This is a genomic window from Prochlorococcus sp. MIT 1201 (genome assembly GCF_047303415.1).
Taxonomy (GTDB): domain Bacteria; phylum Cyanobacteriota; class Cyanobacteriia; order PCC-6307; family Cyanobiaceae; genus Prochlorococcus; species Prochlorococcus marinus_D.
Map to the genome: position 1 here is coordinate 344838 of NZ_CP138947.1, position 54942 is coordinate 399779.

At 52.3% G+C, this 54942-nt stretch carries 61 protein-coding genes (1 of these 61 cut by a window edge); 27 read left to right on the forward strand and 34 right to left on the reverse strand.

Translation table 11 applies throughout. The features are described from left to right. The 13 genes from SIB41_RS01575 to sppA form a co-directional block, all read right to left on the reverse strand. Window positions 1-1355, reverse strand: partial view of a polyribonucleotide nucleotidyltransferase gene (locus SIB41_RS01575; RefSeq protein ID WP_063419728.1) — the 5' portion only. Its footprint begins 811 nt before the window's first position; the window shows 1355 of its 2166 coding nt (coding positions 1-1355); the start codon lies at window positions 1353-1355; the stop codon falls past the left edge of the window. A 185-nt stretch (window positions 1356-1540) separates the two neighbouring features. Continuing rightward, entirely contained in the window at window positions 1541-1843 is a 303-nt protein-coding gene (gene rpsN, locus SIB41_RS01580; RefSeq protein ID WP_011825275.1) for a 30S ribosomal protein S14, read from the reverse strand. 108 nt (window positions 1844-1951) lie between these two features. Next, window positions 1952-3034: an RIP metalloprotease RseP gene (gene rseP, locus SIB41_RS01585; protein ID WP_413359903.1), complete on the reverse strand. Its 1083-nt coding sequence runs from the start codon at window positions 3032-3034 to the stop codon at window positions 1952-1954. Between the two features lie 19 nt (window positions 3035-3053). Continuing rightward, on the reverse strand, window positions 3054-4331 hold the full coding sequence (gene serS, locus SIB41_RS01590) for a serine--tRNA ligase (RefSeq protein WP_413361315.1): 1278 nt from the start codon (window positions 4329-4331) through the stop codon (window positions 3054-3056). A 70-nt stretch (window positions 4332-4401) separates the two neighbouring features. Beyond that, window positions 4402-5895 (reverse strand): AAA family ATPase, encoded by a 1494-nt coding sequence (locus SIB41_RS01595; protein ID WP_413359906.1) that lies wholly within the window; start codon window positions 5893-5895, stop codon window positions 4402-4404. Further along, the gene (locus tag SIB41_RS01600; protein WP_413359909.1) at window positions 5892-6422 is read right to left on the reverse strand and encodes a YceD family protein; all 531 of its coding nucleotides are present in this window, start codon (window positions 6420-6422) and stop codon (window positions 5892-5894) included. Before SIB41_RS01600 ends, SIB41_RS01595 begins: the two co-directional genes overlap by 4 nt. Then, window positions 6419-7555: a membrane protein insertase YidC gene (yidC, locus tag SIB41_RS01605; RefSeq protein WP_413359911.1), complete on the reverse strand. Its 1137-nt coding sequence runs from the start codon at window positions 7553-7555 to the stop codon at window positions 6419-6421. Before yidC ends, SIB41_RS01600 begins: the two co-directional genes overlap by 4 nt. A gap of 81 nt (window positions 7556-7636) precedes the next feature. Beyond that, on the reverse strand, window positions 7637-8044 hold the full coding sequence (locus SIB41_RS01610; protein WP_011130738.1) for a PH domain-containing protein: 408 nt from the start codon (window positions 8042-8044) through the stop codon (window positions 7637-7639). Continuing rightward, window positions 8041-8427 carry a ribonuclease P protein component gene (locus SIB41_RS01615; RefSeq protein ID WP_413359913.1) on the reverse strand — a complete coding sequence of 129 codons (387 nt, stop codon included), beginning with the start codon at window positions 8425-8427 and terminating at the stop codon, window positions 8041-8043. The genes SIB41_RS01610 and SIB41_RS01615 overlap by 4 nt, the downstream gene beginning before the upstream one ends. Window positions 8428-8491: 64 nt before the next feature. Then, complete coding sequence (gene rpmH / locus SIB41_RS01620; RefSeq protein ID WP_011825283.1) at window positions 8492-8629, reverse strand: 50S ribosomal protein L34; 138 nt, start codon at window positions 8627-8629, stop codon at window positions 8492-8494. 48 nt (window positions 8630-8677) lie between these two features. After that, the gene (locus SIB41_RS01625; protein WP_413359915.1) at window positions 8678-9268 is read right to left on the reverse strand and encodes a DUF2808 domain-containing protein; all 591 of its coding nucleotides are present in this window, start codon (window positions 9266-9268) and stop codon (window positions 8678-8680) included. 127 nt (window positions 9269-9395) lie between these two features. After that, a complete protein-coding gene (gene aroH, locus SIB41_RS01630) occupies window positions 9396-9782 on the reverse strand; it encodes a chorismate mutase (protein WP_413359917.1) in 387 nt (128 codons plus the stop codon). Next, window positions 9779-10591 (reverse strand): signal peptide peptidase SppA, encoded by an 813-nt coding sequence (sppA, locus tag SIB41_RS01635; RefSeq protein WP_413359919.1) that lies wholly within the window; start codon window positions 10589-10591, stop codon window positions 9779-9781. The genes aroH and sppA overlap by 4 nt, the downstream gene beginning before the upstream one ends. A gap of 53 nt (window positions 10592-10644) precedes the next feature. On the opposite strand from sppA, the gene SIB41_RS01640 reads away from it, so the two are divergent. Both SIB41_RS01640 and SIB41_RS01645 read left to right on the forward strand, forming a co-directional pair. After that, window positions 10645-11604, forward strand: coding sequence for a DMT family transporter (locus SIB41_RS01640; RefSeq protein ID WP_413359921.1), 960 nt, complete (start codon window positions 10645-10647; stop codon window positions 11602-11604). 118 nt (window positions 11605-11722) lie between these two features. After that, window positions 11723-13564, forward strand: coding sequence for an ArnT family glycosyltransferase (locus tag SIB41_RS01645; RefSeq protein ID WP_413359923.1), 1842 nt, complete (start codon window positions 11723-11725; stop codon window positions 13562-13564). Between the two features lie 110 nt (window positions 13565-13674). Here the strand turns inward: SIB41_RS01645 and SIB41_RS01650 are convergent, their stop codons facing one another. Further along, on the reverse strand, window positions 13675-14217 hold the full coding sequence (locus SIB41_RS01650) for a DUF721 domain-containing protein (RefSeq protein ID WP_063400078.1): 543 nt from the start codon (window positions 14215-14217) through the stop codon (window positions 13675-13677). Window positions 14218-14283: 66 nt separating this feature from the next. Between SIB41_RS01650 and SIB41_RS01655 the strand changes: the two genes are divergently transcribed. From SIB41_RS01655 to SIB41_RS01670, 4 genes are all read left to right on the forward strand, one after another. After that, complete coding sequence (locus SIB41_RS01655) at window positions 14284-15087, forward strand: PspA/IM30 family protein (protein ID WP_413359926.1); 804 nt, start codon at window positions 14284-14286, stop codon at window positions 15085-15087. A gap of 125 nt (window positions 15088-15212) precedes the next feature. Continuing rightward, entirely contained in the window at window positions 15213-16409 is a 1197-nt protein-coding gene (locus SIB41_RS01660; RefSeq protein WP_413359928.1) for an aminotransferase class I/II-fold pyridoxal phosphate-dependent enzyme, read from the forward strand. Next, window positions 16396-17154: a biotin--[acetyl-CoA-carboxylase] ligase gene (locus tag SIB41_RS01665; RefSeq protein ID WP_413359930.1), complete on the forward strand. Its 759-nt coding sequence runs from the start codon at window positions 16396-16398 to the stop codon at window positions 17152-17154. The genes SIB41_RS01660 and SIB41_RS01665 overlap by 14 nt, the downstream gene beginning before the upstream one ends. 51 nt (window positions 17155-17205) lie before the next feature. Further along, window positions 17206-18177 (forward strand): M23 family metallopeptidase, encoded by a 972-nt coding sequence (locus SIB41_RS01670; RefSeq protein WP_413359932.1) that lies wholly within the window; start codon window positions 17206-17208, stop codon window positions 18175-18177. Window positions 18178-18181: 4 nt separating this feature from the next. Here the strand turns inward: SIB41_RS01670 and SIB41_RS01675 are convergent, their stop codons facing one another. The 4 genes from SIB41_RS01675 to SIB41_RS01690 all read right to left on the reverse strand — a co-directional run bounded on the left by SIB41_RS01675 (window position 18182) and on the right by SIB41_RS01690 (window position 21716). Beyond that, complete coding sequence (locus tag SIB41_RS01675; RefSeq protein WP_413359934.1) at window positions 18182-18910, reverse strand: response regulator transcription factor; 729 nt, start codon at window positions 18908-18910, stop codon at window positions 18182-18184. Between the two features lie 85 nt (window positions 18911-18995). Beyond that, on the reverse strand, window positions 18996-19415 hold the full coding sequence (locus SIB41_RS01680; RefSeq protein ID WP_413359936.1) for a response regulator: 420 nt from the start codon (window positions 19413-19415) through the stop codon (window positions 18996-18998). Between the two features lie 41 nt (window positions 19416-19456). Continuing rightward, window positions 19457-20152, reverse strand: coding sequence for an ABC transporter ATP-binding protein (locus SIB41_RS01685; protein ID WP_413359939.1), 696 nt, complete (start codon window positions 20150-20152; stop codon window positions 19457-19459). Continuing rightward, window positions 20145-21716, reverse strand: a complete 1572-nt coding sequence (locus SIB41_RS01690; RefSeq protein WP_413359941.1) for an NAD(P)H-quinone oxidoreductase subunit N — start codon at window positions 21714-21716, stop codon at window positions 20145-20147. The genes SIB41_RS01685 and SIB41_RS01690 overlap by 8 nt, the downstream gene beginning before the upstream one ends. Before the next feature lie 127 nt (window positions 21717-21843). On the opposite strand from SIB41_RS01690, the gene topA reads away from it, so the two are divergent. The 5 genes from topA to SIB41_RS01715 all read left to right on the forward strand — a co-directional run bounded on the left by topA (window position 21844) and on the right by SIB41_RS01715 (window position 27928). Then, complete coding sequence (gene topA / locus SIB41_RS01695; RefSeq protein ID WP_413359944.1) at window positions 21844-24543, forward strand: type I DNA topoisomerase; 2700 nt, start codon at window positions 21844-21846, stop codon at window positions 24541-24543. After that, window positions 24543-25019 (forward strand): hypothetical protein, encoded by a 477-nt coding sequence (locus SIB41_RS01700; RefSeq protein WP_413359947.1) that lies wholly within the window; start codon window positions 24543-24545, stop codon window positions 25017-25019. Before topA ends, SIB41_RS01700 begins: the two co-directional genes overlap by 1 nt. Window positions 25020-25087: 68 nt before the next feature. Next, a complete protein-coding gene (locus SIB41_RS01705) occupies window positions 25088-25696 on the forward strand; it encodes a DUF2232 domain-containing protein (RefSeq protein WP_063403806.1) in 609 nt (202 codons plus the stop codon). Then, the gene (locus SIB41_RS01710; protein ID WP_413359950.1) at window positions 25668-26879 is read left to right on the forward strand and encodes a nicotinate-nucleotide--dimethylbenzimidazole phosphoribosyltransferase; all 1212 of its coding nucleotides are present in this window, start codon (window positions 25668-25670) and stop codon (window positions 26877-26879) included. Before SIB41_RS01705 ends, SIB41_RS01710 begins: the two co-directional genes overlap by 29 nt. A 29-nt stretch (window positions 26880-26908) precedes the next feature. Next, complete coding sequence (locus SIB41_RS01715; protein ID WP_413359952.1) at window positions 26909-27928, forward strand: ABC transporter substrate-binding protein; 1020 nt, start codon at window positions 26909-26911, stop codon at window positions 27926-27928. Here the strand turns inward: SIB41_RS01715 and SIB41_RS01720 are convergent. Then, on the reverse strand, window positions 27917-29053 hold the full coding sequence (locus tag SIB41_RS01720) for an aldo/keto reductase (protein ID WP_413359954.1): 1137 nt from the start codon (window positions 29051-29053) through the stop codon (window positions 27917-27919). The two genes, SIB41_RS01715 and SIB41_RS01720, sit on opposite strands and share 12 nt — an antisense overlap. Further along, window positions 29050-29634: a bifunctional nuclease family protein gene (locus SIB41_RS01725; protein ID WP_011825307.1), complete on the reverse strand. Its 585-nt coding sequence runs from the start codon at window positions 29632-29634 to the stop codon at window positions 29050-29052. Before SIB41_RS01725 ends, SIB41_RS01720 begins: the two co-directional genes overlap by 4 nt. A 69-nt stretch (window positions 29635-29703) precedes the next feature. On the opposite strand from SIB41_RS01725, the gene SIB41_RS01730 reads away from it, so the two are divergent. The 7 genes from SIB41_RS01730 to SIB41_RS01760 all read left to right on the forward strand — a co-directional run bounded on the left by SIB41_RS01730 (window position 29704) and on the right by SIB41_RS01760 (window position 36389). After that, complete coding sequence (locus SIB41_RS01730; RefSeq protein WP_413359956.1) at window positions 29704-30366, forward strand: riboflavin synthase; 663 nt, start codon at window positions 29704-29706, stop codon at window positions 30364-30366. Between the two features lie 407 nt (window positions 30367-30773). Next, window positions 30774-32213, forward strand: coding sequence for a hypothetical protein (locus SIB41_RS01735; protein ID WP_413359957.1), 1440 nt, complete (start codon window positions 30774-30776; stop codon window positions 32211-32213). Between the two features lie 304 nt (window positions 32214-32517). Beyond that, entirely contained in the window at window positions 32518-33255 is a 738-nt protein-coding gene (locus tag SIB41_RS01740; protein ID WP_413359959.1) for a hypothetical protein, read from the forward strand. A 167-nt stretch (window positions 33256-33422) separates the two neighbouring features. After that, the gene (locus SIB41_RS01745) at window positions 33423-33929 is read left to right on the forward strand and encodes a hypothetical protein (protein ID WP_413359961.1); all 507 of its coding nucleotides are present in this window, start codon (window positions 33423-33425) and stop codon (window positions 33927-33929) included. Window positions 33930-34108: 179 nt separating this feature from the next. Further along, on the forward strand, window positions 34109-34360 hold the full coding sequence (locus tag SIB41_RS01750; protein ID WP_413359963.1) for a hypothetical protein: 252 nt from the start codon (window positions 34109-34111) through the stop codon (window positions 34358-34360). Between the two features lie 208 nt (window positions 34361-34568). Next, window positions 34569-35252 carry a hypothetical protein gene (locus SIB41_RS01755; RefSeq protein WP_413359966.1) on the forward strand — a complete coding sequence of 228 codons (684 nt, stop codon included), beginning with the start codon at window positions 34569-34571 and terminating at the stop codon, window positions 35250-35252. A gap of 834 nt (window positions 35253-36086) precedes the next feature. Further along, window positions 36087-36389, forward strand: a complete 303-nt coding sequence (locus SIB41_RS01760; protein ID WP_413359969.1) for a hypothetical protein — start codon at window positions 36087-36089, stop codon at window positions 36387-36389. Window positions 36390-36461: 72 nt separating this feature from the next. On the opposite strand, the gene SIB41_RS01765 is transcribed toward SIB41_RS01760, so the two are convergent. From SIB41_RS01765 to SIB41_RS01790, 6 genes are all read right to left on the reverse strand, one after another. Continuing rightward, on the reverse strand, window positions 36462-36734 hold the full coding sequence (locus SIB41_RS01765) for a hypothetical protein (protein WP_413359971.1): 273 nt from the start codon (window positions 36732-36734) through the stop codon (window positions 36462-36464). Between the two features lie 118 nt (window positions 36735-36852). Next, the gene (locus tag SIB41_RS01770) at window positions 36853-37050 is read right to left on the reverse strand and encodes a CCRG-2 family RiPP (protein WP_413359973.1); all 198 of its coding nucleotides are present in this window, start codon (window positions 37048-37050) and stop codon (window positions 36853-36855) included. A gap of 373 nt (window positions 37051-37423) precedes the next feature. Then, window positions 37424-37687 carry a Nif11-like leader peptide family natural product precursor gene (locus tag SIB41_RS01775; protein WP_413359976.1) on the reverse strand — a complete coding sequence of 88 codons (264 nt, stop codon included), beginning with the start codon at window positions 37685-37687 and terminating at the stop codon, window positions 37424-37426. 702 nt (window positions 37688-38389) lie between these two features. Next, window positions 38390-38569 (reverse strand): hypothetical protein, encoded by a 180-nt coding sequence (locus SIB41_RS01780; protein WP_413359978.1) that lies wholly within the window; start codon window positions 38567-38569, stop codon window positions 38390-38392. Then, the gene (locus tag SIB41_RS01785) at window positions 38566-38733 is read right to left on the reverse strand and encodes a hypothetical protein (RefSeq protein ID WP_413359981.1); all 168 of its coding nucleotides are present in this window, start codon (window positions 38731-38733) and stop codon (window positions 38566-38568) included. The genes SIB41_RS01780 and SIB41_RS01785 overlap by 4 nt, the downstream gene beginning before the upstream one ends. Then, window positions 38726-38893 carry a hypothetical protein gene (locus SIB41_RS01790; protein WP_413359983.1) on the reverse strand — a complete coding sequence of 56 codons (168 nt, stop codon included), beginning with the start codon at window positions 38891-38893 and terminating at the stop codon, window positions 38726-38728. Before SIB41_RS01790 ends, SIB41_RS01785 begins: the two co-directional genes overlap by 8 nt. A gap of 667 nt (window positions 38894-39560) precedes the next feature. On the opposite strand from SIB41_RS01790, the gene SIB41_RS01795 reads away from it, so the two are divergent. After that, entirely contained in the window at window positions 39561-40148 is a 588-nt protein-coding gene (locus SIB41_RS01795; protein WP_413359986.1) for an HdeD family acid-resistance protein, read from the forward strand. A gap of 103 nt (window positions 40149-40251) precedes the next feature. Here the strand turns inward: SIB41_RS01795 and SIB41_RS01800 are convergent, their stop codons facing one another. The 4 genes from SIB41_RS01800 to SIB41_RS01815 form a co-directional block, all read right to left on the reverse strand. Continuing rightward, entirely contained in the window at window positions 40252-40614 is a 363-nt protein-coding gene (locus SIB41_RS01800) for an AbrB family transcriptional regulator (protein WP_413359988.1), read from the reverse strand. Window positions 40615-40709: 95 nt separating this feature from the next. After that, window positions 40710-41333 carry a heme-copper oxidase subunit III gene (locus SIB41_RS01805; protein ID WP_413359990.1) on the reverse strand — a complete coding sequence of 208 codons (624 nt, stop codon included), beginning with the start codon at window positions 41331-41333 and terminating at the stop codon, window positions 40710-40712. Then, window positions 41330-43006 (reverse strand): cytochrome c oxidase subunit I, encoded by a 1677-nt coding sequence (ctaD, locus tag SIB41_RS01810; protein ID WP_413359992.1) that lies wholly within the window; start codon window positions 43004-43006, stop codon window positions 41330-41332. The genes SIB41_RS01805 and ctaD overlap by 4 nt, the downstream gene beginning before the upstream one ends. Next, window positions 43003-43827: a cytochrome c oxidase subunit II gene (locus SIB41_RS01815; RefSeq protein ID WP_413359994.1), complete on the reverse strand. Its 825-nt coding sequence runs from the start codon at window positions 43825-43827 to the stop codon at window positions 43003-43005. The genes ctaD and SIB41_RS01815 overlap by 4 nt, the downstream gene beginning before the upstream one ends. Window positions 43828-44126: 299 nt before the next feature. Here SIB41_RS01815 and SIB41_RS01820 point away from each other — a divergent pair, with 299 nt between their 5' ends. From SIB41_RS01820 to SIB41_RS01845, 6 genes are all read left to right on the forward strand, one after another. Continuing rightward, window positions 44127-45050: a COX15/CtaA family protein gene (locus tag SIB41_RS01820; protein ID WP_413359997.1), complete on the forward strand. Its 924-nt coding sequence runs from the start codon at window positions 44127-44129 to the stop codon at window positions 45048-45050. Continuing rightward, on the forward strand, window positions 45043-46044 hold the full coding sequence (locus SIB41_RS01825; RefSeq protein ID WP_413359999.1) for a heme o synthase: 1002 nt from the start codon (window positions 45043-45045) through the stop codon (window positions 46042-46044). The genes SIB41_RS01820 and SIB41_RS01825 overlap by 8 nt, the downstream gene beginning before the upstream one ends. Before the next feature lie 86 nt (window positions 46045-46130). Further along, window positions 46131-47144, forward strand: a complete 1014-nt coding sequence (locus SIB41_RS01830) for an ABC transporter ATP-binding protein (RefSeq protein WP_063403669.1) — start codon at window positions 46131-46133, stop codon at window positions 47142-47144. Window positions 47145-47220: 76 nt separating this feature from the next. Then, window positions 47221-48075, forward strand: coding sequence for an ABC transporter permease (locus SIB41_RS01835; protein WP_413360001.1), 855 nt, complete (start codon window positions 47221-47223; stop codon window positions 48073-48075). A gap of 26 nt (window positions 48076-48101) precedes the next feature. Beyond that, window positions 48102-48347: a hypothetical protein gene (locus SIB41_RS01840; RefSeq protein WP_413360004.1), complete on the forward strand. Its 246-nt coding sequence runs from the start codon at window positions 48102-48104 to the stop codon at window positions 48345-48347. 2 nt (window positions 48348-48349) lie between these two features. After that, window positions 48350-49042 (forward strand): N-acetylmannosamine-6-phosphate 2-epimerase, encoded by a 693-nt coding sequence (locus tag SIB41_RS01845; RefSeq protein ID WP_413360006.1) that lies wholly within the window; start codon window positions 48350-48352, stop codon window positions 49040-49042. Between the two features lie 144 nt (window positions 49043-49186). Here the strand turns inward: SIB41_RS01845 and groL are convergent, their stop codons facing one another. Then, the gene (gene groL, locus SIB41_RS01850; RefSeq protein WP_413360008.1) at window positions 49187-50878 is read right to left on the reverse strand and encodes a chaperonin GroEL; all 1692 of its coding nucleotides are present in this window, start codon (window positions 50876-50878) and stop codon (window positions 49187-49189) included. Between the two features lie 129 nt (window positions 50879-51007). Here groL and SIB41_RS01855 point away from each other — a divergent pair, with 129 nt between their 5' ends. Continuing rightward, window positions 51008-51184 (forward strand): hypothetical protein, encoded by a 177-nt coding sequence (locus SIB41_RS01855; RefSeq protein ID WP_011825322.1) that lies wholly within the window; start codon window positions 51008-51010, stop codon window positions 51182-51184. 23 nt (window positions 51185-51207) lie between these two features. Here SIB41_RS01855 and fabG read toward each other — a convergent pair whose 3' ends face one another. Genes fabG through SIB41_RS01870 form a run of 3 tightly spaced genes read right to left on the reverse strand, consistent with a single transcriptional unit; the run spans window position 51208 to window position 53923 of the window. Beyond that, window positions 51208-51960 carry a 3-oxoacyl-[acyl-carrier-protein] reductase gene (gene fabG / locus SIB41_RS01860; protein ID WP_413360010.1) on the reverse strand — a complete coding sequence of 251 codons (753 nt, stop codon included), beginning with the start codon at window positions 51958-51960 and terminating at the stop codon, window positions 51208-51210. Between the two features lie 47 nt (window positions 51961-52007). Next, a complete protein-coding gene (locus SIB41_RS01865; RefSeq protein WP_413360012.1) occupies window positions 52008-53087 on the reverse strand; it encodes a potassium channel family protein in 1080 nt (359 codons plus the stop codon). After that, window positions 53084-53923, reverse strand: coding sequence for a glycosyltransferase family 9 protein (locus SIB41_RS01870; protein WP_413360014.1), 840 nt, complete (start codon window positions 53921-53923; stop codon window positions 53084-53086). The genes SIB41_RS01865 and SIB41_RS01870 overlap by 4 nt, the downstream gene beginning before the upstream one ends. A gap of 73 nt (window positions 53924-53996) precedes the next feature. Between SIB41_RS01870 and ispD the strand changes: the two genes are divergently transcribed. Further along, window positions 53997-54680 (forward strand): 2-C-methyl-D-erythritol 4-phosphate cytidylyltransferase, encoded by a 684-nt coding sequence (gene ispD, locus SIB41_RS01875; RefSeq protein WP_413361317.1) that lies wholly within the window; start codon window positions 53997-53999, stop codon window positions 54678-54680. Window positions 54681-54942 lie beyond the last annotated feature (262 nt).

The following is a 54942-nucleotide window of genomic DNA, read 5'->3' on the forward strand; positions in this document are numbered from 1 at the left end:
ACCGAGCCCATCGAGGTGGACCCATTGGAGCTGAGGACTTCGCTCACCACCCTGAGCACGTAAGGGAAGGTGTCCTTGGGAGGCAGGACTGGAATGATGGCGCGTTCAGCGAGGGAACCATGGCCTACCTCACGGCGCCCGGGCGATCGCATTGGACGTGTCTCGCCAACGGAATAGGGGGGAAAGTTGTAGTGGTGTAGATAGGTCTTCTCAGGTCCAGGGTTGAGGTCATCCATCTCCTGGGCATCGCTGGGTGTGCCCAGGGTGGCGGTGGACAGTACCTGGGTGAGTCCGCGTTGGAAGAGTCCGGATCCGTGCACGCGTTTTGGCAGCACGCCTGCGGCGGAAGTGATGGTGCGGACCTCATCGAGCTTGCGACCATCGACACGTTTGCCTTGTTTGATGATCTGCTCACGCATCAATTTTTTTGTGAGCGCCTTGAAGTTGTTGCTCAAGACTTTGCTGTTGGCATTCACTGACTTGCGAACGGCATCGTCTTCTTTGAGGCTGTCAATGGCTTCAGCTGTTTTCGCTTTGATGGCATCCAACTTGCTATCGCGTTCAGCTTTGGTCTGCTCAAATTGCTTAAGCACTTCCCCGATGCTCTTGCTGCAATTTTTTTCCAGATAAGTCGACAGTTGGGTGTCTTGAGTGGGGGGTTCCGGCTGTACCTGCTCAATCCCTGCATCCTTGAGGATGGTTTGCTGTGCCTTGATTAATTCGCAGACGGCTTCATAGCCAAAGTCGATGGCTTCGATGACGTCCCCTTCTGGCAGCTGGTTTGCACCGGCTTCAACCATGACAACCCCATCTGGGGTGCCAGCTACCACGAGATCGAGATCGCCACGTTCGATTTCTCGATAGCTGGGATTCAGAACGAAATCATCACCGAGAAGCCCTACCCTTACTGCAGCCATTGGCCCCTGGAAGGGGATGCCTGCTAGCAAGGTGGCCATGGAAGCTCCCGTAACGGCCAGCACATCTGCTGGAACCCGTTCATCGAGAGAGAGGCATGTTGCCACGATCTGAAGGTCGTCCCTCATCCAGCTAGGGAATAAGGGCCTCATGGGGCGGTCGATTAGACGAGCGATCAGTGTGGCTCTCTCTGGCGGGCGTCCTTCACGTCGCATGAAACTGCCAGGAATGCGGCCAGCGGCATAGAGCCGCTCCTCGTAGTCGCAAATCAGGGGAAGAAAATCGATGCCTTCGCGGCCTGTCGATCTGGTGGCGGTTACCAGGACGGAGGTGTCGCCGCATTCCATCATCACGGAACCACCGGCCTGGGGGGCATATCGCCCTGTGGTCAGCCGAATCTCCCGACCATCAAAGGAGATCGACTGTGTCTGACCTTGCACGTTCTCTTATGTTTTTTTGTCAAGCACCATACTGGCACTTTGCCGAGTCAACTTTCGTGGAATTTTGGAATTGATTCCTGTTGGTTCAGTTGCTAAGCAATAAAAAAGAGGGATGGATGACTTCAATCCCTCTTGCGAATTAGTAAGAGCTTTCCACTCCTATAGATGCAGAAATGGTTTGAGAGTTACCAGCTGGACTTGACGACTCCAGGAAGTTCGCCCTTGTGAGCTCGTTCTCTGAGCTGGTTGCGGCATAGCCCGAAGTCGCGATAGACGCCTCTTGGCTTTCCTGTGGCCCAGCAACGATTGCGGATGCGGGTTGGAGCACTGTTGCGCGGGAGAGCTTGAATCTTGCGGTGGATCTCAAGACGTTGCATTGGATCCTTGGCTGCATCGAATGCTGCCATTAGAGCCGCTCTCTTGGCTGCGTAGCGCTCAACAATCTTCTTGCGCTTTACATCACGGGCGATCATTGACTTTTTAGCCATGCGGCAGTTTTGAAGCGCGAGGGTAGATAACGAACTTTACCTTCCAACTGCTGCAATTGTTTTGCTTGCCCAGTTTTCAGCTGCTCAGGCTCTTGCAAATAGGGCAGATCAGTGACCGATCAGCTGTTGCACCACAGATAGTTGAGTGGTGTCGCGAACGATCAGCACCACACTGAGACCTACCAATAAAAAAAAGCCTGATTGCATGAAAGCCATCTGGATGCGCTCCGGAATTGGTCGCCCACGCACGCCTTCTAATAGCAGTAGCAACAGTTGGCCGCCATCAAGTAGGGGTAGCGGAATGGCATTGAGTACGGCGAGATTGATCGAAAGCAATGCCGCGAAGAGCACTAGGCCAGAACTACCCTGGCTAGTTAGCTGGGCGCCCATTTCGACAATCTTCACAGGGCCACTGACTTGTTGGGCTGTGGTTGCGAAATCGGTGATGAGTCCTGAATAGCCCTTAACGGTTCGACTGAGTAGGGAAATGAATTGGCTGTCAACATGGTTTAGAACCTCTCCGGGGCCCTGGGCCCGGCGGGTTTTGCCTGTGACGTTGGCCTGCAATTGGGCGCCCACCCTGCCATTGCCTTGTTGCTCAGCGGGGATGAGCACAATCTTGCTGCGTTGATCCGAACGGACTCTGTCCAGGTGAATTTTGCTGCCTGGTGACTCTTTGATTTGACTCACCAGGGCCTGGATCGCTTCTTGACCTCGCCCTAGCTCGTTGCCATCCACGCTGAGGATTCGATCGCCAGCGGCTAGCCCTGCAGCAGCAGCGGCTTCTCCGGGTTGAACGGCTACAACGATGACACCTGGATCAGGTTGGCTTGGCAGCCCGATCATGACGGCTTGGCCCATTAGCACCAGCCATGCCAGCAGAAGATTGGCCATGACCCCTGCACAGATCACCAGGGCTCGTTGTCTGATCGGCCGGTTGCGTAGTAGGTCGGGATCATCAGGGGGGATTTCGCTGTTTTCGTCGTCATCAGGAAATGAAACGAAGCCTCCTAAAGGCAGAACTCGCAGCGCATATGTGACACCCCTTCGTTGTCGTTTGATCAGCGCCGGTCCAAACCCGATCGAAAATCCATTCACACGGATTCCCTGAGCAGTGGCAGCCAGAAAGTGCCCAGCTTCATGAATGATGATCAGCAGGGCTAGAACCGTCAGCGCCGCAAAAACGTTCATTCAGCTTCTAGTAATGGGTTCATTCTGGCTCTAGGCGATCGTTGCCGAAATAAGGCACAAGTGCCTTGGGGAGGAGGACACTCCCATCAGATTGCTGGCCTGTTTCGAGAAGGGCAGCCATGGTGCGTCCTACCGCTAGGCCACTGCCGTTGAGGGTGTGGATGAGTCGGGTACCTTTTTCGTCTTTGGTGCGAATAGCAGATCGCCGTGCTTGGAAGTCTCCACAGATACTGCAACTTGAAATTTCCCTGAAGGCGCCTGCTCCTGGTAGCCAGACTTCGAGGTCGTAGGTGCGTGAGGAAGAAAACCCTAGATCACCTGTGCAAAGCTCAATCACGCGGTAGGGCAATTCCAAGGCCTGCAGCACGGCTTCGGCATCGGCTGTGATCTGAGCGTGGGCCGCCTGCGAATGGTCTGGATGGACGAACCAATAGAGCTCCACCTTGTTGAATTGATGCAGCCGGATCAGGCCACGGGTGTCTCTTCCATAGCTGCCAGCTTCGCGGCGAAAACATGGACTGTAAGCGGCGTATCGCAGTGGCAGTTGCTCAGCGGGGATGATTTCATCGCGGTGCAGAGATGTCACCGGCACCTCTGCAGTTGGTGTTAGCCAGAGGTCGTCTTCAGCGCAGCGGAAGCTTTCTTCGGCGAATTTTGGCAGCTGACCAGAGCCCGTAAGGCTGGCGGTATTCACCAGTACCGGAGGCATCACTTCTCGATATCCCTTTGAGGTGTGAAGGTCGAGCATGAAGTTGATGAGTGCTCGTTCCAGTCGTGCACCCTGACCCATCAGGGTTACGAAGCGACTTTGGGCAATCCGTACAGAGCGTTCTGTTTCGAAAAGTTTGAGCCTCTCGGCAATTGACCAGTGCTCAAGAAGGTCTTTCCCTTCACGTGGCTTGCCCCAACAGTGTCTTTCCTGGTTGTCGTTCTCGTCGCGTCCTTCAGGACAATCAGGGGAGGGCAGGTTTGGCAAGCTCAGCAGTTGCTCTCGCAATCGGGCTGATAGTTGTTTCTCCTCGTCTTCTAAAACGGCTACCTTTTGCTTGATTAGGTTGCCTTGCTGTCTTAGTTCTGCCACGTCGCTGGCTTTTGGGTCGCTTCCTTGCTGGATCCGTTGACCGACTTCCTTGCCGATCCGATTCCCTTCTGCTTGGAGGCTGCTGCGCTGTTCCTCGAGATTTCTTTGTTGCTGGGCGATCAGTTGTAGGCCAGTTAGATCTAACGTCATGCCCCTTCGGCCCAGTTCGTTGGCAATCAGGTCGGGGTTGTCCCGCACCAGGCGCTGGTCAAGCACGAGGGTTTTCAAGTCAGCGCGGGCAGCCTAAGTGTTGTTGGCCAAGCAAATGAATTCTGTTTGGTTTCGCCTATGCAGCCTGGAGATTGGAAGCAACAGAAGATGCTGCTCGGGCTCTTCCGCTAGCGGCCCATTCCTTAAGGGCGTTGAGCTGTTCTCGGGCTGTGCGGGAGAGCGGCACCAGTTGGCTGGCAGCAAGAATTAGGTCGGTCTCTCCAAGTTCTCGGCGTTCGGCGAAGGCCAAGTGCATGGCCTCAATCACAGTCTGTTCGAGTTCGGCACCTGAGAAGCCTTCGCTTCGATCGATTACCGCCCCCAAGGGCAGCTTTAAGTTCGGTCTTCGTCGCTGTATATGGAGCTCAAGGATGTTGCGGCGTTCCTCGCTGAATGGCAGGTCAAGCAAAAAGATTTCGTCGAAACGACCTTTGCGCAGAAGCTCTCCAGGTAAGCGTTCTACGCCATTAGCGGTAGCGACGACAAAGACCGCGGAGGTTTTCTCCGCCATCCAGGTGAGCACGTTGGCAAGGACACGTTGACTGGTGCCGCCATCACTTCGGGCATCACCACCAAAACCTTTGTCGATCTCATCGATCCAGAGAACACAAGGAGACATGGCTTCTGCCCGCTGGATCGTCTCTCTGGTACGTGCCTCGCTAGCACCCACTAGCCCGGCAAATAGGCGGCCTACATCGAGGCGCAGCAGTGGCATCGACCAGTTGTGGGCGATGGCCTTGGCGGTGAGCGATTTGCCTGTGCCTTGGGGGCCGATCAGTAGAACGCCGCGGGGCAGTGGCAAGCCAAAGTGACGAGCTTCGTCGGAGAATGCCTGATGGCGTTGCTCTAGCCAACCCTTAAGGCTATCGAGGCCGCCTATGTCGGCAAGCGAGGCTTCTGTAACGCAGTACTCCAGAACCTCGCTGCGAGCAACCGTCTGACGCTTTTCCTCAAGGACTTCGGCGAGATCTGCCCAACCTAGTTTGCCCCGCTGTGCTAGGGCTCGGGCTGCTACCTGACGCACCCTCATTTCGCTGAGGCCGCTGCAAGCGTGGGTGAGCTCTTCTAAAACGTCTGCTGAAAGGGGGGAGCCGCTTGCCTGGGCAATGTTCTCCAGCAGTGTTCGTAGTTCTGGTTCCTGAGGTAGCGGAAGATCGAGAATGGTCAGGGAATCATCAAGATCGCTGGGCGGAGTCCATGGCCCTGAGCAGAGCACCACAGTGTGGGGTTGATGGCGCAAGTGAACCGATAAGTTGCGCAACATGCGTGCGATACCAGCGTCTTCGCAGAAGTGATAAAAATCTTTGACTAGCAATAGGGTTGGACTACTGGCATCAAGTTGTTGCAGCCATTGCAGGACGGCCATCGGTTGACGTGCCCCAAGCCCTTCTTCGTTAAGCACGCCTTTAAGGCCGCCAATAAAATCCCAGCTGGCAAGGCGACGGGGCTGTAGTCGTTTTGCGGCTTGCTCAAGCAGCACTTCAACACGCTCCTCTTCGCTGCTGCGAATCCAAAGGAGAGGTGTTCTGGCTCTGATTAGCAGATCCAGGTGGTTATCCCAGCTCGTCATGGCGAGGTGAGTTTGTGTAATGCTGCCCAGCGTGGATCGAGATCAGTTCCCTCAGGTTTCACGGCAGTGGTTTGGGCTGAGGGCTGCAGTTGAGCTGGACCGGGACAATCGGCCCCACAACGTTTGACTAAAGGCATCCGCAGACTCAGTTGTTCGAAAACCCAACGTTCTGGGTCAAAGCTGCCAAGAGGGTCAAGGCACTCCATCAGTGCATCCATATCCTCGGAATGGCTCGAGGCATTGAGTTCGTTTGGTTTTGGACCATTGCCCTTCAGCCAGATCAGTTCTTCGGTGTTACAGGCGAGGGTTTGATTGAATTCGCTTAGGCATCGATCACAGCAAAGGGTGACGATGGTTTGGAATTTCCCTTTCACTTCAAGAATGCTGCCTTGATGCTCGGCGCTGATGCTGCCTCTCAATGGGGTGAGAGAAGACATCTCGTCCAGATGTCCCTCGATCGACCAGTGCCGAGGAGCAGCCAAGGCTTTTAGGTCTTGCAATGAAATGGGTTGGAGCCCTGGGATCATTTACTACGTTTTTTTGGTTCAAAGGGAAGACGATCTGATCCACCGATTGCTTCTGTTGCTAACGCAGGTTTGGACAGCTGGTCATTGAGGATTTTCTGCAGGTTCTCAGGTAGGGCTTCACGACTAAGCAGAAAAGTCTGACCTGCTTGAAAGATGTTTGCGATCACCATATACAGCAATACACCTGCTGGTAGTGGAAAGAACAAAAACATGCCCGTGATCATCACTGGCGTGATCTTGTTGGCTGTTGATTGTTGAGGGTTCGCAGGCAGCCCCCTGCCGGACAGGACTTGCGAGACCAAAAGCGTCAAGCCGAAACCACCAACCAGAATTGCGATATCCCAGTTGATTTCCCCATCAACGTAGAAACCAACTTGACCAAGGGCCTTAATGAATAGAAAGCCACTTTGGGCAGCAAGGCCAGGAATTTTGCCTTGAACAGTTGCATCGCCTTCAGCCAAAGCCTGGACAGTGCCATCCGCAGATACCTTGACAAGATCATCCCCCTTGGTGACGCTCCAGGTTGGCGTGAACTTGGTTCCACCTTCTACGTCAGAAAGCCTGCTTGTGAAGCTTTCGCCAGTGAGTGTTTGCAGCTTGATTTGGGCCTTGTCTCCTACTCCTAATTTTGTGCCTCTTGGCAGAGAGGCAATGACTGGGAAATGCTTGGTTTCACTGATGAAAATCGAATGCTTGCTACTGGTAAATGGCTTTGGCTCAATGGCTGCAATTTGGTCGCTAGGCAGCACCTTGAGGTTCACCAAGTAGGGCACATCAGCAAAAGGTGATCCTCTAAGGGTTGCAAACAGGGCGAAGAGAATTGGCATCTGTACCAATAGGGGTAGGCACCCTGAGAGAGGGTTGCCGAACTCCTTCATGACTTTCCCCAGTTCCTCCTGTTGCTTCTGAGGGTCTTTGGCATAACGGCTCTTGATTTCATCCTGGCGCTTCTTCATCGCCGGCTGGGCGATCCGCATGCGACGAGCGCTACGAATGGATCCAGCACTTAAGGGGAACAGTGCCAATCGGATGACCACTGTGAGGGCGACGATGGCGAGGCCATAGCTCGGCACTAATCCGTAGAAGAAATCCAGGATCGGGAGCAGAATGTTGTCGGAGATGTACCCGATCACGGTCGATTGCTGAGGGTGGATGGAACTGTGATGCCAGTGTGCATCAGCACCTATATGGCTGAGTTACAGGCTGGGGTCTATTTAAGCCGCAAAGCCCTTTAGATCCTGGGGTGAACCTTTGGCCCTGCGGGCGCTAATCCGCGCATTGATGTATTTCTCGGTTTCTCTGAAGCTAGGTAAAGAGCGCATCTCAAGTCTTGAACCATCGTTGAGTACCAGTACCATGTCGCCCCAGGAGCCCAGGCCACGAGGCACTGAGCGCACCTCCTTGATTTGGCTATACACGACTTGGGTCTTATCGCGTCCCAGCCATCCCCCAGTCACCGACACGCGTCGATTGGTAATGCGAAAGCGCAGCCACAACGCTCGAATCACAGCTCCAATGGTGAAAGGAAGGCCAATCAGTGTTAGCCCCATCAATAGGTTGATGATGAGATCGCTTTGAGCGGGGCCTCCCTCATAGAAGACCTCTTCTGAGGTTGTGATCATGACAACAAACCTGCTTGATGGAGCAATCTGTCGCATTCTTCTAGCAATGGAGACGCCTCTATTGCGGAGGCGACTGGCTTGAGGCTGATCAGCACCCAGTGATTGCAATGCTCGGGTGCAACCTCAAGCCTGCTTCTTAGGTGATCGTGCAGAAGTCGACGCAGACGGTTGCGAATGACGGCCCGTTTGCTCACTTTGCTGCTGATCACAACGGCACAACGGCATGCCGTGGAGTTGTGGTGCCGATGGGGTGCTTTGAGCAGTTGGGGATCTGCTTCGATGACACGGAGCACCATTGAAGTTCCATAAAAGCGATAGCCCCACTTCTGAAGGCGCTGAAAACATCGACTTCCCCTTAATCGCATTGATGCTGGCAGCACCATTGGAGGCTGGCTTCCTGAGCAAGTGGCGTGATTTGAGTGGTTGACCCGCACGCAGTGTTATTGATTAGACCGCGAGACGTGTGCGACCACGTTTTCGGCGACTGCGGATCACTCTTCGACCAGTGTGAGTTCGCATGCGCACACGAAATCCTGAGACGCGTTTTCGCTTGCGGCTGGTTCCACCAAAGGTTCTTTTTGTCATTGAAGGAGAACGGCGTACAGCCTTTTGTCAGTCGACCAACTTATCAGTTCAGTTGATGTCAATTAGCCAGCTGCCAAGGTACCCGCCCATTGGCACATCTCCAGGAGCTTGGGCAAGGGCATTGAACTGGAACATTCCACGTTGATTGGGATTAAAGATTTTCATGACCACCGCATAGGTGCCTTCTGTAGGGATGGGGGTGTCCGGGAAGACTTCAATGCTTGTTTGGTCTTCAGAGATTTCGAAAATTGCAGGAACCTCTTCTTTGCAGCGGGTGCGTGACAGCATGCCTCCTAGATGGACAAGGCAAAGGTTCAGCTTGTTTGGTTTGATCTTTGCATCGAAATAATCAGGTACAGAGATGCTTAGCTTGAGGATCGCAGTTTTGCGGTCCTTGGGTTTCAGCATCAGGTAATAGGTTGCTCTGTCACGCCTGATGGTTGAGCTTTGCCAGTAATAGAGCTTTTTATAGTCTTTAGAGTTCTCCCAGCGAAATTCAAGTAGCGCTGGTGTTGCCTGGGCTCGAGCCTTTGGTGGTGTGATGCTTTCAAGCATCACACTGGAACCGATCAAACCCGCAGTGAGGCCTCCTAACGCAAGGGTGCCTGGAATACAAAACCTGAAGAGCTGCTTAACCATGAGATCAAAGCGGGTGTGTTGGTAACCACCAGCACTAAAAAGTACATCGATTCTCCTTTGCTCTCCTCGATGAATCACAACGACTAGGACGGCCTAGTAGTTGGCAGCTTTTGGTGCTGCAAGTGATTCAGCATCGATCTGGACGCAGTAGCGAGGTTTGGCCAAGGTAGGGATGTTGGGGGGGCTGATCTGAGGGCAGCCAGGCATGGGCAAGCATGCGGATGCAGCGTTTGAGATCTCCCTCGACATACATTTGCTGGCAGTCCAGCAGTGCTATCGACTCCCATCCTGCTTGTCGGCGCGCGATCGCTGCAGGGAAACAGGCGTTTAGGTCTGCCGTTACAGAGAACGTGATGGACACGATGTCTGCAGGGTTGAGTTGATTGCGTTGCATTAGCGCTTCCACGAGCTCGCTGACGGCTGCCTCGATGGCTTGGGTCGTGTTGGCAGAGCTTGTTGTGGCACCTCTGAGCCCGTGTAAGTGGAGGCCGCCATAAGGGATGGCAGTGGTCATGGCAGAAAGAGCCAGAGCACCTGACCATTGTTGCCAAGCTCAAGGTTGAGAAGCTCAGCAAGTTTGGATAGGAGTTTGCTGCCTGGCAGAAATCCCGCCAGCCGTTTTTTGGGCCGCCCAAGTTTGAGTGTTTGGGTGTTGGCTTCATCAAGGTCCGCCAGCTTGGCCGCAAGTTTTCGAGCATGTTCTTCATCTCCCAGCTCATCGACGAGTCCGAGTTCATGGGCCTGAGCTCCGCTGAACACGCGGCCGTCGGCGAAGTTGCGCACCTCTTCGGCACTGAGATGGCGGCCTTTTGCTACCGCGTTCACAAATTGCTCATAGCTGCTATCGATCAGTGATTGCAGGAGCTGACGCTCCTCTGCTGTGAGTGCGCGATCAGGCGAGAGAATGTCCTTGTAGGTGCCGCTTTTTACTGTCTCGAAGCGGATGCCGATTCGCTCTAGCAATTTGGAGAGGTTGTTGCCCCGCAAGATGACCCCGATTGAGCCAGTGATTGTGCCGGGATTGGCAACAATTTTTTCTGCAGCTACCCCGACATAAACACCGCCGGAGGCGGATACATTGCCGAAGCTCGCTACGACATGACAACCCTTTTCTCTAAGCCTGAGCAGGGCCGCATGGATTTCCTGACTGTCACCAACAGTTCCTCCTGGGCTGTCGATGCGCAACAGAAGAGCGGGAAACTCTCTATCTTCAACTTCCTTGATCGCTTTCAGCACCCGCTCACGCGTTGCACCGCTGATTGCTCCGTCAATGGTGATGTGTGCGATCCTTCGGCGAGATTTGCGTCGCCAGAGCCAGCCCATTCAATTTCTTCGTAGAGGATTGGATCTTAAAAAGGAACCTGCTTGTTGCCTTCATGTTGTCAATACGGCACTGGCTGTTGATGGTCCTGCCCTTTGCCCTTTGGGGTACGGCCATGGCTGCGATGACACCTCTGGTGATTTCGGGCGGACCGCTTCTCGTCGCTTGTCTGCGCCTTTTGCCAGCAGGAGTTGTCATCCTGCTGGCCTTGCCGTCGTTGGGTCGGCACTGGGCTATCGCCTCAACTGACAGGATTTGGTTCCTGGTCTTTACGGTTGTTGATGCATGTCTTTTCCAAATGTTCCTGGTCAAGGGCTTGGCCTACACCGGAGCAGGGATGGGATCGGTGCTGATTGACTCCCAGCCATTGCTGGTAGCTCTGCTGGCACGCAGCCTCTTTGGAGAGTCCATCAACCCAGTTGGCTGGATGGGTTTGATGTTCGGTTTGGTCGGAATTATCTGCCTTGGGGCCCCGCCGGATTTGTTGCGCCATTGGTGGTTGCTAGGCGAACAGGCGTCTGGTTCCAGTTTGTTGGAGCAAGGGGAAGGCTGGATGCTCGCAGCAGCCATCGCCATGGCCTTAGGCACAGTGCTGAGCAGGTATGCCTGCCGGAGCAGTGATCCCGTTGCGGTCACTGGTTGGCACATGGTCTTAGGCAGCTTGCCGTTACTGCTCTGGCACAGTTTTGATCGCAGATGGCCTTTGTGGCCTGATTGGACTGGCTTTGATTGGGGATTGATGGCCTACGCCAGCTTGTTTGGCAGTGCCCTGGCCTATGGATTGTTCTTTTGGCTCGTCAATCGGGAGGAGCTCACAAGCTTTAGCACCCTGGCATTCCTTACACCGGTGTTTGCCCTTGCTGCTGGTGGCGTTTGGCTAGGAGAACGGCTTCAGCCTCTGCAATGGTTCGGGGTGGCTTTGGTCCTACTTTCGGTGCTTGTTGTGAGTCAGCGTCGTCGACTATGGGAACCGGTTGAAGTTGACTCGGATGTGTTGCCGAGGGAAATCGGCTGATGTTATTTCGTGACTTGCGTTTGGATGGAGATGGTCCACTCTGCTGGCCTGCCCCTATGGCACTTCAGAAGATATTGAGTCTGCTCAGGAACATCGCCAGGGATGCCACCATCACTAGATGGTGCTGACGTTTGCTGCGAAGGTGTTGCTGTCTCCTCTTCAACGGCGTCGAGGTCTGCTGCTGATCCTGGCTTTTGGGTTAGCTCTCTGCCTTTGGCAGTTAGGAGACTCTGGTTTGGTTGATGAAACCCCGCCTCTCTTTGCCGCTGCAGGTCGTGCCATGAGTACGTCAGGAGATTGGCTGACGCCGAGGGTTAATGGTCTGCCTCGCTTCGACAAGCCTCCTCTGGTTTATTGGCTAATGGGGTTGATTTATGCCTTGCCCGGCCATGAGGTTTGGGACCCATTAGGGACATGGGCGGCACGTCTTCCTTCTGCGCTTGCATCTGTCTTGATGATGCTGGCCCTTGGCGACACTGTGATGTGTTGGCCCCAGAAGAATGACGCTTGTCCACGCCGAACAGCTGTTGCGGTGGCCTTGGCCTTTGCTCTTTCGCCACTGGTCATGGTCTGGAGTCGGGTTGCTGTTAGCGATGCCTTGTTTTGCAGCACCTTGGGGGTGAGTTTGCTTCTGCAGTGGCGCCGCTTTGCTGCCCCGAGTACCCAGCCATGGTGGTTGGCCTGGCTTGTTTTGGGTTTAGCAGTGCTGACCAAAGGACCAGCGGCTGTCGTGCTGACTGGCATGGTGCTTGTTCTATTTGCTTTGCTGCAGTGGAATCTGGCCAGCCTTTGGCAGCGGTTGCGCCCTCTGCCTGGTTTGTTGATTACTGCTCTGATCAGCCTGCCTTGGTATGTGGCGGAATTGCTTGTGGAGGGACAACCTTTTTGGGATAGCTTCTTCGGCTATCACAACTTTCAACGCTTCACATCAGTAGTCAATAGTCACCTGCAGCCCTGGTGGTTTTTCGGACCTGTCTTGGTGGTTGCGTCCCTGCCATTTACCCCCTTGCTGATCCTTGGGCTGTTGCAGGCCTTCGTTCCAGTCAGGAAGGGTGGTGCGCTTTGCCAGTCAGAGCCTGAGGGATCTCTGCAGAGTTTTGCAGCCTGTTGGCTGCTAGCTGTGTTGCTGCTATTCACTTGCGCAGCCACAAAATTGCCAAGTTATTGGTTGCCTGCGACACCGGCGGCCGCGTTATTGATTGGATTGGCTGCAAGTGTTTCCCCTCAACAGCGACCAGGCCTTGTTTGGGCATGGGGCGGATCAGTTGTTTTGGCGGGATTGTTAGCGGCAGGGCTTTGGGCTTCACCGTTCTGGGTTGAATGGATTGATGACCCGGAGATGCCCACCCTTGCGGCAGAACTGCTGGCTAGTCGTCTTGTACTCAGGGCAGCAGTTTTTTTCAGCCTTTCGGTGCTACTTGGGATCTGGTTGGCTTTGCGGCCACGGCCTGGGCGATTGCTGGCCCTTCAAGGGCCATTGGTTGCTTTCCAATTGTTTTCGTTCTTACCGATGTGGGCGTTGGGTGACAAGGTGCGCCAGTTGCCTGTAAGGCAAGTTGCTCAACTGTTGGTCGCTTCTCAGAAGTCTCGCGAACCCTTGGTGATGGTTGGGGCAATCAAACCTTCACTTCACTTCTATACCGATCAGGTGGTGGTTTATGAGGGGCGCTCTGCGGGGGCGTTAGTGAACCTGGATGATCGATTACGAGACGAAGAGCGCAGGGGATGGTCAGGTCTGCCTATTGAGGGGCCCATGGGATCTTCAACCGCTCTCGTGGTGATTGATCAGGGCACAACGCAGAGGAGGCATTGGCAGGACCTTCAGCCTGAGCTGCTTGGCAAGTTCGGGATCTATAGGGTTTGGCGGTTGGATCGTCGGACTCTTGAGAAGCGAGCGAATCAGCTCAAAGCTGAAGGTTTCCAAACTGATTGGCGGCAACCACGACCTGAGCGTTTCTGATGTTTTGGTTGTCTTCATTGCAGGATGAAGTGGCGGCTTCGCCCTGCTCTTGTCATTTGCTTTTGGACCACCATGCGAGCAAGACGTCTTGGATGGTGCGTGAGCAGGATTTAAGCGTTGCTCTCCGATTGGGGCGGGTCAGCAAGTTGCAGTCTTCTACAGAAACCACAGCGTCCCCAGAGGGCCATTTCTCCAGCTGGGGCAGGACTACCGCAGGCCTGACATGCGGCCATGCCATGAACATCAATTCTGCTTGGATGTCGTGCCCAGATGCTGGCTTCACTTTCCAGCTTTGGGGTACTTCCGGGGTGGTGTTGTTGAATGCGTAGATCTTTGATGTCATGGCCCGCGGCACGCAGGGCTGCCAAGAGTTGGGGGCGGTTATAGAGCAGGGCCTGCCTCCACTGAGGATGGCTGGCGCCGATGATCAAAACCCCTTGGCGAATGTTGAGTGGGCGGCAGTGAGGAGCAAGCAGGGGGCCTGCCAGTCGGGGCCATTCTTGCCAGAGACCAGCCATGGAGCCTTGTCGCTTCCAGTCACGCTTAATGGATTCAAGGCAGTTGCAGAGGGCTGTGACTGGGGCAGGAGGCGCTTCTTGCAGCACTTCTCCTCGACCAAGCCGTTTGCGTTGCTGATCAGGAGCTATGGCCATCTCAAAAGCCTAAGTGGAGTCTGGGCTCCAGCTCGCTAGCCTCCGAGAGGTCTTTTCAATGCCTCGATGGGCTTCTTTGACCGGTTAAGCCGCTTATTACGTGCCAATCTCAACGATCTTGTGAGTAAGGCCGAGGATCCCGTCAAGATCCTTGATCAATCGGTTGCAGACATGCAAGCCGATTTGGTCAAGTTGCGACAGGCTGTTGCTATGGCTATCGCCAGTCAGAAGCGGCTTCGCAATCAGGCTGATCAGGCTGAGGGTCAAGTTAGAACCTGGTACGAACGTGCTGAACTGGCTCTTCAGAAGGGTGAGGAGGATCTCGCGAAGGAAGCCCTTACTCGCCGTAAGGGTTTCCAGGAATCTTCTACGGCGCTCACCAACCAGCTCAAGGGGCAGGAAGGGCAGGTGGAGACTCTCAAGCGCAGCCTAGTGGCTCTTGAGGGCAAGATCGCCGAGGCCAGAACCAAGAAGGACATGCTCAAGGCCCGAGCACAGGCGGCAAAGGCCCAGCAGCAATTACAGAGCGCTGTGGGCAATCTCGGCACTAACTCTGCAATGGCGGCCTTTGATCGCATGGAAGACAAGGTCCAGGCCTTGGAAGCCAGTAGTCAGGCTGCCGCGGAGCTCGCCGGTGCTGATCTTGAGAGTCAGTTTGCTGCTCTGGAAGGTGGGAACGATGTCGATGATGAACTGTCTGCTCTTCGTCAGCGTCTTGAGGGGGGGGATGAGGTAGTGGCTTTGCCCGCCGCGGAGACGTCTTCACTTGAGAAGAGTAAGGATGCCAATGGCCCAGAGGTGGAGGCTGTCAAGGTGGCTGAGGTGGATGCTGAGTTGGAGGAACTGAAGCGCGCCATCGACAAGCTCTGAAAGGGGATGGATTTCATCGGCAGAGCATTGCGCGGCAAGATTTCTTGCCTCATTTGCGGAGTTCTTAACGGCTGCTTATTTGATGTAGTAACCGATCACCAAAACACAGTTTTGGCTTTCCGTTGATGGCGACTTCAAGGCGTCTAGGCAGATTGGGTCGTGGCGTTTTTGACCGCAATGACCGCCGTAAGCAGGCTTATCGCCTCGCTAACTCAGGCCCTCAACGTTTGTCTCTGCTGGATTTGTCACTGGGGTCCACAGACTTATCACCTCCAGTGGTGGCACTTGAGGCTATTGAAGTTGCTCTAAGGGCACCTGAGAGCTCTTCCTATTGCTTGCATGCTTCGACGAGGTCCTTTCGGGAGGCTGTCGCTGCGTGGAGTCAGAGGCGCTTCGGTGTCAGCGTTGATCCAGACCGGGAAGTGTTGTTGTTGGTCGGTTCACAGGAGGGAACGGCCCACCTGCCTTTGGCAGTTTTGGATCCTGGGGATTCTGCCTTGATTTTGGATCCTGCTTATCCTTCACATCGCGGTGGCTTGATTTTGGCCGATGCCCGTATTGAACGACTGCTGCTACGACCGGAGCAGGAATGGCGACCTGACTTCAAGGCTTTAAGCAACAGTCAGTGGGACCAGCTGCGGATGATGGTTTTTGGGTTTCCTCATAACCCCACAGCCCAGGTAGGAGAACAGAGCTGGTTGGCGGAAGCGATGGATCGGGGCATCCGTCATCAAGTGGTGGTTGCTCACGACAATCCTTATGTGGATTTGGCACTAGACGGTGAGGCGCCAGCTCTGTTGCGTTGTCCTGGTTGGAGGGAATGCGGGATTGAGTTTTTCTCCTTCTCCAAGGCCTGGTGCTTGGGTGGGTTCCGATTGGCCTTTGCGATTGGTGCTGAGCATTTGATTACAGCCCTACGTGAGCTCAAGGGTGTCGTGGATTTCAACCAATCCTTGGCTTTACAGAGAGGCGCCATAGCGGCCCTTACCGATGCCCAAGATTGGCCTCAAGAGATTCTTGGGGTGGACCGGGAGCGCAGAGACAGAACCCTGGCAGCTCTCCATGCATTGGGTTGGCATGCTCCTTGTCCATCAATGGCGCTTTATCTTTGGTTGCCGATTCCAGCCTGGGCAAAGCAGCAGAACTACAACGATGAGACTTTGGCAGCAGATCTTTTGGATCAGACTGGAGTTGCCTTGACGCCTGGATCAGGTTTTGGTTCTGGCGGGGATGGTTGGCTGCGCCTAGCCCTGGTCCATCCGGTGGAAGATTTGGAGGCGGCAGTTGCCCGGATGTGGCCTTGGTGGCATGCGCACATCTGAGTCATGGACTGGTGCTGCTGCGGTTGCTCGTTTGTGGCGTAAGCAGTCTTGTGGAGCTAGGCCATGGCAGTTGCGATGGCAGCCGGTCTGTGCGAGTACTGAGTTGATGTTGTCTGGTTGGCTGAAGCAGCAGCCTTGTTCAGCTCAGCAGCCTCGGGCCTTGTTTGCTGATCGCCAGACCCATGGGAGGGGACAGCGTGGTCGGGTCTGGCAGTCACCGATCGGTGGGGTTTGGATCAGTGCCGCTTTGCCCTGGTTTGATGCTCAGTGCTCTGCCGGTATTTTTGGAGTAGCGGTGGCTGTGGCGCTGGCTGAAAGGCTCGAGCGGCGGGGAGTGCCCGTGAGTATCAAGTGGCCTAACGATTTGATGGTGGGGGACCGTAAATTGGCTGGTCTCTTGCCGCGATTGGTGCACCGTGGCAGTCGCGTCAGGCTGGCACGTATTGGTCTTGGCTTGAATGTTTGCAACCGTGTGCCCAGAGAAGGGATTGCCTTAGATGAGTTGCTTCGATCCGGCCAGTGTCAGCCTCTGGTCTGGATGGCAGAAGTGTTATGCGCTCTTGATCGAACCATGGAGTTGGCTGGTCGAGCCGATTGGGTTTGCGCCGAAGCTGAGCGACGCCTGTGGACAAAGCAGGTTCGTGATCCGAAGGGTGGTGAATTCTGGGACGTGATCGGACTGGGACTGGATGGGTCGCTTTTGCTGAGCCAGGGTTCTCGGACCATGCGCTGGACACGTTGGTGATAACTGAGTTGGACTTTTTCTATAGTTTTTCTCGTCTGAGGATCCGATCGGGTGCCGTTTCGCTGGTTCGCTGCTGCATGGCTGCTTTCAGTGCCTGTCCTTGCCAAGCCAATGGATCCTGTTGCTCAAGCGGTTCGGCAAGCACCGTTGTTACCTGCGCGTGAGGCTAGTCAGCTTGCGCGGCCGCAAAGGTTTGATCAATCTCTTGAAGAGCTGGAGCGCAACAAGGTGATCACTTCAGCGGAACGCCGACAGTTGGAGGGGCATGGGGTGGGTTTGACGATCGATGTGCCTCGGATGCAGCAGGCCTGTCGTAGTGGTGCTCTGTCAGCCAAGGAATGTGCCAGTGGCGTTGCTCTGCGGTCTAGGGGGCGTCGAGGTCGTTCCCAGTTCAGCTTGCTGCGCCGTGGTCCTGGCGGTCGGCCATTGCCGCCGCTTACGGTTCCGGTTTCGGCATTGTTGGCAGGCTCTGGGAGTGGCTTCAGCTTGGCTTCAGTGTTTGCGGTGACTCCGAGGCCCAAGCCCCTGCGAGGGAATCGAGATCGTCAGCTTCTTTTCCCGATCATGGGTGGGGCTTTTACCAGTAGTGAATTCGGCATGCGTTTGCATCCTGTGATTGGCCGTTGGTTGATGCATGCGGGTAAAGACCTAGCCGCACCAGAAGGTGCTCCGGTGGTGGCTGCATTAACGGGAACTGTTGTCAGTAGCGGCCTAGCTGGGGGCTATGGCATTGCTGTTGAACTGGAACATGATGCTCCTCGCAGGCGCACGCTTTATGGGCATCTTTCAGAGATTTATCTGCGGCCGGGCCAGCAGGTTCGTCAAGGGGAGGTGATTGGTCGGGTTGGTAGTACTGGCTTAAGCACTGGTCCACATCTCCATTTCGAATTGAGACGCCCTCAGGGTGGCGGTTGGGTTGCGATGGATCCCGGTGAGTTGGATCTCAATCCACTCATGGCTTCAGGTGTCGACCCGGTTTCGCTGTTGGTCGGTCAGTTGATCGAGAGCCTCGAACGGCCTTAATCAATTAATGCTTTTCTTCTCGAAGGATGAAGCCAACCCCGCGAACTGTGTGAATCAAAGTAGGAGCACATTTTTGTTCAATCTTTTGGCGCAGATAGCGGATGTAAACGTCTAGAAGATTGTCATCTCCGAAGAAGTCCTCTCCCCATACAGCTTTCATAATGGCTTCACGCTCGTGAACTTTTCCTGCTCCAACCATTAGGAAATGTAGCAATTCATATTCTTTTACCGAAAGTTGAATCGTGCGATTGTCGCGCGTTACATCTCTTGTGCTGGTGTTCATCTTTAAGTCCGCCACTTGTATGGTCTCTGGTTGATGCTCGATGCCAGAATCTCCTGAGAATTGCTCTGCTCTGCGTTGCATGGCTCGTAATCTGGCCATGAGCTCTTCAATGGAGAAGGGTTTGGTTAGATAGTCATCAACTCCACTATCCAGTGCCTTGACGCGATCGGTGACATCGTCATGCCCTGTGAGCATCAAGATCGGTGTCTTAATGCCACTAGAACGAATGCGTTGACAAATGTCGATACCTGTGAAATCAGGAAGGTTCCAATCAAGAATGATTAGGTTTGGGGATGGATCACTTCGAGCTTTGATCAACCCTGAGGCGTCGTCCTCCGCCACGCTGACCTCATAACCCTCAACATCCAGCTCTAGGCGTAGAAGTTCTGTCAGCCTCGGTTCATCATCCACCAATAGGACTCTGGTTCTCGGTGATGATGCGTTAGTCATTCATGCAATCAACCTGTTGGCTACTTAAGCAGTTTCGAGGGATCTAGACCTTTTGCAATCAATGGTTATTCCGGGGCCTCTTCCCTCAGGGTGAGGATCCATTGAGGAGGGCGGGAAGTCTCTCGAAGAGGTCTGGTTTGATGACATAGCTTTCAGCACCGGCCTTGAGGACCTGGCGATGCTTGATTGGGTCACTGAGAGCGGATATAACAACAATTCTTGGCAATTTGTGATGAAAAGCTTGTCGATGATGCAGTTGCTGCAAGCATTCCAGCCCATTCATGCCTGGCATCATCAGGTCTAGTAGCACTAAATCAATGCTCTCCAAAGAGCTGTTGTCAAGAAAGCTTTCGGCCGATTCAAAGCTCAAGACGTGATGGCCTTCGTCTTGAATTTCCTCCTTGAGCAACTCACGAACTCTGGGATCGTCATCCACTATCGCCATGGTAAGAGGATGGGTTTTACCCGATAATTTGATGCGATTAGGGGCATCGGTTGGGTTCATTCTTTTATCGATCTGATATCAGTAGCAGCCAGCCCAGCGCTTCAGTCCCGAACGACTTGACCATCATGGAAGCGCGCCACTCGGTCAGCCCTTTCGGAAACATCGTTTTCGTGGGTGACCAATACCAAGGTGATCCCCTGATGATGTAACTCATCGAAAAGGTTGAGAACATCGTCTGTCGTTCTTGAGTCGAGAGCACCCGTGGGTTCATCAGCCAGAAGTAGAGCTGGTTGGTTGATAATTGCTCGGGCAATTGCAACCCGCTGCTGCTGACCTCCCGAGAGTTGATTGGGGCGGTTTCCCATTTGTTTGCTGAGACCTACTCGCTCGAGAGCTTGTTCAGCTCGCTCTTTTCGTTGGATAGCAGGCACCCCGGCATAGATCATTGGCAGCATTACATTCTCCAGGGCTGAGGCCTGAGGCAGTAGGTGAAACTGCTGAAAAACAAAGCCCAGTTCTTGATTGCGCAGATTGGCCAGCTCGTCATCATCGAGATCTTCGACTGCTACCCCGTTAAGCCGATAGCTGCCGCTGGTGGGGCGATCCAGGCAACCGAGAATGTTCATGGCTGTGCTCTTGCCAGAACCGCTGGCACCCATCACGGCTAAATAATCGCCTTGATACACGATCAGATTGAGATGGTCTAGAGCTTTTACTGTTCCAGCTCCTTGTCCGTAGAGCTTGCTGACTTCGCTCAGCACGGCGACGGGTGTGCTGCTTGCGGTTGGATTAGCCAATGGATCGTTGGCTGCCTAGAGCAATGGCTTCCTGGAGAAGCGGCGTGCCGGCTACGGCACTATTAGCCCATTGAAAGAGAGGATTGGAAAGGATCCCACCAACTGCTGTTACAACAACGCAACCCACAAGTGCTATTCGAAGTGGAGGCATGCCAATCGTTGACCATTGGATCGATGGATAGGACTTCACGACTTCGGAAGCTTCTTTAGGTTCTTTGACCACCATCATTTTGATGACAGAGATGTAGTAATAAATCGACACTACGGAGGTCACTAGGCCAACAACGACGAGGAGGTATTGATGGTCTGCCCAGCCAGCAAAGAAAAGATAGATCTTGCCAAAAAACCCGAGCATCGGAGGTATTCCACCCAAGGAAAGAAGGCAGAGGCTGAGTCCCAGCGTTATCAACGGATCCTTTTGATAGAGACCTGCATAGTCAGAAATTCGATCACTTCCCGTGCGGATTGAGAAGAGGATGATGCATGCAAAGGCGCCCAGGTTCATGAATAGATAGGCCGCCATATAGAGCACCATTGCGGCGAAGCCATCTTCGGTTCCGCACACCAAGCCAATCATCACGAAACCTGCCTGGCCGATGGAGCTGTACGCCAGCATTCGTTTCATTGATGTCTGCGCCAGCGCGACGACGTTGCCCAGGGTCATGCTCAACACAGCAAGCACGGTGAAAAGCAATTTCCATTGGTTGTCGAAGGCACCGAAGCAACCAACCAACAACCTCAGTGCAAGAGCAAAGCCAGCAGCTTTAGATCCCACTGAGAGAAATGCGACCACTGGAGTTGGCGATCCTTCATAGACATCCGGGGTCCATTGGTGGAAAGGCACCGCAGCAATTTTGAAGGCCACCGTGGCAAGTACGAAGACCAGTGATAGTGCTGCCAGTGGAGTAGGGCTGGTGAGTAAAGCAATGCCGATAGCCTGCAAGCTTGTGGTGCCGCTGAGCCCGTAGAGAAGAGAAGCGCCGTAGAGAAAGACTGCTGCCGCGGCGGAGCCCACCAGCAGATATTTGAGTGCTGCTTCGGAACTACGGGCATCTCGTTTCATGTAGCCAGCCAGGAGGTAGCTCGCCACGGAGAGGGTCTCGAGGGAGACGAACACGCTCACAAGATCAGTTGAGCCGCAAAGGAGCATTGCTCCGAGGGTTGCGGCCAGAAGGATGGCGGCATATTCACCAATTGGCGTGCCGCTCTGTTCCGCGTAACGCCAGCTGATCAGTAGTGACAGCAAGGTAGAGAGCGCCACCACGGCCCGAAAGGCAATGGCCAGGTTGTCAGCCAGAAAAGCTCCAAGGAACGAGGGTTCCAGAGGGGCATTCCATTGCTGGGCGAGGAGCACGAGTGCTGTGCCAAGGCCGGCATAACAAATGGGGGGTACCCAGCGGGCTGCAGCCTGCTCACCGGCTAAGTCCACAAGTAGGGTCGCCAGCATTGCGACGAGAACAGCCCCTTCAGGGGCAATCGCACCAGCATTCAGTGCAAGGTTGAGCAGTTCACCTGGAGCTGCCACGGCCTGGGTGGCGAGAAGAAATACACCCATTTCGGGCATGACGCGTGCACGATCAGACCAATTTGCGTGACTGTAGCTGTGCTGCCTTGCTATACCTTATTGAGAACATCGCATCATGCAGCTCGCTTGTCGGTGCGATAAAGATTGGAACGGTTACATCTCGTCTGTGGCGAACACTCTGGTCATTGTCGAAAGCCCTACCAAGGCGAGAACCATTCGAGGGTTTCTGCCCAAGGACTTCCGTGTGGAGGCCTCTATGGGCCATGTGCGCGACTTGCCCAACAATGCCAGTGAGATCCCTGCGGCCCAAAAGGGGCAGAAATGGGCCAATCTTGGCGTGAACACCACCGCGGATTTCGAACCTCTTTATGTGGTTCCGAAGGACAAAAAGAAGGTGGTCAAGGAGCTGAAGGCAGCTTTGAAGGAGGCTGATCAGCTGTTGTTGGCAACTGACGAAGATCGAGAGGGCGAAAGCATCAGCTGGCATTTGCTGCAGCTGTTGGCTCCCAAAGTGCCTGTCAAGCGGATGGTGTTTCACGAGATCACCAAAGAAGCCATTGCTAAGGCTCTGGATCAGCCCCGAGATCTCGACATGGAGCTGGTCCATGCCCAGGAGACGCGACGGATTCTTGACCGTTTGGTGGGCTACACGCTTTCGCCTCTGTTGTGGAAGAAGGTGGCATGGGGACTCTCCGCCGGTCGGGTGCAGTCCGTAGCAGTGCGGTTGCTTGTGCAGCGTGAACGTGCCCGTAGGGCTTTCCGTAGCGGCAGCTACTGGGATCTAAAGGCCAAACTTGCTAAGGGTGGTGGTCAATTTGAGGCAAAGCTCACCAGTCTGGCTGGCCAGAAGATCGCTACCGGCAGTGATTTCGATGAAACGACAGGTGCTTTAAAGGCTGGCAGAAATGTTCGTCTGCTTGGCGAATCAGATGCGCTCACTCTTTCCGAGTCCGTTCGCAGCAGTCAGTGGCGGGTTGAGGCGGTGGAAGAGAAGCCAACGGTACGTAAACCGGTGCCTCCTTTCACGACAAGCACTTTGCAGCAGGAGGCAAATCGCAAGTTGAGGTTTTCGGCTAGGGAAACGATGCGGTGTGCCCAGGGGCTTTATGAGCGTGGCTTCATCACCTATATGAGAACTGACTCTGTGCATCTATCCGACCAGGCTATTCAGGCTGCTCGGAGCTGCGTGGGGTCACGCTATGGCGACGATTATCTGAGCAAAACCCCACGTCAATTCAGCACTAAGTCACGCAATGCCCAGGAGGCTCACGAAGCGATACGACCAGCGGGTGAAAGCTTCCGTTCCCCAAGTGAATCTGGACTTGAAGGGCGCGACATGGCCCTATATGAGTTGATTTGGAAGCGAACAGTGGCCAGTCAGATGGCCGAGGCTCGACTCACCATGCTGGCGGTTGATCTTCGTGTGGCTGATGCCAAATTTCGGGCCACGGGTAAGCGCATTGATTTCCCAGGTTTCTTTCGCGCTTACGTGGAGGGCAGTGATGATCCAGACGCTGCCTTGGAAGGCCAGGAAGTTTTGTTGCCTGATTTAGCTGTCGACGATTCGCCCACGCTGCAGGATGTGGAGGCCCTCGGTCACCAGACTCAGCCGCCGGCTCGCTATAGCGAGGCTTCACTGGTGAAGATGCTCGAGAAGGAGGGCATTGGCAGGCCTTCCACCTACGCCAGCATCATCGGCACCATCGTTGATCGGGGTTATGCAGCATTGCAAAACAACTCCCTTACTCCCAGTTTTACTGCTTTTGCTGTAACCGCTCTTCTGGAGGAGCATTTCCCCGATCTTGTCGACACCAGCTTTACGGCTCGGATGGAATTCACGCTTGATGAGATTTCCACGGGCAAGGTGCAGTGGTTGCCTTATCTCGAAGGGTTCTACAAGGGCGAACAGGGCCTTGAGAGTCAGGTTCAGCAGCGTGAAGGTGACATCGACTCCAGTGTTTCTCGCACTGTGGATCTGGAGGGATTGCCCTGTGTGGTGCGCATCGGTCGTTTTGGGGCCTATCTGGAAGCCAAACGAGTGGGTGATGACGGCGAGGAGGAATCGCTTAAGGCCACCCTCCCTCAAGAGATCACCCCTGCTGATCTTGATGCAGAGAAAGCCGAGCTGATTCTCAAGCAGAAAGCTGATGGCCCGGAATCGATTGGGGAAGATCCGGAAACCGGTGATCAGGTTTACCTCCTTTTTGGTCAGTACGGGCCTTATGTGCAGCGAGGCCAGGTGGGTGAGGACAACCCCAAGCCGAAGCGGGCATCCTTGCCCAAAGGCAAGAAGCCTGATGAGCTCAGCCTTGATGAGGCACTGGGCTTATTGCGTCTGCCGCGCTTACTGGGAGAGCATCCCGATGGTGGACGAATTCAGGCGGGTTTGGGTCGCTTCGGACCCTATGTGGTCTGGGATAAGAGCAAGGGAGAGAAGGACTATCGCTCCCTTAAGGCGGAGGATGACGTGTTGGCGGTGGGGCTGAGCCGTGCACTAGAGCTTTTGGCGATGCCCAAGCGGGGCAGGGGCGGCCGGACTGCGTTGAAAGATCTTGGCATCCCGGATGGGAGTGAGGAGAAGGTGCAGGTTTTTGACGGTCCCTATGGCTTGTATGTCAAGCAGGGCAAGCTCAATGCCTCGTTACCTGAAGGGAAGGGCGTCGACGACATTTCTCTTGATGTAGCAGTGGAGCTATTGGCTGCCAAGGCTTTAAGTAAGAAGACAAGTCGACGCAAAAAGAGCACTTCAACAACCACTAAAAAAACCGCCGCAAGCAAACCAAAAACTCGTAAACCTCCTGCGACTACAAAGACAGGTCGGTTGCGAGCCAGTGCTGTTCGGGTCATCAAGCCTGGTGAGGTTTGATGCTCAAGGTGAGTGCAAGGGGCTTACTTGCTGATGGGTTAAGCCTGTTTGTTCCGCTGCTTATGTTGATGTTGCAGTCCTGCGCCAATACGCCGTTTGGTCAGGAACTTGCGAACAGTTTTGATGCTCCCATGCAGGAGCCTGTGCCTGTCGCACCTGTTTCCAGTGATCCAGAACCCACGAACTCTTCATCTGACTCAAGAGTTCCTGATCAGGACGTGAGCAATCCTGAAGCTGCTAATCCTCAGACATTGAGACAGGTTGAGCAGAAGCCAGAGTTGGCTAGTAACCCTGTCACCCCGCAGCCTTATCGCATCACCATCAAGTTGTCCGGTGCCGATCCATCGGCGCCGGCAGAAGCCGTCACTCAGGCCTTACGAATGGCTGGAGTGACTTTTGAGGTTGAGACGATTGAACGGGTCAAGGATCAGTCTTTGATCAGAGTGCCGCCTTCAGGTATGGGAGCCCAGCCTTGATCTGGTTTGGTGGCTTGCGCAAGGGTTCGAGAGCTGCTCAACCCATAAGCCGTCGCCAGGCCCTGAGAATGATGGAGACTTCTTACCTTGCGGCTGCTTCAGCTCTGATCTGGGTGGCGCTCTATTACCTCCCTGTTGGTGGAGCCCTATTTCGGCTGGCGTTGCCGTTGCCTTTAGCCCTGCTGCATGTGCGTCGCGGTTCTAAGGCAGGGCTAGAGGGCGTTGCCCTGGCGGTGCTTTTGTTGATTGCCTTGATGGGGCCTGTTCGTGGTCCCTTGGTGCTGTTCCCTTATGGCTTTCTAGCGCTCTGGCTTGGCTGGAGTTGGCATCGTGGGCTGAGCTGGTGGGTGAGTTGGGGGTGTGGAGTTGTGATTGGAACAGCGGGTTTTCTGGTAAGGGTTGTGGTGCTGTCGCTTTTGGTGGGTGAGAACCTTTGGGTGGTGATCACCCGAGCAGGATCAGGTCTGCTTGATCGATTGGTGGACCTGCTCAATCTCCCTCTGGCGCCAGATCTCAATCATGTGCAGCTGATGGCGTTTGCTTTGGTGGTTTTTCAAGAGTTGGTCTACGTGCTTGTTCTTCATGCGCTGGCCTTCTGGATTTTTCCTCGGCTGCAGGGACCAATTCCCGAGCCCCCCAGACTTCTGCATGGCCTCGTTGCCCTGGACCCCCTCTAATTTCAAGCCGGGTTCGCCTCTTAGAGGTCTGCCTTTAGCTTGTAAAGCCTTTGGTGCAGGTGCATCTCCAGCCGCGCAGGAGAGATGGTTAATGCCCTGGCGGGATGGGGGCCTGGGGTTTTCTTTACTGTTGGTGTTGGCTGGCACGCGTACTGCCGAGGTGGAGGGCATTTCGGCGGCAGGTGCTACCTCAGCTGCCCGTCGCTACACAGCTGTGGCAGATGCGGAACTGCTGCTTAAGGGCCCTGATAGGCCAAGGCTGTGCTCGCTTCCACCTCTTCCTGCAGGGATCTCACCGGCCCTGATTAGTTATGTTGCCGCTCGTTGGATTGGCGTAGACCCATTGGTGGCGGCGGTGGGCTTAACCCTGTCGCCACCATTCCCCCATTTGCGTCTGGAGGCGCCGGGAATGGGTCCGGCTGCTTGTTTGAGTACTGGGGAGGCGATGGGTCTGTCGCGTGTGGATGCTCTCTGGCAGCGTGGCTTTTGCCTTGGGCGAGGTCTTCGTCGTCCTTTGGTATTGGCCGAATGTGTCCCTGGAGGCACTACCACGGCTCAGGCTGTACTCACCGGGCTTGGCTTGCAGGTTGCTGATCTGATCAGTGGTAGTGCTCGTCAGGCACCGATGGTCTTGAAACAGGAGTTGGTTGATCGTGGATTGAGTCAAGCGGCCTTGGGGTGTAACCCTCCACCTCAGCGAGTGATTGCGGCCTTAGGTGATCCTTTTCAGCCCGTAGCTGTTGGGCTGCTACTTGGTGCAAGAGAGGCGGGTCAGCCTGTCATGCTTGGCGGTGGAAGTCAGATGGTGGCTGTGCTGGCTCTGGCCTTGGCAGCTATGGAACCATCCCATCGCCAGGACATGGTTGATGGGATAGTGCTGGGTACCACGTCTTGGCTGGCAGAGGAGGCTAAGCGTTCAGATGGCAGGACAGGTGCACTTGAGTGTCTGATCGATTGTGTAGGGGAGTTTTTCGGTGTTCGCCTTTTGGGTTTGGCCACAGGGCTGCGTTTCCATAACAGTCAGCATCGGGCTCTTCAGGATTATGAGCTTGGATATGTCAAAGAAGGTGTTGGTGCTGGAGCCCTGGCGCTATTGGCTCAGCTTCAAGGGGCTTCCTGTGAGCAGCTGTTGGAGGCGTGTGATCAAGCTATGAACCAATTGTTGGGGACGTCTTGCTCATGAGATTTTCTCCGCCCCGTAGGGTCTGATCGATGAGTGGCGCCATGCTTGAACAAAGGCAGCTTGGACGAAGAGAGCTGCTAAAACTGGGCTTGATGGCTGGGCTGATGGGCTTAGCGAGCTGTGGACGTGCCTCAGCAGCCCCTTTGTTGAGAGCAACTCCGGAAACGTTGCCAAAGAAATGGCGGCGCAGTTTGCCCGTGCCTTGGAGCTATCAACCGATTGAAGTTGATGCAGGTAGTAATCCTTTCATCGCCGTACTCGAGCAGGGCAATGACCTGTTGGCTCTTGGTGATGGTTGGCTGACGAGTTTGCCCGCAAAAACCTTGCAGCGGATTGAAGCGCCTGGGCTTCAAGACCGGCTCGATGGTCAGGCGAGGGCCTTTGAAGCCAGCCTGGGACCAGCCCTTCAGTCTCGAGTTCTGCCTGTTGGGGTAAGCCCTTGGGTGTTGCTCTTTCGTCAGGGTGATCCTTGGGCATTACAGGCAAGGTCTGGCTGGCAGGTTTTGTTAGATCCGGCGCTTAAGGGGCGGGTGGTGTTACCCCAGAGCCCCCGTCTTGTGATGTCTCTGGCTGAGAGGATGCAGGTTGCTGATGGATTGCGGCAGCTGCGTGCTCAGGCCTACACCTTTGATGATCGGCAGGGCCTCAACTGGTTAATTCAAGGGAAAGCTCGGGTCGCGGTATTGCCGCTACAGCGCTGCTTGCCGAGCTTGCGTCGTGACCCAAGGCTCAGTGTGGTACTCCCCAACAGTGGAGCACCATTGAACTGGACTGTTCTTGTACGGTCTGCCTTGACCCGGGAGCCATTGCCACAGCAATGGGTCGAGCAGTCTTGGCAGGAGCCTCTGCTGGGACAATTGCTTGCCGGTGGTTGGATCCCTCCGTTGCCACGTGCAGAGTTGCGTCTTGCTTTAAGAGCAATTCCTAAGGCCTATCGCTCCATTGTGTTTCCATCCAAGGAGGTCTGGTCGCGTTGTTGGTCCTTACCAGTGCTGACAGCTGTTCAGCAGATGGAGCTGGATCAGCGTTGGAGCCAATCAACCCCATAGCCTGCGCCTCGGAGCTGCCGCTAGGCGTTGGTGCGTGTCAGCGAGGAGATCCGGGATCGGCAGGTGATGGGGGCAGCGGGGTAAGCATTTGCCACAGCGCTCGCAGGCGCTGCCATCAATACCTTCCCACCAGTGTCCTGCTCGTCCGATCAGGTTGTAACGTTCTTCTGCAAAGGCTTGAAGGTTATGGCCTACGGCCAGATTTCGTAGTCGTAGTAGATCTGGTATGGGTACAGATTTTGGGCAGGGTAGGCAGGCTTTGCACTGGCCGCATCGGTTTTCACCTAGGCGGCGTTCACCTTGTTGGCGGAGTTGGTTGAGGGCTCTTTGCTCGCGTTGATTGAGTGGCCCATCGGCGTTGGCCAACTGCGCAGCAAGTGTCAGGTCCTCTGGCTGAGCAGCACCAAGGCTGAGGGTGCTGATCTTTGCAGCTAGCAGGAAGCGATAGGCAAGTTGGAGAGGCGAGAGTGGGCTGCAGTCCTCAACCAGGGTTGGGCTTGGGTCCTGAAGCCGTCCTCCTTTATCAGCAGGGGAGATTGCCATGACACCCATGCCTGATGCAAGGGCCTCCCGTGCCAGGGGAATACGTTCGGGATCTAGTAGGTGCAGATGCAGGCTGCAGAATTGAAAACGACCGCTTGCTAAGGCTTCCTTGATGAGGGGAGATGAGCCATGGCTAGTGAATCCCACTTGAACAACAAGATCCTCTTCCTCAGCCCAACGCAGTAGCGCTGCGCCGTCTCCCCTTAGGGCCCACTCCAGGTGTTCAGGGCGATTGAGGCCATGAACTGCAAGGTTTTCAAGCTTGGGTCGTCCAAGTCGCGCCAAAAGGTTGTGCAATTCGCACTGCCCTTCTTTCAGGCTTAGCCCTGGTAGAAGTTTGCTGGTGATGACCCAGCCTCCAGAAGGTTCAGCTTGGTTTTGGTGCAGCTGTCGCAGAGCAGTGCCAAGAAAACTTTCTGCCGGGCCATAGGCCGGGGAGGTTTCGATGTGGTTAATGCCAGCGGCCTGGGCAGCTTTAACAACGCCATACATTTGCTCGGCTGAGCCGATTGCCCTCATCGTCCCAAGGGTGAACAGGCTCACTGCCGGTCCCCGACCAAAGGGGCGTCGTATTGGCATCATTCCTGGTGGTCGGGATCTGGATCTGGAGAATTGAAGGGTTCGTCTGTTTCACTTTCACGGGTTTGGAGGTGACGGACCAGAGCCGCAGGACTCACTTCATCAAGGAAGCGGCGGAATTCGTTCTGATCTTCTGCGTCAGCCTCGGCATCTACAGGAATTGAGGCTTCTGCTACGACCTCCTCGAGCATCCAGATGCTGCTTTTGGTGCGGACTGCAAGGGCGATGGCATCACTAGGACGAGCATCAATTTCAAGCAGCAGTGTTGATTCCTCAGGAGTCTTCTCTTCCTCCGGTTCTTCCTCTGATGCCTTGAGACGAAGTTTGAGTACAGCCTGGAATGTGTTGTCTTCAATCGCGTGGATGATGACCCTCTCAAGTTGAAGATTTCCTGCTTTGAGTAGGGCCACCATGAGGTCGTGGCTCAGTGGTCTTGGTATAGGTGAGTCCTGAATCCCGGCCATGATGTTGTGCGCCTGGGCTTGATCGATCCAGATCGGCACCTGTCTTCGTCCGGATGGATCCCTGAGCAGCACGATTGGGCTGCGGCTGGACGCGTCGAGTGCGAGACCGGCAACGCTCATCTCGACCACTGACCCCCCATCTCCCTTTTGTCCGATTATGGCCAGTGATGTTGCCACATACGGCCTGCCATGTTTACGGGGCTAGTTCAGGCGGTGGGACGGGTGCAGCGTCGAGCGACGGGCTTGTTGGTGCAAGGCTGTTCCCCATTAGCACCTCTGGCAGAGGGAGACAGTGTGGCTGTTGATGGGGTCTGCCTGACGGTGGCTGAATTGATCGCGGATGGTTTTCGTGCTGATGTCAGTGAGGAGACGCTTTGTCGAACCAGCCTTGGGGCCAAGGCGGATCGCGGTGGGGTTGTGAACCTTGAACCAGCCCTGCGCCTCTGCGACCGTCTCGGAGGCCATCTGGTCAGTGGCCATGTTGATGGATCTGGAGAGGTGGTGGCTCTGGATGCTCGCTCAACGTCCTGGTATCTGGAGGTCTGCTGGCAAGATCCTGCCTTCGGACGCTATGTCTGCGAAAAAGCCAGCATTGCTTTAGATGGCATCAGTCTCACTGTTGCGGGATGCGTTGAAGACGGCAGCCGCTTCTGGATAGCGGTGATAGCTCATACCTGGATGAGCACGTCTTTACAACAGTTGCAGGTTGGAGCTGTGGTGAATCTGGAGGCCGATCTGTTGGCTAAATACACCGAGCGTCTTTTGGCAGGGGCACCTCATTTACCAATGGCAAGCAACAGGAACACTCAAGAGATCTCAACGGAGTGGCTTGCCAGCCATGGGTGGAGCTGAGTCGCTACGTCTTTTGCACAGGCAGCTTATAAAGCATGGCCGGATCAGGAGACCCTCAATAGCGTTCAGATGCTGTTCATTTTGAACATCTCATGACCGTTGATGACAGGGGATAGTTTGTGATGGAGACTGGGTTTGAGCGGATTTCTTCCGCTTTGGTCTACCATCAGTCTACCCTATGTCCACCAGTCACATCACGCTTCCGAAAGTCCCAACAAGAATCAAGGCAACTAACACCAAGTCCGAGATTCTTACCTCTTACAGGTACAGGGTCATAGAACAGGAGCTAAACGAGATTCAGCAGAAGCAAACTGTTTTATTTGCTGTAGTTGCTCTCCTTATTTGCCTCCTTGTCATCTAACCATTCTCACCTACCCTTCACAAAGGTAGGTTTTTCTTGAGTAGTTATGCCTACACTACACAAACAAGAGCCTGTATTGGATGGTAGAGGTTCTGTAGTCTCTTACACCAGAGACCCATCTGTTTATTACTACCGAGAGCGGGTCTCAAGTAAGAGAGGATACAGAAGTAGGAAGATTGATGGTGCCAAGACTATGGATGAAGCGAAAAGACTAGCGATTGATATAGCTTTTGAGTTTTCAGGTAGGGCGCCATCTGGTAATCAAACTGAAAAGAGTATTGAGAAGCGTTTGCGGACACAACCCATAGATAGAGCTGTAGAGAACTTCCTTGAGTATGAGCGCGAAAGACTTGAGGCAGGATTGATAAAGGAAAGAACATATAGGAACAAGCAAAACTACCTGCGTAATCACCTAATACCCTATCTACTGGATATGGGAATAACTAAAACTAGACAGATAGGAGATGATACATTCTCCAAGTATTTGATATTCCGTAAAGAGGCCAAGAAGTTCACTCTGATAAATGAGATAACTGTAATAAAGGAGTTCTTGAGTGTTTGGCTGGTAAAGAAAAGATTGATAGAACCAGAGGTGGTAGCAAACAAGAAGCTATTCCCTGATATAAACATCAAAATGACTGACCTAATGGCAAACCCAGCTATATCTCAAAACGATTGGACTATTATCAATAATGAGATTAGGAAATGGGTCAGGTCTTCTTCAGATAATATCAATCACCGAGTCCATCTCTGGAGAACATTATTCTGGCACTTCACACTCATCAGCAAGAACAGCGGAGCAAGGCCAGAGGAGTTGAGGAAGTTGAGATGGCGTGATGTTGAGGTGGTAGATGTAGGGAGAATATCTGAATCAAAAAAGCAGGATGAAATAGAGGAACTAAAGAGTGAAGGTATTGATTTAACAGATGATGGTTTTATTAGTGGCTCTGAATGGGCTGATAGTATTGAATCAATAGGAAGGGAAACAAGGTTAGTAGCATACATAACCGTATCAAGCTCTAAAACAGGGGCAATACGAGAGATACCCACTAACACAGGTTATGCCTTTGTAAGGTGGAGGGACTACTTGAATAACTATTATCAAAACCACTATCCGTTCACTAATCGCTCTGTAAAGGCTAACGATTTAGTATTTGGAAATGTGTATAACGATAAGGAGCATCAGCACGATATGTTCGGGTTTGCTTGGAGAACGATTCGGAAATCAGTTGAGGACAGATTAGAAGGACACAAGTTTTCTGATAAACCCTATACTATCTACTCTATGCGCTCTACATTTATAGAGAATAAGCTGATAGAAGGATTAGACCTGTTTTTACTTGCTCGTATAGCAGGACACGACCCGAAGATTCTTCTCAAGCACTACGAGAGAATGAACATCAGAGAGAGAGCTGAAGAAATAACGACAATAAACTATGGAAAGAGAAAGAAGAACATTCAGAAAGTAAACCTCTACAACGAATAAAAAGGATTGAAACTATGATTACCATTATGATGGATGATTCAAGTGTAAGATTTGCCTTACCAACAGACCAAGCACGAAGACTAATAACGAAGAACCCAAGCTGTAAAAGTAGTCTCGCTGATGATAGAACTACGCTGGAATACAAGAGAGACGAGATAGTGGCACTTACTTCTTTACTCAAATACAAGAGCTGCCCAAATAGGTAGCCACACTCACGTCACAGGCATGCTACTGGTTCAAGTGTATTAGTTCTTGCGGGCTCGCAATAAGAAGGTATTGTTTCTGTTAGACACGGGCCGGCAAGTTGACCACCTCCGCTATTCAAAGGCTAAGCGACGTTGACGTATCTGGAGTGGTGCTCAACGAGAATGCTGTCAAAGGCTTAAGCCAGGACGAAAGAGGCCTGCTGAAGGCAAGAGTCGTCATTGCAAATGAGGCGTGGGATACCGCTGGGAACTCAGTAAGGGCATGCGCTCAAGTCCTGTGCGATATCCAGGTCAACGCTAAAAGCAAAGGCAACTGGACCGCCTTGCTTGACTCTGGCGATCTCCACTTCTCCAAGAGCGTTGCCCAAGATCTAGTTGCTGCCAATAAGTGGTTGTCTGAGCATCAAGTGCCTGACAGGTTCTTGACTAACATTTCTGCTAGAACGCTTGGCACAATTGCTCGCGTAAATGACAAAGGCATACAGCAGAAGCTAACTCAAAAGATTGTTGAAGTAGAAGGCGCAGGGATCAGCGAAGCAGAGGTTAAAAAGATACTTAGGGAGTCAAGACCGAAGAAAGCTCTTAAGGAATCAAAGAAGGCAATCAAAACGCTTAGCGAAGGCGCCACTAAAGAGGAGGCAATCAAGCATTACCAAGGGATTGTTGAAGGATTAGAGACTAAATTAAATAGTTCAATGTCCAAAATATCTAGACTTGAAAACTCAAATGCAGAGCTTCAAGGTGAGCTTGCCAAGGTGAAGGCTACATGGAAGGCCAAGACTGAAGCGCTTGAGGAGGAACTGGCTAAGACGAAGGATTCGGGTCATAGCATATAACATGTAAACTCAATAGGCCTGATTATGCGATTCTGATGACAAATAATTTCGCATTACTCGCCTTTAACTTCTTGTTTAAGTAATATTGGAAGTAAATTAGCTAATATATCAAAGTATACATGGAAATGAATTAAAAGTAGAACTTTGGTCGTAAGTGCTTATACTGCTTGAACGCATCAATCACGGTTCCAGTGCATAGATTACTTTTTGCCGCAGCTTCATTATTCTCGGCCTCATCAATTTTCTGTGGAGCAGTTGAGGCTGATGAGAACGCATTATTTTCCTGTATTAACAAGTACAAGTCGCTTGGCATTTCGCCTGATGCAGCCCTGAACGAATGCAAAGAGAAGTCGCTGGCAAATTGTATTAAAAGCTTAATGGGAAAAGAAAAGGTAGAATCATCAGCAGGGAAAGTAAGAGAAGGCTACTTGATTGATTTGGGTGATGACAATAGTGTCTGGATGGATGGACCTGAATGGCGGGATAGAGGCTGCAAGCCAGTAACAAAAGGACAAAGCAGAACGACAAGAATAGGAGACCCTTGGAATGGATTTCTTAAACTGGAATGGTTCCGTCAAGGAACTTGCTCCAAAAGTGAGCTAAAGCTAGGAGGGACTTATTCGTTAGGGGAAGCAAAGAATGCTTGTGAATTAAAAGCTATAGAGGAAGATTGACATATATTATTTTCTATGCTATAATGTATTAGTCCCGACGACTTGGGACTCAGAATTTGCCACACGATCCAGCTCTAACAGGGCTTATCAACTGAGTAAAGGAAGATAACTAGCTGCAGCAAGAGATAAAGTAATACGAAATGAGTGTGAAGTACCTATTGATATGAAGCATTCATTCATTGCGTTACCTCCTGCTGAATCGGGACATCTATACACCACCACCTACGATGAACCTACCCAATGTCACGTATCTTTTTACAGACCCTGATCAAAAGGCTACCGTCATCACCAAGCAACATCTTAAGAACGAGATCTTCGAAGCCTATCAAGCTTCCCAGAATCAACTCAAGCAAGCACGAGAGGAGTTACTACCAGCAGCAATATTTGGAGGTCTTGTCACTCTGCTACTTACTGGAGCATTAACAAACTAATAATTAATGAGCAGGTATTAATTTAATCAATGCCTGCTCTTTATATTTCATATAAGGTAACTAGAACGTCTGCAGTCACCTTTATATCGCTCCAGGTCACAGAGTGTCAAGACAAGCTCAGGGAAGTGGGTAGAGGGTGCATAAGGATTAAGTTATTTGCTAAATATGAAGAATAGAAGTATTCTTTAAATATCTAATGATTTGGTCCATGAATATCAAGTTAAAGACCTTTGGGCTATTTCTAACTCCTGTGCTTATTGGACTCTCTTCTTCTAATCCTGCTAAAGCTGATTTAGGAGGGGCCGATGTATCTGGAGGAGTCGGCAGTGCCCCATCATCTAAAGTCTATGATGCTTGGTGTGGCATAGAATATAATGATTGCAAAGTTAAGTTTAGAGATGGAAGATTAATAGTTGACTCTGGAACTGGTATCACAAGTTCCCAGCTTGTCTCAGTAACTAAGTTGTCTATTTGCAGGCTCCACTCTGCTGGAGCAAGTTGGGGGGGAGGATGTTCAAATGCTTATGGAGCAGTTTTCACAGGTCTATTTAACAAGGAATACACAATTGAATACAATTCAAAAGATGGATATAGAAGTGCTCTTATTACTTTTCGCCACAATGATACCGATATTAAATTTAATAGAGATATAGAAACTTGGATGGGAGAAGTTATGGAGCCTACATCACCAAAGACAAAGAAAACTAGAGTAAGACAAGCACGTGTCGAGACTAAGATCCCTGAAGAAGAGATTAGATGCAGCCCTAGACTTAAGAAATATAAGTGTAGCTACAATTCCTACCTCGATGCTAATCCAGGTATGAAGAAGTGGGCTGAATTAAATCCAGAAATGGCTAATAATGAACGAATTAAGCTAGAATCAATTGATTAATATAACCCTCTACTAACAGATTGGAAGGGTTAGGCTACTGAACAGAAACCCAACTTGATCACCAGAGACCCCTAGGAGCCCCTGTAGCGCTTTTAATGCTTACCCAGCAGGGAATCCCACCTAGCAACTCCTTTCAACTGACTGAGGACCATGCAGGGGGGGTCTGGCGACCAGTTGCGTATACAGGCGAAGTTTGGTGACTGACGTATACAGAGATAACCGACCAGTTATGTCTACAGAGAGAACTGACCACTTACATATACAGAGAGAATTCACATCAGTTACGTATAAAGGGAGAACTGATGACTTACATATACAGGGAGAACCAATGACACACCTATACAGGGCAATAGAGCGGTAACGGACCTATACAGGGGAAAGGTCGACCAATTCCATATACAGGGATAAACAAAGTCAAGTTGGACTTTAAACGAAATGACATAACTAATGAGAAACCATTAGTGCGTAAGTTTAGTTATCTTCCATAAAATAACTGTGCTGACAGTCATGCTACTGTTGAAATTAAAGTTAAGTCTTAGATCAAAGTATCTAGTCCTGCTTTCTTTCCAGGTTTTAGGGTTCCTGATTTGTTTGCTGTATTCCTTGGTGACGTCTTTGATTTAAGACTTAACTACATAGGGTTTTTAGTCCTTTCTTTCACTTGCCTCGCCTGGTGACATATAAATACTTTAATTCATCAACACAACCCTAGGCTTGACAAATAGCGTACTTAGCTTACAGAGCCGGTATAGATACAAGTACTTCAGAAGGGTGGACTGATCTACTTTCGATGTGCAATTCATCTTTGGCTCATTACCCACAACATAAATACCAATGGCACGTAACCAATTAAGCTCAACTAAGGGAAGGCAACTGAAAGTCCAGCAACTGCTAATACCTGAAATAGAAAAGCTACAACAACAGGAACAGCAAGAGCAACAACGGCTTACGATTAATAAACCAATCAAAGAGATCCCTAAACAGACTGTAAAGCAGACACATAAAAAAAGAGCCAACCGTCTTGAGGCTCCCTATACAACACCTAATCCAGCTAAGCCTGGTAAGCCATCACCAGCTGAACTTAAAAAACAAAAGCAGGAAATGTTGGACTGGTTGAATAATGTGAGGATTGGCTAGAGTATTTTTTTATTTCTAGTCAGCTGTACCTAAGATCTCGACTCTTCGTCCGCAACCCCAATCTTATTAGCTCTACTCCGTTCTTATTGCTCCCCTGTCAATATCAACCTTATTAGCTCTCTTCCAATCTTTTAGTGTCCCTGCATAACCTGAACCTTTTGGATCCACAAAACCCATTGGCGAGGATCCCGGGTTCGGCTCATTATAGACGAAACTACTACTCACACTAGGATTAGGATTTGCATAAGGCCCTCGAGGCAAGTTAATCCCACCACTAACAGCTTTCAAGTCGTCAGTTGAGAGTTCCTCGTTGATTTCTTCGTTGGTCTCGTTGGGTTCAGTCATTAGGTGTAAATACTCTCATAGTTAGTATAGCCAACCTTGAGAGTATTTGCCAGAACTGGAATATTGGAGGAAACTGACTGAGATTACCTGATCATTTAAACTCTGCTAGTTAAGGGAACTACATTGGATCTGGCAATGGACCGGATACTACATCAAGTCCAACTTTATAAATAGGATCAACAATATAATTTGGATGGATAATCACTCTCCGTTGATTTGAGCGTGAAATTCTTGAACTGAAGCCGTCCAACTTCGCAAATACACCACCACCGTTGATGGACTGTAGCTCTTCAAGCGTAAGTTCGTTGTTAGTCATTGGTTTGAATGGGTTGAGAGAGATCTATCCCTCGGATGAACACATCATCTACCAATTCCTCTACTAAGTCATTGATCCGAATCATTGCCAGTTGTGATGTTGGTCACAGGTCCTGAGAGGAATTAAGAGAACTAGAATATTTTTAGGACCTACCTGAGATTACATAGTTTCTATTCATCAAGTTCTTGCCAGGTATCGGATGTCTTTTTAAGCGAATATGGAAGTCGTTGAATAAATAAAAAGCCCCCTCAGGGCTTTGTGTGTGTAGGCTGTGGCCGTTTAGTTATCCTTCAGGGTTTACTCTGCAGCGTTAGTTGTTATGGATCTTCGATCTTGACCAGGTTCCAGGTTGGGTTGATCCACCAGACAGGATTTACTCTGAGGTTGCTCGTCGGCACCCCCCACAGCAAACAGCAGCCAGGTTGCTCGTCAGCGTACATAATCCCCCCCCAGCCATACCTTCCAGATCATCATCAGACAGGGTTTGGCGATGCTCTTTTAAGTCTTCTGTGGTGATGGAGAAGCCTGCAGCTTTGGCAATAGCAACAGGGTCTGCACCATCAGCCTTTAACTGTTCCTGCAATGAGGTATCGGCTTGAACCTTGGCGATGAATGCCTTGAGTTGTTCTTCTGACACTTGTTTTTAGTTGCTTTTATTATTATATCATCGCCCTTTATTTGTGCCTATTGTTATCAATAAAGCTTACAGATTTGATGAAGCGGCTTGAGAATAAATAATCAAATAGTCTTACTTGATATTTCTTGCCCCTTCTAATCCTTCTCATCATTCCTATTGTTGAACAGATAGAGCCAAAGCAGGATACTTCCGACAATCAAAACACTTATAAGTGTTGTATTACCTGAGATGATAATAAACACAGTTCAGAAGGTAATACAACAATATTCCAATCCATACCGATGTATATCCATTCCAGCTTTACAGGTAATCCTACCAAGACTCCTAACCATATCCATTACTATCCAATCCGTATCAGAAGGAAACTGGAAGAAGGAGAAGTTGAACCAAATGAATCAACAACTAATAACCAAGACTTTCACACGATGATGGTCTCAAAGGAGCTTGCTACACACTCACGATTCAGATGTGCGAGAGAAGCTACTTATTTAGGGTTCTGAATCGTATCAAATAAGAGATGTAGTGGTAGCAAGGGTTCTCAAGGATGGTTATTTTGGTCTGTATTGGCAGGAATCCAGTCCATAACTACATTCTTTGATTTACTGCCTATAACGAGGTTGTATTTATGTATGTTAGTACAGTTTATGCAAATAGAATTATAGAAAAAATCAAGTTCACCTTTATCATATACCTCCCACGGTGTTAGTCCATTGTCAGGTCATGCCTGTGAGGGGGGCCGATGACATTGGGGGGAAGGTTGATTACTCCTCCGTCACCACCAACACCACCGTCAACACCTTCTAGGTCTTCATCAGAGAGTTCTACCTTTTCTTCATCCTTTGGTGAGAGTTTCTCATCCTTTGGTTCTTTGGGGTTACTCATTGTCGAGATTGAGAAACAGGGACATATGTGTCTTCATCGGTATGGGCAATAAAAACACCACCACCGTCAACACCTTCCAAGTCTGTGTCGGTGAGTTCTACCTTCTCCTCATCCCAACACTTGTCTAGGTTCACACTGTCTTTGTGTTCTTTGGGGTTATTCATAATGGGTCGGAAGTCCATCTTCACCTGGGTTTAGAAGTTCACCTGTGAGAGGGTCGAGGACCGTTCCTCCCTCACCACCAACACCACCGTCAACACCTTCTAAGTCTTCATCAGAGAGTTCTACCTTCCCTTCATCCTTTGGTTCTTTGGGGTCAGTCATTAATCGATAAAACCAGAAGTGACGTTGGAGTTAACATCAACTAGAAGTTGTCTCTATTCAGGAGGTTTACTACCATAGAGTATTTTCTCCTCCCATCCATCACCACCACCACTAACATTATCTAAGTCTTCATCAGATAGTTCTATTTTCCCTTCATCCTAAGGAGGTTTCACACCGTCTTTCTTGGGGTTGGGTTTAGTCATTAGGTGTAAATACTCTTGATGTAGTCTAATCGTTATTAGAGGTTTTGACCAAAAAAAATTAAATAAATGTTTGAAGGGCCTTATCGGATATAGATGGCCTCCATATGCCCCATAGTCCCCCCTTTGGAATCCAGATATTCTACAGAGAGTAAGTTGATTTCCCTATATATCTCTCATTTTGTCTACCAGTTACACTTATTCAGTCTATTTACCCGCTGAAATCCCTGTTATTACTCAAAACTACTGACCTTCTACAGAGGTATGCGCACAGAATGTCCTGCTTTGTGAGGCTTTATTAGTTCTTTAGTTCTACTTTGGTGCATCACCTCCAAAGTTCTTCGTCCTCTGTTTGTCGTGCATCGGCTCTATTGACCCTCCCTTCTGGCGAGTATATATACCTATTAGTCTACCCTTGGTCTACCACCGATTTTCGGCTAGAGTCTAGTAATGTTACGGAACTACCGATGGTTGATGAACGTCAGGATTCTTTGGTCACTTTCAAGGCCTTTGCGATTGCTGAAGGCATTGTGTTGATCGTGCTTGGTGTGTTGGCTTTGATCTTTCCGGTGGTCGCTGCAAGTTGGACGACCGGGTTGATTGCTGTGTTGTTTCTGGTGGGCGGCATCGTTGGCTGGATTAGCAACCTTGCTCGCTCTTCCCGGATGGCTCGTTGGGTTTGTTTTTGGCGTCTAGTGGTATCAACACTGTTCTTGGTAGCAGGCGCATCGATGATCTCCAATATGAAGAACCCTGCTGAGGCAGCTGTTCAGGTGGCGACATTTGCCTTGGCGATTGGCATCGTGTTTTTGGCAGAGGGTGTCGTGGCTTTCTTTACTGGACTGGCGCACGCAAAACGCGCTGGGTCTGGCTGGGCAATTGCCAATGGGGTGATCACTTTTCTTCTTGGCTTGTTGATTGTGACAATGAAGTTTTGGCAGCTGTCTTGGGTCCTCGGAGTATTGGTGGGAATCAGCTTTCTGTTTAGTGGCATTGACTTGATTGCCTTTAGCTCAACCCTGCACGACGACAATCAGCCTCCTGCTCTCACCTGAAATGGCTAAAAAAGATCTATTCAGTTGTGCCAATTGCTAATTTTCGGGTGTCTCTAAGGCGATGTTGATAATGGATAGACCAAAGCATTAAGGAGGGTGCAAATTACTTCTTGTCACCCTCATTATCTAGTGGTAGCAACCAGATAGCACCTGATTCTCGGTGGATTTCGATGCGGAACTCTTGGCCAGGTTCTAGGCCGAGTCTGCGTGTATAGGCGTGCCCAATAAGCAGGTTGCCATTTCCGTGGACCCGAGTGCGAAACTCGGCTTGACGACCGCGTGAAGCCGCTGGCCCTCCACTGCTGGAGGGAAGCTTGTAACCCTTGGCTTCCACGAGAGCTCGATAGAAACTCTTGCGCAAGACACGTCCACTTGGCCCCACGTATCCGCAGCCACGAGCAATCTCATCCTCAGGACGGTTGCTGAGTGACCTGGCCTTGTCTAGAAGTTCTTTTCCGACGAGCATTTCGCCAGGTTTATTCGTGTTGATTCTGACGAATTCTTCCGACCGTGGCAAGTTATTGATCGAACTTCTCTTGATTGAGATGTAGGGCCTTGGCTTTAGAGAAGGTAGAAGATGATGAATAAGATCACCCAGATGCCGTCTACGAAGTGCCAATAGAGCTCAGCGGCTTCGAGGGGGAAATGGTTTTCACTGGTGACACGACCGCCTGGTGAACGAGCCTGCCACCAGACGATCAAGATCATGATCGTCCCTAGGGTGACGTGTAGCCCGTGAAAGCCTGTAACGGCATAGAAGGTGCTGGCGTAAAGGTTGTCTGTGAGGCCAAATGGCAGTGTGAAGTACTCGACCATTTGGCTGGCTAGAAAGGCCAGCCCAAGGCCAGCAGTGATGAACAGCCAACGTTGACATTGGCCTGATTGGTTGCGCTTCAGAGCTTGTCCAGCTCGATGGAAAGTGGCGCTGCTCACGAGGAGTAACACCGTATTCAAGGTGGGGAGGGGCAGCTCTAATTGATAAACCGCATCAGGCAGCAGGGGATTGACAGCCCGAAATGTGAGATAGGCGACAAAAAAGCCCGCGAAGGTCATGCCATCAGCCACTAGGAAGGTGGCTAGGCCGAACATGCGGTGATCAGCATGTTCCTCTCCACGCTCAGCATGTTCATCTTCTAGATCAGCCTGCACCTCATCGTCATGGTCGATCGTTGGGAGGGATGTCATTGGCTTTTGCTCCCTAGATCACTATCACTGTTGCTGGTTTTTTCTAGGTTGAGCGGCTCCTCAGCTACGCCATAGCCATAGGGCTCTGTTACCAGAGGGGCTTTGCCGCTCCAGTTTTCCACTGGTGGTGGGGAGCTGGTGAGCCATTCAGGAGTAAGCGCCCTCCAGGGGTTGTCTCCGGCAATGGCACCGCTCAATGCACTCTGCACGACGTTCCAGAGAAAGGGCAGCGTGCTGATGGCCATCAGCAAGGCCCCAACACTGCTGATTTGATTGATTACGGTGAATTGCGGGTCGTATTCCGCCACACGGCGGGGCATGCCGTTGAGGCCTAGCCAATGCTGTGGGGCAAAGCAGAGATTGAAGCCGATGAAAGTGATTAAAAAATGAAACCGCCCCAGAGACTCATTGAGCATGCGCCCAGTGAATTTTGGATACCAGTGATAAATAGAGGCAAAGATCACAAACACCGAACCTCCATAGACGATGTAGTGAAAATGGGCAACAACAAAGTAGGTATCATGCACGTGAATGTCGAATGGAACTTGTGCAAGTGCTACGCCAGTAATGCCGCCAAGCACAAAGTTGACAATGAAGCCACAGGAGAAAAGTACAGCACTGTTTAGAGAGATGCGCCCTCCCCAGAGTGTTGCCAGCCAGTTGAAGAACTTAATTCCTGTAGGTACGGCAATGAAGGATGTGGCAATGGTGAAAAAGAGGCGCATCCAAGGAGGTGTTCCACTGGTGAACATGTGATGTGCCCAAACCACGAGGCCAAGGATCACGATGGTCATGATTGAATACACCATTGAGGTGTAGCCAAAAAGTGGTTTGCGGCAGTGAACAGGAAGGATTTCGCTGACCAATCCGAAGGCTGGCAGCACCATGATGTATACAGCTGGGTGGGAATAAAACCAGAAAAGATGTTGGTAGACGACTGCGTTTCCACCCAGGCTGGGGTTGAAGAATCCTGTATGGGCAACGATGTCGAAACTTAAAAGAACCAGTGTTCCAGCCAATACTGGCGTGGAGAGCACCACCAGGATGCTTGTGCCGAGCATCGCCCAGCAGTACATGGGTAGTTGCATTAGCTTGAGTCCGGGCTGCCGCAGCTTGAGGATGGTGGCGATGAAGTTGATGCCACCAAAGATTGAGCTACCGCCAAGCAAGAGCACACTGAGAATCCATAAGATCTGTCCTGCGGCGGGGGTGGTGATACTCAGCGGTGGATAGGCCGTCCAGCCGGATTGAGCAGCACCGGTAATGAAGTAGCTACTGATCAGCAACAGGCCAGCAGGAGGGATCATCCAGAAGGCCACGGCATTGAGTCGAGGGAAGGCCATATCACGGGCTCCCACATAAAACGGAATGAGATAGTTGCCGAAGGCACCGTTCACGACCGGCACGATCCACAGGAAGATCATCACTGTGCCGTGCAGCGTTAGCACCTGGTTGTAGACATCCCTGGCCATGAAGTCGGCGATGGGGCTTGCTAGTTCGATGCGGATGGCGCCACCAAGCACTCCGCCGATTAGGTAGAAGATGAATCCGCAAACCAAGTACTGCAGACCAATGACCTTGTGGTCAAGGCTGAAGCTGAAGTAACGCAACCAGCCAGTTGGTTGAAGACCATCTGATTGCTTTTTGCTGGGAGGGGAGATGGCAACCGTCATGCTTCTGAAACCGTTGTTTTGGCGTTGTTGCTGAACCAGGTGTCGTAGTCACCGGGCGCTTCGACAATCACTTTCGTATGCATGTTCCCGTGGTATGGACCGCAGAGTTCGGCGCAGATGATTGGATAGCGTCCTGGCTTGGTTGCGGTGAAGTTCAAGAGAGTGGGCTGACCAGGAATGATGTCTTGCTTGATGCGGAATTCGGGAACCCAGAAGGCATGGATGACATCCTTGGATTCCATGCGCAGTGTCACAGGTTGGCCTAGAGGCACGTGCAACTCGCCAGAAATGATGTCGCCTTGGGGATAGTGGAAGAGGAAGGCATACTGCATTGCGGTGACTTCCACCGCTAATGAGGTAAGGCTGTTGTCAGCACTGGAGGCATCGGCGACAGAACCGATCCCTCCCCAGATTTGTTCCTTCATGTCCATCATCTGATGGTCATGGGCGTCATGGGCTAATGGAACCATTCCGCCCATGCGGTCGTAGATGTCGAAGCTGTAAAGCCCAACAAACAACACGACCACAGCAGGTACAGCTGTCCAAAAGATTTCAAGGGGGAGATTGCCTTCAATGGCGAGGCCGTCCTCCAATTGACCAGGACGTCTGCGGAACTTAATCAGGCTGAATACAACCAACCCGACAATGCCGAGAAAAAGGATTGCTCCGATGCTGAAAAGGACTCGGAAGAGTTCGTCGTATACGGGTGCATTCGCACTTGCATCAACAGGGAGCAGATTGACGTTCTGGCCAATCCATAGGCCTCCAAGTACAAGGGCAATGACCAACGCCAGCGTCAGGATGGCAAAGGGAGTCCGCACGGAATCTATTTGGATCTTTTAAGGCTATGGAGATCGCTCCAAAGCAACATGCAGTGATTATTAAGTCGTCGCAAATTTTGCAAGAAATCCTTATTTTGCAAGGTGTTTGATGAGCTTAGTTTTTTTTGCCTAAGCGCTTCTGTCAGGGATGGGTGATTTGGCGACCAGTGGTGATGTCGCAGTCGTCTAGACAAGGTGAATCTGATGATTCAATCGCTACATTCTCAGAGATAACAAGCGTGATCTTTGGGACTAAAGCCTCTTCATCGACTTACGTTATTTCATTATTGCATAGTAGCATGATATCGCCTCTGCCTCGGGTTCGCTGGCGTCTTGCGCAGTTGGCTGTACATCTTGTTGTTGCCCTGATTGCGCTGGTTGTGATTGGAGGAGCGACGCGTGTGATGGAGGCAGGGTTGGCTTGTCCGGATTGGCCGCTCTGTTATGGCTCTCTTCTGCCTGGGCGTCAGATGAATGTCCAGGTTTTTCTTGAGTGGTTTCATCGCCTTGATGCCTTTGTGGTGGGCCTTGCCCTGTTAGCGCAATTAGGGGCTGCTATCTGTTGGCGTTCTCAGTTGCCCGCTTGGCTTCCCTGGGTCTGCGGCGGCCTGGTGGTTTTAGTTTTAGTCCAGGGAGCTCTTGGAGCCCTGACTGTCTTGCAGCTTTTGCCTTCTGGTGTGGTGACGGCGCATCTGGCATTTGCGCTCACACTTGTGGCGGCGGTGAGTGCTCTAGCTCAGGGCTTGTTGTCCTCTTCTGTTGAGTCACCGCCTTTGTGGTGGCGCCTAATGGGTGGAGCCTCCTTGTTGGCAGTGATAGGTCAGTGTCTTCTTGGTGGTCGTATGGCCACGGCCTGGGCGGCCCAGCGTTGCCTGAATGGCGGACAGGCCTGTCAATGGCTGGATTGGCACCGTATTTCTGCCACACCCGTTGCGGCATGCGTAGTGATCTTTGTTGGCACTGCTCTCTTGGTCGGTGGCTGGCCTCGACGCCAGTGGCCTTTTTTGATATCTGCTTTAGCACTTGTTGTGACCCAGGTAGGCCTTGGATTTCTTACCTTGCAGCTTGGACTATCCCAGCCTGCAGTGACGGTTTGCCATCAGCTAGTTGCAACTCTGCTTGTGGCCTTGCTTGCCGCCCTTACCTTCCGTAATCCGGAAGGATCACCTTTGGCGGTGTCTGCCGTTGGTGATGCATCCTCGATAGACCATTGTCATGGTTAGTTCAACGCCAGAGATGCTCCAGGGGGGGGTGACCCGGGAGCAGATCGTGCCTTCTCGCAAGCGGATCAAGCTGCCCGCTTGGTTGGAGATTGCCAAACCACGCTTAATTCCACTGCTTTTGGCGACAACCCTTGGTGGGATGGCGTTATCCGAAGGTTGGCCCCTACCTTCTCTCAGGCTGGCCTGCACCCTAGGAGGAGGAGCTCTGGCTGCTGCTGCTGCTGGTGTTCTCAACTGCATTTGGGAACAGGATCTTGATGGCCGCATGCAACGCACAAGTGGTAGGGCTTTGCCTTCAGGACGCTTGTCTCCAACTGCGGCGTTCATCGGTGCCATCTCTTGCACCTTGGCGGCAGCGGCTCTGTTGGTAAGTGGTGTGAACTGTCTTGCGGCTGGCCTGTCTTTGCTTGGTTTGTGCAGTTACGTGCTGCTTTACACGGCAATCTTGAAGCCCCGCACGCCCCAAAACATTGTCATCGGAGGGGTTGCTGGAGCGATCCCCCCTCTCGTGGGTGCGGCTGCGGCCAGCGGGCATGTGGGGCTTAGTGGATGGTGGTTGTTCTCCCTGGTAATGCTTTGGACCCCAGCGCATTTTTGGGCACTGGCCCTGTTGCTGCGAGACGACTACAAGGCTGTTGGGATACCCATGCTTCCTGTTGTTAAGGGCCCTGTGGTCACCGTCAGAGCCATTTCTCGTTATGGCTGGGCCACGGTTCTACTCAGCGGTTTTGGTGTCTGGGCCTTGCCGGAGGGGGGCTTGCTCTACGGACTTTTGTTGATCCCTTTTAATGCTCGTCTGCTGCAAATGGTTCATCAGCTAGGTGCTGCTCCTGAGAATGTTGATCGAGCCAAGGGGCTCTTCCGTTGGTCGATCTTCTATATGTTTGGTATCTGCATTCTTCTGGTGGTTAGTCGTTTGCCCATGGCGGCTAATTTTGATCTTCAGGCCTGGTCTTTGCTTCAGCAGATGGCGAGCAGCGGGAAGTTCATCTAAACAGAAGTCACTAGAGACCCCCTGGAGGGTCTGGTAGCTCTATATAGCTGCCTAGATTTTTAAGACTTGTACTACGTTCCCTCTTGATGCCGATGATTGAACTGAAGCAGCTTGAGAAGTCCTATGGAACGGTTCAAGCCCTAAAAGGTCTCAGCCTAAAGGTGCCTCGGGGATGTCTTTATGGTTTGCTTGGTCCAAATGGTGCAGGCAAAACAACCACTCTCAGGATTCTTTGCACCCTTCTGGCTCCTGATTCAGGCACGGTCAGCGTGGCTGGCCTCAATGCTTTAAGTGATCCTCGTGCTGTGCGGCTCGAATTGGGCTATGTGGCACAAGAGGTTGCTATCGACAAGATCCTCACAGGTAGGGAGTTGTTGCAGTTGCAGGGGGATTTGTATCACTTGCGCTCTAGCGATAGGGATGGACGCATTGCTGAATTGATTGATTGCCTTGGCATGCAGGATTGGATTGATCGACGTTGCGGCACCTATTCGGGTGGCATGCGTCGCCGGATAGACCTGGCCTCAGGTTTGTTGCATCAACCACAGTTGCTGGTGTTGGATGAGCCCACCGTTGGTTTGGACATCGAGAGTCGTTCAGCGATTTGGCAATTGTTGCGTGAGTTGAGGGCCCAAGGCACCACCGTGCTCCTTAGTAGCCATTACCTTGAGGAGGTTGAGGCCCTTGCTGATCGGATGGCGATCATTGATGACGGGCGAGTGATCGCAGAGGGAACTCCTGATCAGCTCAAGCAGCAACTTGGAGGTGATCGGGTGACTCTGCGTGTGAAGGAATTCAGCGATGATCGTGAGGCCGAGCAGGTCAGGCAGCTTCTCCAAGGTGTGGATGGTGTGCGCCAGGTGGTGGTCAATCGGGTACAGGGTTTTTCCCTCAACCTTGTTGTAGAGAATGAACAGGTTGTGCCTCGTTTGCGTGAGCAACTTGATGGTGCTCAGCTGCCTGTCTTTGCCCTCGCTCACAGTCGCCCGAGCTTGGATGATGTTTATTTGCAGGCCACTGGCCGAACCCTGATGGACGCTGAGTTAGCTGTAGCTGGTCAACGAGACTCAAAGCTGGAGCGTAAAAAAGCGATGCGTTGATCCCTTTCGTTCGTTTTATTGAGTTGGATCTGCCTTAATCCACCCTTTTCTCATTCGTTCTGCTGACAGTCACTCCATGACTAGCCCTGTTGCCGCTGTTACTACCCGTGCTGCAGAGCAGGGGCCATTGGTTGATCTTGTGCAGGAAACTTTGGCCCTCACTCGCAGACTTTTCTTGCAGCTGTTGCGACGCCCTTCGACCTTGATTGCTGGCATCCTTCAGCCCTTGATCTGGTTGGTGTTGTTTGGTGCTTTGTTCTCTAATGCTCCGGATGGTTTGTTGCCAGGAGGCATGAGCTACGGGCGGTTCTTAGGGGCTGGTGTGATTGTGTTCACCGCGTTCAGTGGTGCACTCAATGCTGGATTGCCAGTGATGTTTGATCGTGAATTTGGTTTTTTAAACCGTCTTCTGGTGGCTCCGCTGCGCAGTCGCAGCTCGATCGTGCTTGCTTCTGTGATCTACATCACATCTCTAAGTCTTCTGCAGAGCCTGGCGATCATGGCAACGGCTGCCTTGCTGGGTTACGGCTGGCCAGGTGTTTCGGGACTGGTCTTGGTGTTGTTCACCTTGTTGTTGCTGGTTTTTGCGTTCACTGCCTTGAGCCTTGGCCTGGCTTTTGCTCTGCCAGGTCACATTGAATTGATTGCAGTGATCTTTGTGGCCAATTTGCCTTTGTTGTTTGCGAGCACGGCTCTGGCGCCGCTTTCCTTTATGCCTGGTTGGCTTGGCTGGCTTGCGGCCCTAAATCCTCTTACTTTTGCGATTGAGCCCATACGAGCTGCCTATGCCGGTCCGCTTGATCTTGGTGTCGTTCTGCTTGATGCTCCTTACGGGAATGTGAGTGGTTATGGATGTTTGACCGTGTTGATGGTGGTCACCGTTGTCTTGTTCCTGATGATTCGTCCTTTGTTGAACCGTAAACTCGCCTGATTTAGTGCGCCACTCCACTGCTTGCCATGCTTGACGTCCAGCAGGTGTATCGCTATTTCGTCATGACATTGCTGAGTCTGTGGCAGATGCAATGGTTCTTTGATTTTCAGGACTGTTTAGAGGTTTTCGTTCAAGGGCAGGAGCCTCTGTCGGAGCAATCCCCGACGGTCCTGAACTCGTTGTTAGTACTACCTTCTCCTGCTTTTGCTCTAAACCATTTGCCGCATCATTACTCGCCAATCACGAATGCAGAGCTGTCAAAGGCATCCTGAGCATGTCTTTGCCTGCTTTTGAAACTCTCAGGCGGGGGTTGATTGTCTCTGTTCAGGCGCCTGAGGGTTCACCGATGCGTCATCCTCAGGTGATCGCGGCCATGGCTGAAGCCAGTCTTTGCAATGGCGCGGTTGGGGTGCGTTTGGAAAGTCCGGAACACATTGGTGCCGTTCGACGCCGTTGTCCGGACGCCTTGATTATTGGGCTTTGGAAGCGTTCCTTCCCTGATAGTGCTGTCTACATCACGCCAGGATGGGAGGAGGTTCAGGCTGTCTGGTCGGCGGGAGCAGATGTCGTAGCTCTCGATGCTACGCAGCGTCATCGGCCAGGGGGGATCACTCTTGAGCAGCTGGTGAGTCGGGTTCGGGAAGATTTGGGAGCTCCTCTGATGGCAGATGTCGATTCGATCGAGAATGGTTTACGTGCAGCAGAGCTTGGTTGCAGCCTGGTAGGCACCACTCTTTATGGCTATACCGAAGTAACTGCTGTTAAGCGGCCTCCAGGTTTGTGTTTGTTGGGGCCGTTGCGGCAGCAACTTGATTCAGATGTCAAGCTCATCTGCGAAGGCGGGCTTGATTCTCCTCAGATAGCACTAGAAGCACTTTCTTCAGGTGCAGACATGGTGGTAGTCGGTACAGCGATTACCGGTCTCGACCTGCAGGTGGAAAACTATTGCCGAACATTGGCGGCTTAACTTCCAAAGCTTTTTTGGCATCAACCGAACTGTGGGACTTGATTTGGGTTGTGACTTGTCCAGGCAGAGCCACAACGCATGAGACTTGTCCATGCGTTGTGGCGGCGTTCTTTTTCTAGCCCTAGGGAAAGCTTTGGGGCAGGACTACATCATGCCTGGCATTCCCATGCCACCCATGCCACCCATGCCACCCATGCCACCCATGCCACCCATGCCACCCATGCCACCCATCGGGTCTCCACCGCCATCGCCGGCGGGAGCAGGAGGCTCGGGTTTGTCTGCAATCACGAGCTCTGTGGTCACCATCATCGAAGCGATTGAGACTGCGTCCTGAAGTGCCAGGCGCACCACCTTGGTGGCATCGAGAATGCCTGCTTCCAAAAGGTCTTCGTAGGTGCTGGAGATGGCGTTAAAGCCCTTGTTAAGGCGTTGTATCTCAGAGATCACTACATCACCATTCTCGCCAGCATTGATGGCAATCTGGCGTGCAGGTGCTGAGAGTGCTCGCTGCACAATTTCTACGCCGGTGCGTTGATCGCCGTTGAGCTGTTCGGCCAGTTTGCTCAGCCCTTTGCTTAAGCGCAGGAGCGTGGTGCCACCACCGGCCACAATCCCCTCTTCAACTGCAGCACGGGTGGCGTTGAGCGCATCCTCAATGCGCAGCTTGCGGTTTTTGAGTTCCGTTTCGGTAGGGGCCCCAACCTTGATGACGGCTACACCACCGGCCAGCTTGGCAATGCGTTCATTGAGTTTCTCGCGGTCGTATTCGGAGTCAGTTTCATCTAATTCTCTTTTGATAGAGGCCACTCGGGCGTTAACGGCATCGCGGTTCTCATCCTTGGCGACAATGGTTGTGTTGTCTTTGCTGATTGTGATTCGTCGGACCTGCCCTAGATCGTCTTGGCTGACTTTCTCAAGGGTCATGGCGCGGTCTTCACTAATGACAGTTCCCCCAGTTAGAACTGCGATGTCGGCCAGGGCAGCTTTGCGGCGATCTCCGAAGGATGGTGCACGAACAGCTGCTACCTGCAAGACCCCTCGGTTTTTGTTGACGACCAGGGTGGCAAGGGCCTCACCCTCTACCTCCTCCGCAATGATGACGAGAGGGGAGCCACTTTTCTGCAGGCTTTCCAAGATGGGCACAAGATCGGAAACTGAACTGATCTTGCGGTCTGTGAGCAACAGCAGGGCATTCTCAAATTCGCAGATCTGACGGTCTGCATCGGTAACAAAGTAAGGGGAGCTGTAACCGCGGTCAAAGGCCATGCCTTCAGTGACTTCTAGCTCGGTGGCGAGAGATTTGGATTCCTCAACAGTGATCACTCCATCGGCGCTTACTTTGTCCATGGCTTCAGACACCATCCGGCCCACTTCCTGGTCTCCCCCTGAGCTAACGGTGGCGACCTGATGGATGGCATTACCTCCAACAGCTTGGCTGAGCTGGGCAAGCTCTTCTACCAATTGGGCCACGGCCTTTTCCATGCCACGCCGCAGTTCGATTGGACTGGCGCCAGCGGCCACATTGCGTAGGCCTTCATGCACCATCGCTTGGGCAAGCACTGTGGCGGTTGTGGTGCCATCCCCTGCCTTGTCTTTTGTCTTGGATGCGACCTGTTGAATCAGCTTGGCACCAAGGTTTTCAAATGGATCGTCAAGTTCGATCTCTTTGGCGATGGTGACGCCGTCATTAACGATGTCTGGGGCGCCAAATTTTTTCTCAAGCACCACGTTGCGGCCACGGGGGCCGATGGTGACGCGCACGGCATCGGCTAGTGAATTAACACCGCGCTCAAGCGCCCTGCGGGAGTCATCCGAAAAACTGAGGAGTTTGGCCATGGTCTGCTGGTACCCGCTCGTCAATGTCCCATAGGACGTTCACTGCGGGCGAGGGGGCATAAGTGGGGAAAGCCGAATCCTTGCTGTTATGAGTGGGCTTGCAGGGGATTGGGTGGGTATGGTCCAGCTATGAATGACACTGGGGCGCTGTTTTTTGTGATCATGGCCGGCCTGGCCGGAATCATGGCTTTGGTGTATGTGCCCTTGCGTCTCTTCCTGACAGCCACTGCCAGGAGCAGACGGTTAAGACTTCTTCAGCGCATCCGGCGCTTGCGAGATGAACTGGGACAGCCGCTGGAATCCTGAACGTCTGATCCAGCAGTAGCTTCTCAGCCCATCAGCATGCCGCCATCAACTTGTAGCACTTGTCCAGTGATGTAAGCCGCTGCAGGGTCGGCTGCCAAGAAGCGCACAGCTCCAGCGACTTGCTCTGGGGTGCCAAAGGATCCCAAGGGGATAGCGGCAAGAATTGGCTCTGAATCCAACTCTTTTGTCATGTCTGTTGTGATGAAACCTGGGGCTACAGCATTGACAGTGATTCCCCGGCTGGCAACTTCCTTGGCTGTACTTTTCGTGAGGCCCACCACTCCTGCTTTGGCTGCTGCGTAATTGGCTTGGCCTGCATTGCCCATCAGGCCCACCACGGAGGTGATATTGATAATTCTGCCGCTTTTTTGCTTAAGCATCGTGCGAGCAACAGCCCGAGTGCATAGAAACACACCTGTGAGGTTGAGATTGACGACGGCTTGCCAGTCTTCTTTTTTCATTCGCATCAACAGGCCATCGCGAGTTATGCCTGCATTGTTGATCAAAATATCCAGGCTGCTGCTGCGTTCAAGCACGGTTTTGATCAGTTGGTCTACGGCGTCTTCTTCTGCCACATTGGCTTTGATGGCATAGGCAGAGCCACCGTTGCTGGTGATCGTTTGAACAACTTCTTCTGCTGCATCAGCTGAGCTTGAGTAGTTCACGACTACTTCGGCGCCTGCCTCTGCTAGGGCAAGGGCTACAGCACGACCGATCCCGCGACTGGCTCCTGTGATCAGGGCGGTTTGGCCAGTTAGGGGGGGAGAAGAGGTCATGGCGTGATTCGTTCTCGCAGGATCGTACGGACCCATTGCAGTTCTTCTCAACTAGCCATCTTTTCGATGGTGTCCAATGCTTCGCCGAGTAATTCACGTAAGCGGATGAGTTGAGCTTTGCTGCCTAGGACAACAAGTAACTGACCTGGGGCCAGTTCGACTTCGCTACTGGGGTTGGCCATCAGGGAAGAGCCGTCTCGGATGGCCAGCACCATTGCTCCACTGCGTCGGCCCAGTTGAAGTTTTGCCAGGCTGCGGTGGCTCAGTTTGTTGAACTTCAGTGGGTCTTGGCTGAGTTGGAATTCTTCGATTTCATAATCCGATCCAGCCAACAGATCCATGAAGTCCACAGCTAGGGGGCGCAGCGCTGTGGCAGCCATGGTGCGGCCTGCGGCGACATAGGGGCTCACTACCACGCTGGCACCTGCCAGTTTCAGCTTGACGGCAGCTTCTTCACTATCGGCCCGTGAGATCAGTCGACAGTGGGGTTGCATGCTTTTGGCACTTAAGACCACATAGAGGTTTGCTGCATTGTTGGGTAAAGCAGCTACCAGGCTGCGGCAATGGTCTAAGCCAGCTTCAAGCAACGTCTCATCCAAGGTGGCATCAGCTTGTAAAACGTTTAGGCCTTGTTCTTCTGCTGCTTGTTTGTTGGCTGGATCTATTTCCACGACAAGCACTGGGACCTGCTCGAGTTGCAGCTTTGAGGCGATTTCTTGGCCGATGCGGCCGTAGCCGCAGACGATGACGTGATCACGCATACGCCGCAAGACCCTGCGAAACCTCAGCTCCCGCAGCTGGCGGAAGTAGCCGGATTCTGTCAGCCGTAGTGCCCGTTGAATCGTGAGCTGAACCACGACCACCCCCCCGGCAATGATCAGCACAGTGACCAGTCGCCCAGCTTGCGAGAGCGGCTCCACCTCCCCATAACCGATGGTGCTGATGGTGATGAGCACCATCCAGAGACAATCTCCCCAGTCCCATCCTTCGGTGAGGCGATAGCCCAAGGCTCCTATCAAGATCACCACGGCTAGGGCCAGGATTGGCCCTAGCCAGGGTTTGGCGAGCACTCGCAACGGCAGGTTTGCAAGCGGAGCTCGTTTGAATGGGTACCACCAACTTTTCATTGGAAGCCCAGTGCGTTGAGAACCTCCTGCTGGTTGATTGAGTTGATGTCTGCATGACTGGCACCCAGGCAACGGATTTCATCTCGTTTAGGTAAGGCGTCGGCCGGAGTGCCTAGGGCAACCAAAGGAACGCCTTTATAAACGGCAAGCAGTTGGGTGATTGGACAGCTGCTGAGTACGACATCAGCGCAGGCCACTTCGGCAGCGCGATGGATTAGGGGTGCTTTTAAAGGCAGCGTGATGCTTCTGAGATTGGGTAATTTGCCTTTGATTGCCTTTGGCAGGCTTAACCATTGCTGAGTTGGCCAGTCTCCATCGTTGCCATTTGGAGCCAGCAGTAGGAGGGGGCCTTCTCCAGTGGGGTGTTGATCACGAACCTTCTGAAGGCTGTCGTCTGGCAGGAACAGCCGGAAGCTGTCGGCGTCAAGAGTGAGGCCAATCGCTTGGAGGTAGCAGTCCAATTGTTGGGCAGGCCAACCTTGGCTGGGCTCAACGAGGGCTGTGCTTGCAAAGCCTTGTTCCGCAATCCTGATGGGGATGTGGCTCATGGAGAGCATCAAATTCACTTGTTGCCCTTGGGCGAAATTGAAGCAAACCTGAAAATCCCCTTCTCTTACAGATCCGAGCAGATTGGTCCAGTCGGCGAGGGATGGGCTGGAGTCAAAGGCGATTGGGATTACCTTTTCTATCGCTGGCAACAGACTCCACAAAGCTTGATGGGTGGGATCGCAGGCCAGCTGCAGTTTGCCTTGCAGCTGGTTGGCTGCGGCTGCTAGGGCTGGAAGCCTCTGAAGCTGTTGGATTAAAGGACCCGGACTGAGGGCGAGAACTCGCATCGATCCAGAGGCAGAGGCGTTGCGAGCTGATTGTATGGAGGAGGTTTCAGCCTGCTTGCGGCAGGAGGCGCATATGCATCTGTTGATTGTCGCGGCAGGAAGCGGAAGCCGTATGGGAGCGGATCGCAACAAATTGCTTTTGCCCCTGGCAGGACGCCCTGTTCTTGCTTGGACGATTGATGCGGTGATGGAAGCCGATTCGATCAATTGGGTTGGCATTGTTGGCCAACCTGTGGACCGAGCAATGATCATGGAGTTATTGGCTGAGGCAGCCAAACCCGTTGTTTGGATTGAGGGGGGCAGCACAAGGCAGGAATCCGTAGAGCGTGGATTACAGGCGTTGCCTTCAGTTGCGCAGCATGTTCTTATTCATGATGGGGCTAGATGTTTAGCTGAAGCGGCTTTGATCAATCGCTGCGCTGAGGCGGTGGTGGCTGGCGAAGCTGTGATTGCGGCAACTCCGGTTACCGACACGATCAAGCGCGTTGATGGTCAAGGGATTATTACGGGCACACCAGATCGTGCGGAACTTTGGGCGGCCCAGACTCCGCAGGGCTTTGCTGTGGAGCAGCTCAAACAAGGTCATGCTGAGGCTCAGGCCAAGGGTTGGACAGTAACTGACGATGCCTCGCTTTATGAACGCCTGGGATGGCCGGTGCAGGTGTTGGAGGCCAGTCCTGCCAATATCAAAGTCACAACTCCGTTTGACCTCACGGTGGCCGAAGCAGTGCTTGCGCTTAGGGCAAAAGGCAGATAGGTATCTAGAAAGTGAGCTATAAATTAGAAGTAGTGAAGCATGAGAAATTGCTCAAGGAACTCACCCCTATTTCTCTTCTTGTAAGTGGAATATTATTTCCAGCAGGCGCTTTAAGTAATGATGTCTTGATGAGTTGCTCTACTTCAAGCAATGTCGCTCATCACTATTCCTCTCCTTACTCCTCGAGAAAGCCTGAACGGAGACTTGTAATTAATGTGAAGCAGAGGCAGGTGACAGATGTTTCTAGTAATCGTCTGCTGCG

What these genes read in the sequence shown, in the direction of transcription:
- SIB41_RS01705 (WP_063403806.1), top strand. Translation starts at nt 25,088, where the DNA reads ATGATGGAGACTTCTTACCTTGCGGCTGCTTCAGCTCTGATCTGGGTG.
- SIB41_RS01800 (WP_413359988.1), bottom strand. Translation starts at nt 40,614, where the DNA reads ATGCTCGTCGGAAAAGAACTTCTAGACAAGGCCAGGTCACTCAGCAAC.
- SIB41_RS01645 (WP_413359923.1), top strand. Translation starts at nt 11,723, where the DNA reads ATGGTGCTGACGTTTGCTGCGAAGGTGTTGCTGTCTCCTCTTCAACGG.
- fabG (WP_413360010.1), bottom strand. Translation starts at nt 51,960, where the DNA reads ATGACCTCTTCTCCCCCCCTAACTGGCCAAACCGCCCTGATCACAGGA.
- SIB41_RS01660 (WP_413359928.1), top strand. Translation starts at nt 15,213, where the DNA reads ATGGCGACTTCAAGGCGTCTAGGCAGATTGGGTCGTGGCGTTTTTGAC.
- SIB41_RS01725 (WP_011825307.1), bottom strand. Translation starts at nt 29,634, where the DNA reads ATGAGCGTTGCCGGTCTCGCACTCGACGCGTCCAGCCGCAGCCCAATC.
- SIB41_RS01625 (WP_413359915.1), bottom strand. Translation starts at nt 9,268, where the DNA reads ATGGTTAAGCAGCTCTTCAGGTTTTGTATTCCAGGCACCCTTGCGTTA.
- SIB41_RS01770 (WP_413359973.1), bottom strand. Translation starts at nt 37,050, where the DNA reads ATGACTAACAACGAACTTACGCTTGAAGAGCTACAGTCCATCAACGGT.
- SIB41_RS01615 (WP_413359913.1), bottom strand. Translation starts at nt 8,427, where the DNA reads ATGGTGCTGCCAGCATCAATGCGATTAAGGGGAAGTCGATGTTTTCAG.
- SIB41_RS01595 (WP_413359906.1), bottom strand. Translation starts at nt 5,895, where the DNA reads ATGACGAGCTGGGATAACCACCTGGATCTGCTAATCAGAGCCAGAACA.
- SIB41_RS01715 (WP_413359952.1), top strand. Translation starts at nt 26,909, where the DNA reads ATGAGTGGCGCCATGCTTGAACAAAGGCAGCTTGGACGAAGAGAGCTG.
- SIB41_RS01710 (WP_413359950.1), top strand. Translation starts at nt 25,668, where the DNA reads ATGGCCTCGTTGCCCTGGACCCCCTCTAATTTCAAGCCGGGTTCGCCT.
- SIB41_RS01795 (WP_413359986.1), top strand. Translation starts at nt 39,561, where the DNA reads ATGGTTGATGAACGTCAGGATTCTTTGGTCACTTTCAAGGCCTTTGCG.
- rpmH (WP_011825283.1), bottom strand. Translation starts at nt 8,629, where the DNA reads ATGACAAAAAGAACCTTTGGTGGAACCAGCCGCAAGCGAAAACGCGTC.
- SIB41_RS01870 (WP_413360014.1), bottom strand. Translation starts at nt 53,923, where the DNA reads ATGCGAGTTCTCGCCCTCAGTCCGGGTCCTTTAATCCAACAGCTTCAG.
- SIB41_RS01765 (WP_413359971.1), bottom strand. Translation starts at nt 36,734, where the DNA reads ATGACTGAACCCAACGAGACCAACGAAGAAATCAACGAGGAACTCTCA.
- SIB41_RS01825 (WP_413359999.1), top strand. Translation starts at nt 45,043, where the DNA reads ATGGTTAGTTCAACGCCAGAGATGCTCCAGGGGGGGGTGACCCGGGAG.
- rseP (WP_413359903.1), bottom strand. Translation starts at nt 3,034, where the DNA reads ATGAACGTTTTTGCGGCGCTGACGGTTCTAGCCCTGCTGATCATCATT.
- SIB41_RS01845 (WP_413360006.1), top strand. Translation starts at nt 48,350, where the DNA reads ATGTCTTTGCCTGCTTTTGAAACTCTCAGGCGGGGGTTGATTGTCTCT.
- ispD (WP_413361317.1), top strand. Translation starts at nt 53,997, where the DNA reads ATGCATCTGTTGATTGTCGCGGCAGGAAGCGGAAGCCGTATGGGAGCG.
- SIB41_RS01675 (WP_413359934.1), bottom strand. Translation starts at nt 18,910, where the DNA reads ATGACTAACGCATCATCACCGAGAACCAGAGTCCTATTGGTGGATGAT.
- SIB41_RS01755 (WP_413359966.1), top strand. Translation starts at nt 34,569, where the DNA reads ATGAATATCAAGTTAAAGACCTTTGGGCTATTTCTAACTCCTGTGCTT.
- SIB41_RS01735 (WP_413359957.1), top strand. Translation starts at nt 30,774, where the DNA reads ATGCCTACACTACACAAACAAGAGCCTGTATTGGATGGTAGAGGTTCT.
- SIB41_RS01835 (WP_413360001.1), top strand. Translation starts at nt 47,221, where the DNA reads ATGACTAGCCCTGTTGCCGCTGTTACTACCCGTGCTGCAGAGCAGGGG.
- aroH (WP_413359917.1), bottom strand. Translation starts at nt 9,782, where the DNA reads ATGACCACTGCCATCCCTTATGGCGGCCTCCACTTACACGGGCTCAGA.
- SIB41_RS01830 (WP_063403669.1), top strand. Translation starts at nt 46,131, where the DNA reads ATGCCGATGATTGAACTGAAGCAGCTTGAGAAGTCCTATGGAACGGTT.
- SIB41_RS01690 (WP_413359941.1), bottom strand. Translation starts at nt 21,716, where the DNA reads ATGCCCGAAATGGGTGTATTTCTTCTCGCCACCCAGGCCGTGGCAGCT.
- SIB41_RS01610 (WP_011130738.1), bottom strand. Translation starts at nt 8,044, where the DNA reads ATGATCACAACCTCAGAAGAGGTCTTCTATGAGGGAGGCCCCGCTCAA.
- SIB41_RS01730 (WP_413359956.1), top strand. Translation starts at nt 29,704, where the DNA reads ATGTTTACGGGGCTAGTTCAGGCGGTGGGACGGGTGCAGCGTCGAGCG.
- SIB41_RS01650 (WP_063400078.1), bottom strand. Translation starts at nt 14,217, where the DNA reads ATGGCCATAGCTCCTGATCAGCAACGCAAACGGCTTGGTCGAGGAGAA.
- SIB41_RS01665 (WP_413359930.1), top strand. Translation starts at nt 16,396, where the DNA reads ATGCGCACATCTGAGTCATGGACTGGTGCTGCTGCGGTTGCTCGTTTG.
- SIB41_RS01865 (WP_413360012.1), bottom strand. Translation starts at nt 53,087, where the DNA reads ATGAAAAGTTGGTGGTACCCATTCAAACGAGCTCCGCTTGCAAACCTG.
- SIB41_RS01760 (WP_413359969.1), top strand. Translation starts at nt 36,087, where the DNA reads ATGGCACGTAACCAATTAAGCTCAACTAAGGGAAGGCAACTGAAAGTC.
- SIB41_RS01640 (WP_413359921.1), top strand. Translation starts at nt 10,645, where the DNA reads ATGTTGTCAATACGGCACTGGCTGTTGATGGTCCTGCCCTTTGCCCTT.
- SIB41_RS01720 (WP_413359954.1), bottom strand. Translation starts at nt 29,053, where the DNA reads ATGATGCCAATACGACGCCCCTTTGGTCGGGGACCGGCAGTGAGCCTG.
- SIB41_RS01855 (WP_011825322.1), top strand. Translation starts at nt 51,008, where the DNA reads ATGAATGACACTGGGGCGCTGTTTTTTGTGATCATGGCCGGCCTGGCC.
- ctaD (WP_413359992.1), bottom strand. Translation starts at nt 43,006, where the DNA reads ATGACGGTTGCCATCTCCCCTCCCAGCAAAAAGCAATCAGATGGTCTT.
- rpsN (WP_011825275.1), bottom strand. Translation starts at nt 1,843, where the DNA reads ATGGCTAAAAAGTCAATGATCGCCCGTGATGTAAAGCGCAAGAAGATT.
- SIB41_RS01655 (WP_413359926.1), top strand. Translation starts at nt 14,284, where the DNA reads ATGGGCTTCTTTGACCGGTTAAGCCGCTTATTACGTGCCAATCTCAAC.
- SIB41_RS01680 (WP_413359936.1), bottom strand. Translation starts at nt 19,415, where the DNA reads ATGAACCCAACCGATGCCCCTAATCGCATCAAATTATCGGGTAAAACC.
- groL (WP_413360008.1), bottom strand. Translation starts at nt 50,878, where the DNA reads ATGGCCAAACTCCTCAGTTTTTCGGATGACTCCCGCAGGGCGCTTGAG.
- SIB41_RS01820 (WP_413359997.1), top strand. Translation starts at nt 44,127, where the DNA reads ATGATATCGCCTCTGCCTCGGGTTCGCTGGCGTCTTGCGCAGTTGGCT.
- SIB41_RS01805 (WP_413359990.1), bottom strand. Translation starts at nt 41,333, where the DNA reads ATGACATCCCTCCCAACGATCGACCATGACGATGAGGTGCAGGCTGAT.
- SIB41_RS01780 (WP_413359978.1), bottom strand. Translation starts at nt 38,569, where the DNA reads ATGAGTAACCCCAAAGAACCAAAGGATGAGAAACTCTCACCAAAGGAT.
- sppA (WP_413359919.1), bottom strand. Translation starts at nt 10,591, where the DNA reads ATGGGCTGGCTCTGGCGACGCAAATCTCGCCGAAGGATCGCACACATC.
- SIB41_RS01840 (WP_413360004.1), top strand. Translation starts at nt 48,102, where the DNA reads ATGCTTGACGTCCAGCAGGTGTATCGCTATTTCGTCATGACATTGCTG.
- SIB41_RS01785 (WP_413359981.1), bottom strand. Translation starts at nt 38,733, where the DNA reads ATGAATAACCCCAAAGAACACAAAGACAGTGTGAACCTAGACAAGTGT.
- SIB41_RS01600 (WP_413359909.1), bottom strand. Translation starts at nt 6,422, where the DNA reads ATGATCCCAGGGCTCCAACCCATTTCATTGCAAGACCTAAAAGCCTTG.
- SIB41_RS01790 (WP_413359983.1), bottom strand. Translation starts at nt 38,893, where the DNA reads ATGACTGACCCCAAAGAACCAAAGGATGAAGGGAAGGTAGAACTCTCT.
- SIB41_RS01700 (WP_413359947.1), top strand. Translation starts at nt 24,543, where the DNA reads ATGCTCAAGGTGAGTGCAAGGGGCTTACTTGCTGATGGGTTAAGCCTG.